General features: G+C 36.1%; 56 protein-coding genes (2 of these 56 only partly in view). 31 read left to right on the forward strand and 25 right to left on the reverse strand.

Annotated features, from left to right (window positions below; all coding sequences use genetic code 11):
- The 4 genes from B0M43_RS13275 to B0M43_RS13290 all read right to left on the reverse strand — a co-directional run.
- Positions 1-537, reverse strand: partial view of an IS3 family transposase gene (locus tag B0M43_RS13275; RefSeq protein ID WP_078008951.1) — the 5' portion only. Its footprint begins 69 nt before the window's first position; only the first 537 of its 606 coding nucleotides appear in the window; it begins with the start codon at positions 535-537; its stop codon lies beyond the left edge, outside the window.
- 30 nt (positions 538-567) lie between these two features.
- The gene (locus B0M43_RS13280; protein WP_078008950.1) at positions 568-1,725 is read right to left on the reverse strand and encodes an IS3 family transposase; all 1,158 of its coding nucleotides are present in this window, start codon (positions 1,723-1,725) and stop codon (positions 568-570) included.
- Positions 1,726-2,117: 392 nt separating this feature from the next.
- On the reverse strand, positions 2,118-2,342 hold the full coding sequence (locus B0M43_RS13285; RefSeq protein WP_078008949.1) for a hypothetical protein: 225 nt from the start codon (positions 2,340-2,342) through the stop codon (positions 2,118-2,120).
- Positions 2,343-2,616: 274 nt separating this feature from the next.
- Positions 2,617-3,021 carry a helix-turn-helix domain-containing protein gene (locus B0M43_RS13290; RefSeq protein WP_078008948.1) on the reverse strand — a complete coding sequence of 135 codons (405 nt, stop codon included), beginning with the start codon at positions 3,019-3,021 and terminating at the stop codon, positions 2,617-2,619.
- Positions 3,022-3,200: 179 nt separating this feature from the next.
- Here B0M43_RS13290 and B0M43_RS13295 point away from each other — a divergent pair, with 179 nt between their 5' ends.
- From B0M43_RS13295 to B0M43_RS13325, 7 genes are all read left to right on the forward strand, one after another.
- Positions 3,201-3,983 carry a hypothetical protein gene (locus B0M43_RS13295; protein ID WP_078008947.1) on the forward strand — a complete coding sequence of 261 codons (783 nt, stop codon included), beginning with the start codon at positions 3,201-3,203 and terminating at the stop codon, positions 3,981-3,983.
- Positions 3,984-4,056: 73 nt separating this feature from the next.
- On the forward strand, positions 4,057-4,617 hold the full coding sequence (locus B0M43_RS13300; RefSeq protein WP_078008946.1) for an SdpA family antimicrobial peptide system protein: 561 nt from the start codon (positions 4,057-4,059) through the stop codon (positions 4,615-4,617).
- 15 nt (positions 4,618-4,632) lie between these two features.
- Entirely contained in the window at positions 4,633-5,517 is an 885-nt protein-coding gene (locus B0M43_RS13305; protein WP_123921862.1) for a hypothetical protein, read from the forward strand.
- A 3-nt stretch (positions 5,518-5,520) separates the two neighbouring features.
- On the forward strand, positions 5,521-6,840 hold the full coding sequence (locus tag B0M43_RS13310; RefSeq protein ID WP_078008944.1) for a S41 family peptidase: 1,320 nt from the start codon (positions 5,521-5,523) through the stop codon (positions 6,838-6,840).
- Position 6,841: 1 nt separating this feature from the next.
- Positions 6,842-7,255 carry a PH domain-containing protein gene (locus B0M43_RS13315; protein ID WP_078008943.1) on the forward strand — a complete coding sequence of 138 codons (414 nt, stop codon included), beginning with the start codon at positions 6,842-6,844 and terminating at the stop codon, positions 7,253-7,255.
- 81 nt (positions 7,256-7,336) lie between these two features.
- Positions 7,337-9,094: an O-antigen ligase family protein gene (locus tag B0M43_RS13320; RefSeq protein WP_078008942.1), complete on the forward strand. Its 1,758-nt coding sequence runs from the start codon at positions 7,337-7,339 to the stop codon at positions 9,092-9,094.
- Positions 9,095-10,990, forward strand: coding sequence for a hypothetical protein (locus tag B0M43_RS13325; protein ID WP_078008941.1), 1,896 nt, complete (start codon positions 9,095-9,097; stop codon positions 10,988-10,990).
- 85 nt (positions 10,991-11,075) lie between these two features.
- Here B0M43_RS13325 and B0M43_RS13330 read toward each other — a convergent pair whose 3' ends face one another.
- The 5 genes from B0M43_RS13330 to B0M43_RS13350 all read right to left on the reverse strand — a co-directional run bounded on the left by B0M43_RS13330 (position 11,076) and on the right by B0M43_RS13350 (position 18,171).
- Complete coding sequence (locus B0M43_RS13330) at positions 11,076-11,363, reverse strand: hypothetical protein (RefSeq protein ID WP_123921861.1); 288 nt, start codon at positions 11,361-11,363, stop codon at positions 11,076-11,078.
- Positions 11,364-11,733: 370 nt separating this feature from the next.
- Positions 11,734-12,453, reverse strand: a complete 720-nt coding sequence (locus B0M43_RS13335; RefSeq protein ID WP_078008940.1) for a YqjF family protein — start codon at positions 12,451-12,453, stop codon at positions 11,734-11,736.
- A 214-nt stretch (positions 12,454-12,667) separates the two neighbouring features.
- Positions 12,668-13,588, reverse strand: a complete 921-nt coding sequence (locus tag B0M43_RS13340; protein WP_168199998.1) for an SDR family oxidoreductase — start codon at positions 13,586-13,588, stop codon at positions 12,668-12,670.
- A gap of 778 nt (positions 13,589-14,366) precedes the next feature.
- Entirely contained in the window at positions 14,367-17,645 is a 3,279-nt protein-coding gene (locus tag B0M43_RS13345) for a CheR family methyltransferase (RefSeq protein WP_078008938.1), read from the reverse strand.
- Between the two features lie 142 nt (positions 17,646-17,787).
- A complete protein-coding gene (locus B0M43_RS13350) occupies positions 17,788-18,171 on the reverse strand; it encodes a response regulator (RefSeq protein ID WP_065447512.1) in 384 nt (127 codons plus the stop codon).
- Positions 18,172-19,158: 987 nt separating this feature from the next.
- Between B0M43_RS13350 and B0M43_RS13355 the strand changes: the two genes are divergently transcribed.
- Positions 19,159-20,172, forward strand: a complete 1,014-nt coding sequence (locus tag B0M43_RS13355; protein ID WP_078008937.1) for a chemotaxis protein CheB — start codon at positions 19,159-19,161, stop codon at positions 20,170-20,172.
- Positions 20,173-20,672: 500 nt separating this feature from the next.
- Positions 20,673-21,071 carry a hypothetical protein gene (locus tag B0M43_RS13360; protein ID WP_123921860.1) on the forward strand — a complete coding sequence of 133 codons (399 nt, stop codon included), beginning with the start codon at positions 20,673-20,675 and terminating at the stop codon, positions 21,069-21,071.
- Positions 21,072-21,889: 818 nt separating this feature from the next.
- Here the strand turns inward: B0M43_RS13360 and B0M43_RS13365 are convergent.
- Entirely contained in the window at positions 21,890-22,702 is an 813-nt protein-coding gene (locus B0M43_RS13365) for an SDR family oxidoreductase (RefSeq protein WP_078008935.1), read from the reverse strand.
- A gap of 544 nt (positions 22,703-23,246) precedes the next feature.
- On the opposite strand from B0M43_RS13365, the gene xseA reads away from it, so the two are divergent.
- The 3 genes from xseA (at position 23,247) to B0M43_RS13380 (ending at position 25,219) form a co-directional block, all read left to right on the forward strand.
- A complete protein-coding gene (gene xseA / locus B0M43_RS13370) occupies positions 23,247-24,683 on the forward strand; it encodes an exodeoxyribonuclease VII large subunit (RefSeq protein WP_078008934.1) in 1,437 nt (478 codons plus the stop codon).
- Positions 24,658-24,867 (forward strand): exodeoxyribonuclease VII small subunit, encoded by a 210-nt coding sequence (gene xseB, locus B0M43_RS13375; protein ID WP_317044560.1) that lies wholly within the window; start codon positions 24,658-24,660, stop codon positions 24,865-24,867. The genes xseA and xseB overlap by 26 nt, the downstream gene beginning before the upstream one ends.
- Before the next feature lie 103 nt (positions 24,868-24,970).
- Complete coding sequence (locus B0M43_RS13380) at positions 24,971-25,219, forward strand: hypothetical protein (RefSeq protein ID WP_065447686.1); 249 nt, start codon at positions 24,971-24,973, stop codon at positions 25,217-25,219.
- A 147-nt stretch (positions 25,220-25,366) separates the two neighbouring features.
- Here the strand turns inward: B0M43_RS13380 and B0M43_RS13385 are convergent, their stop codons facing one another.
- Both B0M43_RS13385 and B0M43_RS13390 read right to left on the reverse strand, forming a co-directional pair.
- Positions 25,367-26,875 (reverse strand): ATP-binding protein, encoded by a 1,509-nt coding sequence (locus B0M43_RS13385; protein WP_078008932.1) that lies wholly within the window; start codon positions 26,873-26,875, stop codon positions 25,367-25,369.
- 510 nt (positions 26,876-27,385) lie between these two features.
- On the reverse strand, positions 27,386-28,894 hold the full coding sequence (locus B0M43_RS13390) for an ATP-binding protein (protein ID WP_078008931.1): 1,509 nt from the start codon (positions 28,892-28,894) through the stop codon (positions 27,386-27,388).
- A 222-nt stretch (positions 28,895-29,116) separates the two neighbouring features.
- Between B0M43_RS13390 and B0M43_RS13395 the strand changes: the two genes are divergently transcribed.
- On the forward strand, positions 29,117-29,623 hold the full coding sequence (locus tag B0M43_RS13395) for a response regulator (RefSeq protein WP_078008930.1): 507 nt from the start codon (positions 29,117-29,119) through the stop codon (positions 29,621-29,623).
- Between the two features lie 117 nt (positions 29,624-29,740).
- A complete protein-coding gene (locus B0M43_RS13400) occupies positions 29,741-29,932 on the forward strand; it encodes a cold-shock protein (protein ID WP_056191739.1) in 192 nt (63 codons plus the stop codon).
- 349 nt (positions 29,933-30,281) lie between these two features.
- On the opposite strand, the gene B0M43_RS13405 is transcribed toward B0M43_RS13400, so the two are convergent.
- The 3 genes from B0M43_RS13405 to B0M43_RS13415 all read right to left on the reverse strand — a co-directional run bounded on the left by B0M43_RS13405 (position 30,282) and on the right by B0M43_RS13415 (position 31,482).
- Positions 30,282-30,488, reverse strand: a complete 207-nt coding sequence (locus B0M43_RS13405) for a hypothetical protein (protein WP_078008929.1) — start codon at positions 30,486-30,488, stop codon at positions 30,282-30,284.
- Positions 30,489-30,492: 4 nt separating this feature from the next.
- Positions 30,493-30,672, reverse strand: a complete 180-nt coding sequence (locus tag B0M43_RS13410) for a DUF3606 domain-containing protein (protein WP_078007641.1) — start codon at positions 30,670-30,672, stop codon at positions 30,493-30,495.
- 189 nt (positions 30,673-30,861) lie between these two features.
- On the reverse strand, positions 30,862-31,482 hold the full coding sequence (locus B0M43_RS13415; RefSeq protein ID WP_078008928.1) for an alpha-ketoglutarate-dependent dioxygenase AlkB: 621 nt from the start codon (positions 31,480-31,482) through the stop codon (positions 30,862-30,864).
- Between the two features lie 586 nt (positions 31,483-32,068).
- Here B0M43_RS13415 and B0M43_RS13420 point away from each other — a divergent pair.
- The 6 genes from B0M43_RS13420 (at position 32,069) to B0M43_RS13445 (ending at position 39,039) form a co-directional block, all read left to right on the forward strand.
- The gene (locus B0M43_RS13420) at positions 32,069-32,524 is read left to right on the forward strand and encodes a response regulator (protein ID WP_078008927.1); all 456 of its coding nucleotides are present in this window, start codon (positions 32,069-32,071) and stop codon (positions 32,522-32,524) included.
- A 608-nt stretch (positions 32,525-33,132) separates the two neighbouring features.
- The gene (locus B0M43_RS13425; protein ID WP_078008926.1) at positions 33,133-35,121 is read left to right on the forward strand and encodes a GAF domain-containing hybrid sensor histidine kinase/response regulator; all 1,989 of its coding nucleotides are present in this window, start codon (positions 33,133-33,135) and stop codon (positions 35,119-35,121) included.
- Between the two features lie 76 nt (positions 35,122-35,197).
- Positions 35,198-35,563, forward strand: a complete 366-nt coding sequence (locus B0M43_RS13430) for a response regulator transcription factor (protein WP_078008925.1) — start codon at positions 35,198-35,200, stop codon at positions 35,561-35,563.
- Positions 35,563-36,777, forward strand: coding sequence for a YaiO family outer membrane beta-barrel protein (locus tag B0M43_RS13435; protein ID WP_078008924.1), 1,215 nt, complete (start codon positions 35,563-35,565; stop codon positions 36,775-36,777). Before B0M43_RS13430 ends, B0M43_RS13435 begins: the two co-directional genes overlap by 1 nt.
- 1 nt (position 36,778) lies before the next feature.
- The gene (locus tag B0M43_RS13440; protein ID WP_078008923.1) at positions 36,779-37,597 is read left to right on the forward strand and encodes a hypothetical protein; all 819 of its coding nucleotides are present in this window, start codon (positions 36,779-36,781) and stop codon (positions 37,595-37,597) included.
- An 11-nt stretch (positions 37,598-37,608) separates the two neighbouring features.
- On the forward strand, positions 37,609-39,039 hold the full coding sequence (locus B0M43_RS13445; RefSeq protein ID WP_078008922.1) for a glycosyltransferase family 2 protein: 1,431 nt from the start codon (positions 37,609-37,611) through the stop codon (positions 39,037-39,039).
- A 70-nt stretch (positions 39,040-39,109) separates the two neighbouring features.
- Here the strand turns inward: B0M43_RS13445 and B0M43_RS13450 are convergent, their stop codons facing one another.
- On the reverse strand, positions 39,110-39,304 hold the full coding sequence (locus B0M43_RS13450) for a hypothetical protein (protein ID WP_078008921.1): 195 nt from the start codon (positions 39,302-39,304) through the stop codon (positions 39,110-39,112).
- Positions 39,305-40,022: 718 nt separating this feature from the next.
- Between B0M43_RS13450 and B0M43_RS13455 the strand changes: the two genes are divergently transcribed.
- The 6 genes from B0M43_RS13455 to B0M43_RS13480 all read left to right on the forward strand — a co-directional run bounded on the left by B0M43_RS13455 (position 40,023) and on the right by B0M43_RS13480 (position 47,428).
- Positions 40,023-40,400 (forward strand): hypothetical protein, encoded by a 378-nt coding sequence (locus tag B0M43_RS13455; protein WP_078008920.1) that lies wholly within the window; start codon positions 40,023-40,025, stop codon positions 40,398-40,400.
- Between the two features lie 575 nt (positions 40,401-40,975).
- Positions 40,976-41,185, forward strand: a complete 210-nt coding sequence (locus B0M43_RS13460; RefSeq protein WP_078008919.1) for a helix-turn-helix domain-containing protein — start codon at positions 40,976-40,978, stop codon at positions 41,183-41,185.
- A 993-nt stretch (positions 41,186-42,178) separates the two neighbouring features.
- Entirely contained in the window at positions 42,179-42,700 is a 522-nt protein-coding gene (locus B0M43_RS13465) for a hypothetical protein (RefSeq protein WP_078008917.1), read from the forward strand.
- Positions 42,701-42,815: 115 nt separating this feature from the next.
- Entirely contained in the window at positions 42,816-43,607 is a 792-nt protein-coding gene (locus tag B0M43_RS13470) for a molecular chaperone (protein WP_078008916.1), read from the forward strand.
- A complete protein-coding gene (locus tag B0M43_RS13475; RefSeq protein ID WP_078008915.1) occupies positions 43,600-44,625 on the forward strand; it encodes a hypothetical protein in 1,026 nt (341 codons plus the stop codon). Before B0M43_RS13470 ends, B0M43_RS13475 begins: the two co-directional genes overlap by 8 nt.
- 10 nt (positions 44,626-44,635) lie before the next feature.
- Positions 44,636-47,428, forward strand: coding sequence for a carboxypeptidase regulatory-like domain-containing protein (locus B0M43_RS13480; protein WP_078008914.1), 2,793 nt, complete (start codon positions 44,636-44,638; stop codon positions 47,426-47,428).
- A gap of 532 nt (positions 47,429-47,960) precedes the next feature.
- Here the strand turns inward: B0M43_RS13480 and B0M43_RS13485 are convergent.
- The 3 genes from B0M43_RS13485 to B0M43_RS13500 all read right to left on the reverse strand — a co-directional run bounded on the left by B0M43_RS13485 (position 47,961) and on the right by B0M43_RS13500 (position 50,638).
- Positions 47,961-48,722 carry a LytTR family DNA-binding domain-containing protein gene (locus B0M43_RS13485; protein WP_078008913.1) on the reverse strand — a complete coding sequence of 254 codons (762 nt, stop codon included), beginning with the start codon at positions 48,720-48,722 and terminating at the stop codon, positions 47,961-47,963.
- 10 nt (positions 48,723-48,732) lie between these two features.
- A complete protein-coding gene (locus B0M43_RS13490) occupies positions 48,733-49,773 on the reverse strand; it encodes a sensor histidine kinase (protein WP_078008912.1) in 1,041 nt (346 codons plus the stop codon).
- A 232-nt stretch (positions 49,774-50,005) separates the two neighbouring features.
- Positions 50,006-50,638, reverse strand: a complete 633-nt coding sequence (locus B0M43_RS13500; protein WP_078008910.1) for an outer membrane beta-barrel protein — start codon at positions 50,636-50,638, stop codon at positions 50,006-50,008.
- A 311-nt stretch (positions 50,639-50,949) separates the two neighbouring features.
- Here B0M43_RS13500 and B0M43_RS13505 point away from each other — a divergent pair, with 311 nt between their 5' ends.
- Both B0M43_RS13505 and B0M43_RS24435 read left to right on the forward strand, forming a co-directional pair.
- Positions 50,950-51,279, forward strand: a complete 330-nt coding sequence (locus B0M43_RS13505) for a hypothetical protein (RefSeq protein ID WP_246860114.1) — start codon at positions 50,950-50,952, stop codon at positions 51,277-51,279.
- Positions 51,276-51,437, forward strand: a complete 162-nt coding sequence (locus tag B0M43_RS24435) for a hypothetical protein (protein ID WP_165571362.1) — start codon at positions 51,276-51,278, stop codon at positions 51,435-51,437. The genes B0M43_RS13505 and B0M43_RS24435 overlap by 4 nt, the downstream gene beginning before the upstream one ends.
- Before the next feature lie 508 nt (positions 51,438-51,945).
- Here B0M43_RS24435 and B0M43_RS24835 read toward each other — a convergent pair.
- A complete protein-coding gene (locus tag B0M43_RS24835; RefSeq protein WP_371296048.1) occupies positions 51,946-52,062 on the reverse strand; it encodes a hypothetical protein in 117 nt (38 codons plus the stop codon).
- A gap of 1,084 nt (positions 52,063-53,146) precedes the next feature.
- Here B0M43_RS24835 and B0M43_RS13515 point away from each other — a divergent pair.
- Complete coding sequence (locus tag B0M43_RS13515) at positions 53,147-53,638, forward strand: helix-turn-helix domain-containing protein (RefSeq protein WP_078008908.1); 492 nt, start codon at positions 53,147-53,149, stop codon at positions 53,636-53,638.
- A 115-nt stretch (positions 53,639-53,753) separates the two neighbouring features.
- Here B0M43_RS13515 and B0M43_RS13520 read toward each other — a convergent pair whose 3' ends face one another.
- Complete coding sequence (locus B0M43_RS13520) at positions 53,754-54,077, reverse strand: hypothetical protein (protein WP_078008907.1); 324 nt, start codon at positions 54,075-54,077, stop codon at positions 53,754-53,756.
- A 52-nt stretch (positions 54,078-54,129) separates the two neighbouring features.
- Between B0M43_RS13520 and B0M43_RS13525 the strand changes: the two genes are divergently transcribed.
- Entirely contained in the window at positions 54,130-54,261 is a 132-nt protein-coding gene (locus B0M43_RS13525; RefSeq protein ID WP_371295966.1) for a hypothetical protein, read from the forward strand.
- Between the two features lie 52 nt (positions 54,262-54,313).
- On the opposite strand, the gene B0M43_RS13530 is transcribed toward B0M43_RS13525, so the two are convergent.
- From B0M43_RS13530 to B0M43_RS13545, 4 genes are read right to left on the reverse strand one after another with little or no spacing between them, the layout of a single operon-like run.
- Complete coding sequence (locus tag B0M43_RS13530; RefSeq protein WP_078008906.1) at positions 54,314-54,925, reverse strand: hypothetical protein; 612 nt, start codon at positions 54,923-54,925, stop codon at positions 54,314-54,316.
- A 19-nt stretch (positions 54,926-54,944) separates the two neighbouring features.
- Positions 54,945-55,460, reverse strand: a complete 516-nt coding sequence (locus B0M43_RS13535; RefSeq protein WP_078008905.1) for a hypothetical protein — start codon at positions 55,458-55,460, stop codon at positions 54,945-54,947.
- Positions 55,444-55,902 carry a hypothetical protein gene (locus B0M43_RS13540; RefSeq protein ID WP_123921859.1) on the reverse strand — a complete coding sequence of 153 codons (459 nt, stop codon included), beginning with the start codon at positions 55,900-55,902 and terminating at the stop codon, positions 55,444-55,446. The genes B0M43_RS13535 and B0M43_RS13540 overlap by 17 nt, the downstream gene beginning before the upstream one ends.
- A gap of 5 nt (positions 55,903-55,907) precedes the next feature.
- Positions 55,908-56,360, reverse strand: coding sequence for a hypothetical protein (locus B0M43_RS13545; RefSeq protein WP_123921858.1), 453 nt, complete (start codon positions 56,358-56,360; stop codon positions 55,908-55,910).
- A 247-nt stretch (positions 56,361-56,607) separates the two neighbouring features.
- Here B0M43_RS13545 and B0M43_RS13550 point away from each other — a divergent pair, with 247 nt between their 5' ends.
- On the forward strand, positions 56,608-57,671 hold the 5' portion of the coding sequence (locus B0M43_RS13550; RefSeq protein ID WP_078008901.1) for a sensor histidine kinase. It continues 961 nt past the right edge of the window; 1,064 of the gene's 2,025 nt are visible here — the first part of the coding sequence; it begins with the start codon at positions 56,608-56,610; its stop codon lies off the right edge, out of view.

Raw genomic sequence — 57,671 nt, forward strand, 5'->3', positions numbered from 1 at the left:
ATCAGAAGATAATTGGTATCCAGATCTTTGTAGTTCTGCCGTTATGCGCTTTGATCCATAACGCTTTTGCGATGATATAAATATAGACGCTATTTCTTCCTTGACCATATTTTTCCATTTCTGTCTTTCAGAAACATATTCATTTTTCCATTTGTTGTAGCTTCCCAGATCTATTCCAAGAATTTTACACATCATGTAATTTGAATAATTTTGTTCATTTTTAGCTATATATTCAAATATGAAAGGTGGTCCTTTTTGAAGGTAATCTGCTGCTCCTTTAATAATTTTAAATTCAGTATTTAACTTTCTAGTTTTTATTTCAAGATCATATATTTTTTTTTCCCGGGCAGTTAATTTTGTTTTTCCTACAGAGAAATTTTCTTCGCCGTTTATAATATAGATTCGTCGCCAGTTCCACAACGTTCTGTATGTTATGTTGAATTCTCGAGCGATATCTTCCAGTTTAACTTTTTCAAAACTTAATTTGACAATTTTGAGTTTGAAATCATGGTTGTAATGTTTTTTAATTGCTTCCATAAATGTAACTAACCATTTTATTTTTTGACATTAGATATCTGCATTGAACTCTTCAATTGTTTTATATTTAAGTGCTGAATGTCTTCTTTTTTTGTTGTACCAGTTTTCTATATAGTCAAATACCTCCGCTCTCATCTCTTTTGGAGTTAATAATGTTTTTTGACTGTATATTAATTCTCTTTTTAATGAATTAAAAAAGCTTTCCGAAACAGCGTTATCGATGCTGTTTCCCTTTCTACTCATGCTTTGTACACACTTGTGTTGGCTAAGGGTACTGGTAAAGAGTTTGTTCGCATACTGTGTTCCTCGATCAGAGTGAAATATTAAGCCGTCTTGTACCTTGCGATTGCTCATAGCCATATTCCAGGCAGGAAGAATGGTTGTTGTAGTTGAAAGCATAGAGCTAAGGTTCCACCCAACTATTTTCCGGTCATATAAGTCTATGATGACCGTAAGGTATAAAAAACGTTTTTCGATCTGCAGATAGGTGATGTCGGAAACCCAAACCTTGGACGGTTTATTTGTCGTAAACTGCCTGTTAAGTATATTTGGCGAAATAAACAGCGTGTGCTTGGAATCTGTTGTTGCTTTGTATTTCTTTTTGACTTTACGTTTAAGACCCAGCTGCTTCATGAAAAATGTAACCTGGTCTTCCGATATCTGTATTCCTCTTTTGCAAAACTCTCTTGCAATTAAAACGCAGCCATGGTATTGTCTGGATTCATAAAATACAGAAGTTATTGCATCCTTGAACAGGCTGACCTGCATTTCTCTTTTTGAGAGGGGATGCTTCATTCTTAAATTATACATTGAAGTTGAAACACCTAGAACCTGACACATTATACCAATAGGGTATTTATTTTTATTCTGATGGATAAAATTGTACAGCTCTTGTTTGCTCTGAGGTTTTAATTTTATACTTTCTCTCAGTATCACTAATCTTAATTGCGATTCTGCAAGTTTTTTTTCTGATTCATAAATCTCTAGATCATCATAATAAATTCTTTTTTTGCCTCGTCCGGGAAAGCTACCCGCTTCGTATTTCCGGTAAAGTGACCTCCATTTAGAAAGCAATTTAGGCGATATTTCAAGTTCTGTGGCGGTGGCAAGAACATTTTTTCTTTCATAACTCAGCAGAACTGCATTCTTTTTAAACGCAGGTGATTGGCGTCGTTGTATTTCTTCCATACTATTCTGGTTTAGTGTAAATAAGATTTAAGTTGGCCATTATAAAAAAATATTTATTTATTTATTTTTATTGTTTTTGCACCTCAGGCATAAAATATTGAGGTTCGATGGAATGGGATTCTTAAATTAAGACCACAGATTAAAAACAACATTTAATATAACCAAGATTGAAAATTCTTATAAAATTACGATGGATAGTCCGCATCAGGGAGCGTTTGGAATACCTGTTACTAAAAAAGATTTTAAATGGCATACTGTTAAAAATGAAGTATGCAATATCGACGTAATTTACAATGGCGAATATAAAAGACAATAAAGTAGTAGGGATATTTGCGCTTATAAAAAGTTCCAATCTTTAGTAACTCTACACAGGTTAATAGTAGCTGCTATATTTATGTGGCAAATTTTATAAAAATGAATATTAAGGCAATTATTATTGAAGTTGCAATAATAATATTGGGATTTGCATAATTAGCATGCCATCCTAATTCATTTATTCTTTTGGGAAAATATGCTCTTTTATCTTTGGGATTGTAATAAAATATTCCCCAAATCCAGTTGTTTGGATCATTCTCCCATTGGTTTTTGGTTTCTTCGCTTGGTTCGTAGTCATTCATAATTTGTAAAATTAATATTGTTTGACTTTCTTGATAATTAAGAGTAAAATTAATTTAAATATTTTGATTGAGGAGCTCATTTTTATAATTGAATTACTTATCTTTTTTAATTAAATTTGTGTAATTCTGTAGCGGTATTCAGTCTTAAGGATATTGGAAACAATTTTTAGCTTGGCATTAGATACTTTTAAGATTCCGTGGCAATATCCTTGAATATCTCTGACATAGATCGCCTTTTTCGCTTCGATTTTTATTAAATTGCTACACGTAGCTTTTATCTGGCTTGGTTTTTATGAAGTTCCAAAATTTTTTCTTTATACTCCTTTACAAGCTTCTTTAATTTTTGTATGTTCTGTTTTTGTTCTTCAATAATCTCATCCTTATCATTGATTCTTATTGTATACTGTTCAATAAGCTTTTCCGAAAGGTGGTTTATAATCCCGGAATTTTCTCCATTGTCTTTGGCCAGGCTGGTGCTCGGAGAATCTTCTCTTAAAATATCCATTACTGTAAGATTATGGATTTCAGCAATTTTCGCTAGCATGTTCAGATCCGGAGCAGATTCATTTCGTTCGTACCTTCTATAGGTATTGATTGATATCTTAAGCATGTCGGCTATAATGACAGGCTCTATTTTATTTCTTATGCGAAGTGTCTTTAGCTGATTTCCGAGGTCCATAATTATACTCTTTTCTTTACAAAAATAGCAAAATTCTAATCGGATGCTAATTATTTGTAGTTTTTACACTAATAATTAGTTAAAAAATACCGATTATGGTTTTAAAATCATTCTATCATTGAATAATTTTAAAAACCTTTTTTAGAAAAGGTGCTAATCATTAACTAAAATAAATTTTTATGGAAAAAAAATCACGTTTTATCAAAAACCTGCTTAAGGTAGCACTGGTCTTGCCGGTATTCCTTTTCTTTATCAACTATGGTTGCCAAAGCAATGACAGTGACCAGGCGGCAGGACTTAACTACTCAGGGGAAGAGATTTTTAAAGGTCTTTTCTTTTTGCAGGGAGAGCTCCCTGATCATATTGAGGCCTTAAAGGCAGAATATGAGAAGTCGCAGTCGGCAATGGCGGCCAATAAAGAAGTCCAGGAATTTCAGCTTGAATTCTCTGAAGAAATCATTAAATCTATACATGTTTTAGATCCTGATTTTTTCAAAAATTTTAAAGCCCAGATGGAATCAAAAAATTATTATGCAATACAGCTGGCAATGGCAAATGCAGCTAAGATGCTAAAGGCTGGGGGGTACAATTCCAAATATGCCAGCTTTTTCAAGCTTTCAGATCAGCTTAAATCAAAGAAAGTGGATATCACAGACGATGAGTTTAAGAATATTGATGTAAACACCCCTGAAGGAATGGCAAAATTCAAATCTCTCATGAAAAATAAATATGAAATCGATCTGGATGATGAAAACTATAAAATAGCATGCGCCCCATCTTTAGGCTTCTGCATAATAGTATTAGTTGTAGCAGGCGTAACACTTGCTGTCGCTGTTAATTACGTTGTTAACCTGAATGAATACTGGGGAGGGGTTAAAAGCCAAAATTCAGTTGGAAATGTGCTGATAGAAGAGCTTGCCGCTAAGTTGGGATCCAACCACGGGCTCTTAGACTACAATTAGATATGATAGCTGCTGGCTTCTGCAGTAAAAGTATGAAGCCAGCATACTTTATTTTTTTTCAATCATTCATCTTATGAACAAAATCATAATCTCTGCATTTTGGATTTTTATAGTTTTATTAATCTTACTTTCTTCTAATAATTCAAGCTATCCAATTTTAAATTATAAAACTCAGAAAACCATATCCACACTTTTTCCGCAAGGCTGGGGATTTTTTACCAAGGACCCAAAAGATGCGACCATAGACGTATATGAACTGCAAGGAAAAACATTGAAGCTGGTTACAGTAAATAACTTTTCCCAAGATAATTTATTTGGTTTCTCAAGGAAATCAAGGTATATAGGATATGAACTCGGCAAATTGGGGGCATGCATACCTAAGGCGGCATACAAAAATGAAATTGGAATGGTTTGTAAAAAATTTCAGGGCAAAGCCACTTTGGTCAAAATTCCTTTCAAACCTAGATTTTATTCCCTCAATAAAGAGTTTGTCATCTACCAGTATAAAATAGTTCCTTTTGAATGGATCAATAAAAAGCAGGAGCAGTATAGGCCCTATCTTGTTGCCCGCATAAAGTTTGTCTATTCCCCAACGTCAATTACACTAAAAAAACAATTCAAAGCAGCCAGCTAAATCATTATGGATTTTATGAAAAACGTATTTAACAACACTTATGGATTAGCCCGTACAGTAATAGCGGCAGGAAATCTGGCTACTTTTTCCCTTACCGATTTTAACCTTTATTTTGATAAAGATATTTTTCTTGTGAAGCCCTCTGGAACCCTGCCTAACTTTTTCTACATTTTCGGAGAGAGCGGCCTGCTGTATTCGCAGATAATCAGCATTATCATTCTCCTGTGGGTGATGTCAGGATATCTCCCGCAGATTACAGGGATGCTCCATGCATGGGTAGTGTACAGTTTTTCCACATTTTCGCTTTTGGTGGAGGGGGGCGATCAGATATCTCAGATTATATTGATTCTCTTAATTCCTGTTACCTTGTTTGACAAAAGGATTAATCATTGGGACGACCATGATTTTTTTAGCTATAGGAGATCTGATTTTTTTGGCCAGTTCAGCTATTCATGCATATTGATGATCCAGCTTCAGATATGCATCCTATATTTTTTCTCATTTGTGGAAAAATTTAAAGTTGCCGAATGGAGAAATGGTTCAGTTTTCTATTACTGGTATAACCACCACCCTTTTGGGGCAAACGAGTTTATACATGAAATTTTAAACCCTTTTATCGATTATAAGATTGTCTATATAGCTATAACCTGGTCTGTTCTGCTTTTGGAAGTATTATTGGCTGGAGCCATACTGAGCTCAGCAAAATTTAAGAAAAACCTTTTTTACTTTGCTTTTGCATTTCACTTTATGATATGGATTATTCATGGCCTGGCTTCTTTTTACATGGCAATGGTGGGAGGGCTGATTATATACCTGCTGCCTGCTGACCAATCGATTGATTTTAGAAGGCTTTTCGGCTTTTCTAATAAAAAGCTCAAGAAAGTTATACTTCAAAATTAAATTATGAGAAAAATTATAAAACTTTTGATAGTTTGCCTTTTTTTAAGCTCCTGTACTAAAGATAATGATGTTCAAAATGGGAAGGATATTGAAAGCAATAGCGCGGACAGCAGCTTCACTATCGCAAAAGAACTTTATTTATGGAACTCTGAAATTGCAGAAAGTAAAGAATTCGATCCCTCGCGCTTTGCGAACCCCGTTGATCTGCTGATCGAATTTCGAAAATACAGTCCTAAGAATCAGGCTGGCATTCCGGTAGATAAATGGAGTTTTGCAATAGAAAAAGAAACTTGGAATAATCTTTTGCAGGGAAACACAGTTGACTTTGGAGCAGTTTTTAAATTTATTGGCAAAAAGGATTTAAGAGTTGCACTGGTACAGGAAAACTCTTCGGCAGCAAAAAGCAAACTACGCAGGGGGCTTCAGATCTTAACCATTAATGGCATTAAGGCAGAAGTTTCAAACAGTGCCGAGCTTTCGCGAGAAATAACAGAAAGCAGCGAGCTCCAATTATCTTATCTGGATCCGGTATCGGGAATTGAGCAAAAAAACACTCTTTCAAGGTCCTATTATGTGATTGAGGCTGTAGCTGACCCAAAATATTTTGAATCAGGAAAGAAAAAAGTAGGATATTTAAATATAAGCACCTTTATAAGTTCCACCAAGGATAGGCTTCCTGAAATTTTTGATGATTTTAGATCGAACTCCATTGATGGGCTTATTATTGATTTAAGATACAATGGAGGAGGCTTGACCAGTGTTATGGAATATCTGGCCAATATGCTCGTGCCCAAAGCAGGGGTTGGGAAAACAATGTATAAGATCAAACATAATGCAAATTATAGTGTATTCAATTCCACCACTTTTTTCACGCCATCTGATCAAAGGCTGGATTTAAAGACAATTTATTTCATAGTGAGCCAAAACACTGCTTCTTCAAGTGAAATGCTTATAAATTCCTTAAAGCCGTATATCAATACCGTCTTAATAGGAAAGGAGACACATGGCAAATTGGTAGGGATGTATACGGTAAGTTTTCACGACTACATTTTGGCTCCGGTTTCCTTTAAAACCTTTAATGCGAATGACGAATCATTGGAAGGGCAGGGTTTTCTTCCTGATTTTGATTTAGGCGATGATGTGTCAAATGACTTTGACCAGAATGAAAACTGCATTGCGGCGGCCCTTTATCATTATCAAAATGGAGCTTTTCCTGCCGGAAAAGACCAGAACAGAAAGACCCCGATTGAACAGATGCTTTATAGCAATGAAATGATTCCATTTGCAATAAAAGAAAACAGCTTTAACTTTAAAAGAAAGTAAAATGAAAACATACAAATCAAAAATTGGACTTGAACTTGCAATTCCCCTTGCTGTCATATTCGGCTGGATGCTATACAATGGCGCCCATTCAAAAAAGGCGAGCATGGTACTGATAGCCATAGTGGCCATTGCATTTATAGTGCATATGTTTTCCACCACAGGATATACGGTTGACAAGGACAGCCTTAGAATAAAATGTGGTTTTTTTATCGATAAATCTATTATTATCAGCGGCATTCAAAAAATTTCAGAAACCTATAATCCATTAAGTTCTCCGGCCGCTTCGTTAGACAGGCTGCGAATAACGTATCGTGGGGGGGAAATATTAATCTCTCCCAGAGAGAAAAGGGATTTTATAAACGATCTGACAAGAATAAATCCAGATATAGTAGTAGAATATCGAAATAAAAATTAGAGGCTCTGTTGGAAATGCGGGTATCATTTCTTGAATTATGAGCAACCGGCAAAACGCAATCATATATTTTCTAAATTATTCATGAATTTATCAATTAATAGAATAACAGCTTTAGCAAATCGGAATCTTATTGGAGTTGCGGCACTTGGATGCATTGTCCTGTCGCATTTAAATCTTGGCTATTTCATTCCAAATTTACCAGATATTCAACCCTACATTTCCTTTGCTACCCTAATATTGGCTCCAATTCAGCTTGTGGTTTTAATTTTTTCGGGAAAATCGCTTGGGATTAATTTGATTGATACTGTTGTTGCGCTGTTCTACGGATACATATCCGCAAACAACCTCATTCTGGGATATTATTTTTTTAACAGTGAATTCATCGACTTCTCAGCTGTTTTTTTAGTATACTTTTTAATCCGCACTTGGAATGGAACACAATCTTCGCTTTTTTCCTATCTGCGGTATGTCGCGGTTTTAATTATCACCATTGAATCCCTATATTGCATATTGCAGTTCACGAGAGCTATTATCAATCTGAATCCACATTATGCGATCGGAGGCAGTTATGGCCATCCGGGTTTTACAGCTGCAAGCATTTCGGTTCTGCTTCCGTATTATATAAATCCATCTGAAAACAAAAGCATAAAAGCTACAGCACTTCAAATTGCCGGCCCTTTTCTTTGGATCGTACTGCTGCTATTCTTCTTAGAATCGAGATCGGCAGTCCTTTCTATGATTTTATCTTTTGCAGCATTTATAGTATGGCCTGAAATTAAAAAGTCAATAAGAATTAGAATGACTGTGGCATTATTTTTTTTTGCTGCCATTTTAGCAACGGCCACTATAGTAAAGAGGGATTCCTCACTGGGCAGAATTTTTATCTGGAAAAAGTGCATGGCTATGATTCCCGAGAATTTATTTTTCGGCTATGGGTTTGGCCAATTTGCCTTTGAGTACAATAATTACCAGTCCCACTATTTCTCAAGCGATGCCGGATCTGATAAAGAGTCTTCTCTGGCGGAATACTGTGAATCTGCTTTTAACGAATTTTTGCAGTTTGGCGTTGAGATGGGGCTTACGGGAATAATTTTGTTTTGTATGGTTTTAGGGTCTCTCTTTTGCTACGCAGGCAGGACTTCAAATGCGCATTTTTACAATGCGGCATTGCTTTCCTACCTTCCTCTTTTTTTTGGCTGGTCTGTTTTACGCTATTTCCCTCTCGGATGCTTTTTTTTTATTGCCCTTGCACTGCTTTCAAAAGAGATAAAGCCCTATTCTTATTTTAAGTTTGGCACGCAGAAATACGCTGTGCTACCTGTTCTTATCTGTTTTACGCTATATTTCAGTTTCAATAGGATTATGTTTTTTAATGCACATATGGATATCAGGGATAAAAGACGTAATGATTATAGTATTCGTTTAAAGGATGCTTATGATGTGCTTCTTTATTCGGACTCTTATATCTATCAGTACAGTGCATTTTTAATTCAAAGCAATCAGTACAAAAAAGCTGCAATTGTTTGCGAAAGCAGCAGCGCATGGCTCAATTCGCCGGCTTTATACCATCTTCTTTTTCAGGTTCATTTTGAATTGGATCAGTTTGAAAAGGCACAGAAGGACTTAGATTATCTTGTCCATATCTCACCCTCCAAGATTTATCCAAAATATGCTTTAGCAAAACTTTTTTACGCACGTGGCGAAAGGCTTAAGGGCGATTCCCTAGCCAGAAAAATTTTAGATATAAAGCCGAAAATTGTAAATGCCGATGTGATATTGATGAGGGAAGAATTAAAATTAGGTTTAAAGAATGAAGTAAAACCAAACGCAACTAAATAAATGAAAAAAATCAATCTGGTCTTTTTACTGGTACTGGCGTTGTTCTCATGCAAACAAGAGCCTGAAAAAATAGATATTGCATTAAATCTGGCGTCCGGCAACAGTGAGGAGTTGAAAGTAGTGTTGGACCGCTACAAACGTCATCGTGCCGACAGCTTAAAATATAAAGCAGCAGTTTTTCTTATAGAAAACATGGCTTACCACTATTCTTATAAGCCTTTGCCTGGCTTCGAGCCTGCCTTTGACAGCATTGCAAAGTGCCCTCTTAATGACACGAGGAAAAAAATCTTCAGAAGTATTTTAAGCACAGCTTCACAAAGCAGCCCTTTGGCAGCCCCGGAATTGATTCCTGATGTGAATAATGTAAGCTCCCAGTTTTTAATGCACAATATTGACTTGTCCTTTGAAGCATGGAGCAGAATTCCCGGAAATAAAAGAGCGTCATTTGATGATTTCTGTAATTATATCCTGCCATATAAAAGCAGTGATGAACCAGTGGAGTCTAGTGTACGAGACAGTTTAAGAAAAAAATATTCATGGGTAAATCGAAATCTTGAAGCTGGCGCTTCACTGCAATCCGTAGTTGATTCCGTTGCAGCAGAATTTCATTTTGAGATAGTTCAAGAGATTAGGGATTTTTACCCCCAGACTTTAAGTGTCAGCCAGATGGAAAAGACAAGATTTGGCCTGTGCGATGATGGTGTAAATTATCTGGTAAATGCCTTTAGGGCGGTGGGCATCGTCAGCGCCAAAGATATGACTCCCCATTGGGGCAATCACCCTTCTTTGGGACATTCATGGCTTTACGTAAAATATGGCAATGAAGAATATTCTACCGACGTGGCAGGAAAAATCAATTTAAAATCGCTGTATCTCACTGAGAGCATACCTAAAATATCAAGGGAGACATTTGCTTTTAATGGCAAAAATAGATTCTCACCTTTTACAAAGGATGTGACCTCAGAATATGTACCTGTTGCCGATATTATTATTCCCAGTTCGTTGAAAAACAATCATTCTGGTCCGGTGCTATGCGTATTTGATGTAGATGAAAAATGGTATCCTATTTCTGCGGGTACGTTTAAAGACGGAAATTTCAAATTCCATCAGGCCGGAGTTAATGTGATGTATCTTGCGGCTAATCAGGATAAAAATGGAAATCAGCCGATAAATTATCCATTTTTTCTTGATAGCAAAAGGCGGATACATTACTACAAACCATGCAAGACTGTATTTAAATCTATCATACTGACAAGAAAATGCAGATTAAGTAGCCCTAGAAACAGGAGGATTAAAGAATGGATCAAAAATATAAATGGAGCTGTGATTCAAGGAGCCAACCATTCCGATTTCAGTGATGCCGCAACATTATACACAGTATCAAATTTTAACAGTACGCAAATAAAGGCTGTTTCTTTAAAATCGCATAAAAAATTTAAGTATGTCCGATTTTACTCTAACGGAAAAGAAACATATCTTGCAAAACTGTCTTTTTATGATAGGGAAAAAAAACTGCAAGGTTCTGTCATAAAGCAAAACAATCGGGACTTTAAGTGGGAAAATGGTGCCTTTGATGATGACCCCTTGTCCTTTTCTGGCGGTAAAGATTTTGCTCTGGGCCTTGAATTTAAAGCCCCTCAAAGAGTTACGGCAATAGATTTTCAGATAAGAAACGATAATAATCATATTAATGTGGGCGATAAATATGAATTATTCTATTGGGACAGGGAATGGAAAACACTTGGAAGAAAAGTAGCTTCGGATACTGTGCTGAACTATAAAAATGTACCAGCTAATTCTCTATTATGGCTAAGAAACAAAACTTCCGGAAATGAGGAGCATATTTTTGTGGCAGATGGCAATAACAGACAGCGATGGCCTGGTTCCGACAATTAAAAGAAAGCTCCTTGAAATCCTTATTCTCAGTTGAGGCAAAAAAGTGAGTATAGTCAATGGCAGTTCCCGGATTTTTCCGCGCAGGTTAATTGCACAATACCGTATGGTTTATTTTGATCAGGCCTTTGATGGTGATCGAACTTTGGTCCGTAGACCGATCAAGTACAATGTAGCCCTGATCCTCCAGCGCGATCAGCGCATCGAGTATTTTTGCCTGGTTTTGCCTTTGGGCAGACATATTCTCTGCAAATGTTCTAAGGACATTATAAGGGGGAATGACGACTGCTGTGAGCTCTTCCAATGGGCAGGTCCCGGGAAAACTCCCGGCAAGTTTCTGCAGTATGCTGTGAAGATAAACCGATGATTTCTCCAAGATGTACTAGTTTAGATGATAACATAATAGCTTTGAATAAAGATAAGGAAATTTGGTTGTTATTTAAATAATTTTAAATATTCTGGGCTGATCTCCGATTGGAAATGTATATAATAAAGGGGCTGATTATTCCATAACACTGAGATTTAAATCTCCGGATTTTTTTATCTTCTAATTTCATGGTACAGTTTTTTTTAAAATTAATTAGTTTTTATTCTTTTTATCTCGACTCTTTAATTGCCGTCTTATTTTGAAAATCTGAAAAACCGCATTTTTTCTATTATTTATAAACGTAGTCTCGCAGCACAAGTAGGCACAACCGAAGGATTTTTTATTTGCATACTTAATAGATCCTGGGATTTATTTTATGCTAGATGGCAACCTTCCCCCATAAAACCACATCAAGCTTTTCTGCATATTGAACTTTGTCAGGTAGTATGCTGGCACTATATTTTCCTGCTTTGTAACAAATATTATTTACAGTAACATCCAATTCCTGCAGGTCCCATTGTGTATGATGTATATCAAATCTGAAGAGTTTATTGGACATATAATCATACAGAGCATGTCTTTCAGTAAGCCAGAAGTCTAATGTCGTTTTTTCTTTTTGAGGCCTGATTTTTCCAATTGTAAGATCCAGGCTTTGTTTTAGCGTTTTATTATGAGAAACAAACCGACTTGATGTTCTCTTTATTTTAGACTTTTGGTAGGGAAGCCCAATAAATATTCGTGTAAGTAAGACTTCAGCTAGTTTGTCTGTTTCAATTGAAAACATATAAATACCGGGTTTATCATCTTTAATGACATAAGTTCTTAGGTTTACTTCCTTAAAATTAGATATAAAAGGGAAAGGAGGAAGGTTTCTCAATCTCATGTTTTTTACTTCAAAAGCGACCAGAGAAACCCACGCCATGTTTTGATAAGTATCCAATTCAATTCCCTCTGGAATATATTCTTCTAAAAAGTATACCGGTACTTCCCAATGTAAGAAAATGGTTTTATGCCATTGCTGAAAATATTTCCATTTCTTCTTTGGCAGCGGATATTGTCTGTTATGAATATTTGTTAATATTTTATCTGGATTTTTCATATCGGGCAATTATAAGGATCAGAATAAATTAATAGCAAAGACAATCATGATCACATCCTTGTCCGTTTGTTTATATTGACACGATGGCAAGTATAATAATATACTCCGTTAACATTGGTATTGGTCAAACCAATCAGAACTATAAATCCGTTTTGTGGACTATTAGCTTGAGCGACCCATCGCTTTGTAACTTACCTTTGTTATTTTTTTACTATTATGGATTACCTTCACCTCCGCTGGAGCCATAGATCTGGCCGGTCGCGTAGCTCGCATCATTGGCGGCTAGCTGTACATAGATAGAAGCTAGTTCGGCTGGCTGTCCGGGTCTTCCCATTGGGGTTTGTGAACCAAATTCTTTTAGTTTTTCCATAGTGGCCCCTCCGCTCACCTGAAGGGCAGTCCATATCGGTCCGGGAGCAACACCATTGACCCTGATTCCTTTTGGAGCCAACTGTTTGGCGAGAGACTTAATATAGTTGGTCGTGGCAGCTTTAGTCTGAGCATAATCGTAAAGATCCTCAGTAGGAGCATAGGCTTGTACCGAACTTGTTCCTATTATAGAAACTCCGGGCTTAAGATAGGCCAGGGCAGCTTTGATAATCCAGAATGGTGCGTATATATTGGTTTTCATTGTCCAGTCAAATTCTTCGGTCGTGATGTCTAATATTGATGCGTGTGTTTGCTGCCTTGCAGCATTGTTTACTACAATATCAAGTCCGTCAAGTGCTTTTGCAGCTTGGTCTACAAGTGATTTACAAAATGCCTCATCTCGTAAATCACCGGGAATTGCAACAGCTTTACGTCCCTCTGCTTTTATTAATTGGATCACTTCTCTGGCATCTTCTTCCTCAGTAGGATAATAATTTATAGCCACATCAGCGCCTTCTCGGGCGTAAGCAATTGCAGCAGCTCTCCCCATTCCGGAATCACCACCTGTGATAAGTGCCTTGCGTCCTTTTAGTCTTCCGGTTCCCTCATAGCTTTTTTCTCCATTGTCTGGTCTGGGATTCATTTTACTGACAAGACCCGGCCAAGGCTGAGACTGTTCTTTAAAGGGAGGTCGTGGATATTTGGTATTTGGATCTTCCGTCCCATTCGAAATATAAATTTCATTCGAGTTTAATGCATTTGCCATTATAGGATTTATTGATGCAGTTGCCAATACAGCTCCCATACCAGTAAGCGCGGAGCGGCGCGATATCGTGTTTTCAGTTTTCATAATAATTCAATTTTACGGTACTAAAAAAAGTGATTTTAATTACTATTTGTTGATAATGAGTCAAATATAAAAACGTGCTAAGAAAACATTTTATAGAATTATTAGATTTTGTTATAAAAAGATACTCAGATAAACTATAAAGTCGATTATAAAAAATCCCAAAGAGCTTCTTGTTTAAATAAAGACATGAGAAAACATGTTATGTCATTTTTTAAGGATACAAATTATATTCTTTGGTAGTTAAAGGATTTACTGTTTTTTGGATAAAAAATCCTCCCTAGTAGAAGAGCACCCGTTAGCGCAGTTGTAACGGTGTAAATGCTGAAATACATCAACTAATTTTTTATATTGATTTATGAAATTTAACCATATTATAGCGGCAATTTATTTCCTAATAACTGCAATAAGCGAACGATGACCATCAAAAGAATCCGCTGCTTCACATTCCAGCACCAATGAAAACAATATGTTGCCAATTGTGAAGGATTGTTCCTGAGAAACGTCAATCATCACTGTTTTTTGAATTTTTCATCGTCAAATGTAAGCGATACAGAGGTTTTTATTTAAAAATAAATAAAGCATTATACATGGAAGAAAAATAGATTTTGATTCAAAATGCTAAAGGAAAACGACCATGAACATTTATTTTATAAAATGCAAAAAAGATACCATCGCTGATATCTTTTGTACTTGTTTAGGATAATGGCAAATAAATAAAGAAAGTTGTTCCTTCATTTACTTTGCTCCTAACAGTTATATAACCATTATGGTTTAATACAATCTTTTTAGATAAGGTAAGTCCAAGTCCACTGCCCTGATATTGGTCATGGTTGTGCAATCGGTAAAAGGGATCAAAAATTTTTGATTCAAATTCCTCGCTAAAACCAATACCATTATCTCTTACCAGAATTTTTACATAATTAATATCTTTATTACCGCCAATTTCCAATATTTCTTCTGTTGAAGGCTGTTTGGTCTCAATTTTTATGTCAGGCGTAATTCCTTCTTTGGTGTATTTGATAGAGTTAAGGATTAAATTAGTAAAAAGCTGCTGTATTTGGTGAGGTATTATATTTAATTGTGGTAATGGAGAAATCGTTATAATAGCGCCCGTCTCTAAAATGGTGTCTTTTAGATCTGCAATAATTTTTTTTAAAAGTATATTTAGATCTGTTTTTTTATATTCTTTTTCTATAAAATTGATACGCGAATAATCAATAAGATCAGCAATTAGCTGGCTCATATTGGTGACAGCAAATAGCATACGTTCCAGATTATGCCTGCTGGATTCGCTTAAATTTTGCTCATTATCGATAATCCGCTTACAAAACATATGAATTTTGCGAAGAGGTTCCTGTAAATCATGACTTGCCGCAGAACTAAATGTCTCAAGCTGTTCGTTATAGGTCTGAAGTTGAGAATTTTTGATCGTTAAAAGTTCATTTGCAGCAATAAGATCAGTAATGTCTTCGAGAGCCAGTAAAATCATTCCTGCAGGTTTGGCATTTAAAACCCTTCGTGCATTTACCATCATGATTTTTTTACCAATACCTTTGCACATTGTCTCGACCTTAAAATCTTCAATCTCCGTTTTCTCGCCAACCATTTTAAAGATCAGCTCTTTAAAATCCGGAATATCCCATTGGCAGTCTCCGATTTCAAAAAAAGAATGACCTTCTGTTTCTTTTTCAGTGGTTTGAAAGTATTTGTAGAATGATGGATTAGCACTTTTAACAAAAAAGTCCCTGTCGATAATCACCAAAGGCTCCCGAATAGTTTTAAAAACAGATTCTGAATAATTTCTTATCGAGGTTAATTGATCCTGACGATCCATTAATTCATCGTTGACACACATCAATTCTTCGTTATTGGACTGAAGTTCTTCTGTAGAGGTTTCTAATTCTTCATTCATGGCCTGCAATTCCTCACTGCTGCTTAATAGTTCTTCATTTGTAGTCTGAAGTTCTTCAAATGCTGTCTGCTGTTCTTCCGTTACTCGTTTAATATCTTCACGAAGCTGTGAGAGTTCATTTTCAAGTTCGATTATACGCTGCTTATCAGATCCTTTCGAGTTTGCTTTATCAGGATCGAAATCGGGAAGCGGTTTTTTATAAAAAAGAACCAAAATATGCTCATCATCATTGGGTATAACAACTACTTCAAAAGAAGCCAGGTAAGGTTGGTCTTTTACTACAATATTATCTTTTGCCACGTTCTTGTGGTCTTTTTTTACTTTTAAAATAGCATTACGGAGTTCAAAACTAATTCCTTCACGAGCCATTTTCAAAACATTAAAATTGGGCTTTCCCGGTGATGGCAATAAAAAGAAACTTGTATCTCCATGAAAATGAACAATCTCAAGATGTTCATTTATGATGACACTTGCAGGAGTATATTTCAAAAATAATAGATCAGATGCAATTTTTCTAAAGTCTGTTTCAGGAGTATTCTTTTTATCCTTTAAATTGACTTTCTCGCGCGCATTTATATTAGCGGGCTTAAAAGCTTCAGGCACATAGCGTCCGGCAGCAAATTTGCGAACATATATTTTTTCGTTTTTACCAATAGGCTCAAATAAATTTTGTGCATTTGTGGTCGTTTCAGATTTGCCTAAAAACAGAATTCCTTTTTCTTTTAAGGAATAATGAAAAGAGCTCAATACTTTATTTTGTAAAAAGGGATCAAAATATATCAGTACATTTCGACAGGAAACCAGATCAATTCGGGCAAATGGGGGGTCTTTGATAAAGTTATGGACGGCAAAAATGCACATGTCACGAACCGCTTTATTAATGTGATAATGCCCATCGCGTTTAGTAAAATAATTTTGCAGCCTTGCCGCAGAAACATGCTGTACATCCTGTGCCGAATAAATTGCTGTACGGGCTTTGGTGATACATTTTTCAGATATATCCGAGGCAAAAATCTGCACTTTAATATCTTTATTATTCTTATCAGAAAGATATTCATGCAGGGATATTGCTATAGAATAGGCTTCTTCGCCGGTGGCACATCCTGCAATCCAGATACGCAGTGTATTATTGACTGTATTTTGTATTAATGACGGAAAAACAATATGGGGTAAGGACTCAAAAAACTTGGAATCCCTGAAAAAATAGGTAACAGGTATTAAAAAATCATTAAATAACAAGTCCTGTTCAGCCTTATCATTTCTAATAAAATTAAAATAGTCTTCAAATGATTCTCTGCGGACAATAACCATTCGTCTGGCAATGCGCCTTCTGATTGTAGGTTGTTTATAATGGCTAAAGTCATTTCCGGTTCTTAAAAAAACAAGGTTTAAAATTTGATAAAGGATTTCCTCTTCATTTTTTGGTATATGTTCCTCGTCGCTAAAGGCATGATTGGTTGTGTAATTTTTCTTTATCTGTAATAATTGCGGGGCTATAAGTTCGGGAGCCAGAATATAATCTACTACATCTGCATCAATGGCATTTTGAGGCATTCCCTTAAAGGCTGCCGAGTCGGGATCTTGTGCAATAGTTGTACCGCCAGATTCCTTTATTTTCTTGAAACCGTTCGTGCCGTCAAAGGCAGTACCTGATAGAATTACGCCTATAGCAAAGCTTTTATGCACATTGGCCAGAGATTCAAAAAAGGTGTCAATAATATTATTGTTTCTATCATTACGAGTTCTGGTGTAAAGTTTTAAAAGGCCATCTTCTGCAATGAGGTTATTATTCTCGGGAATAATATAAATATGATTGGGAGCCAGATTAATATCATTAATAATTTCATGAACAGGAATGGTTGTGCTTTGAGAGAGAATTTCGGTCAGATTACTGGGATGATCCGGCGATAGGTGCTGTACAATTACATACGCCATTCCAGAATCCTCTGGTATAGATTTAAGTACTTTCTTAAAAGCATCCAGTCCTCCTGCGGAGGCTCCAATACCTACTACAGGAAAATTTTGTTCGGTTTTTTCAGGTTTTATTACAGGAAGTTTCATTAAGAATGCTGTTGTTTAATCAAAGGTAAGAAGTCTTTTTTAATTTTTAAAAATGTTTTTTTAAATGGATAATATAAAGGTATTGTTAAAGAGCATGCTTTTTAAAGATGGCAGAAACTTTAAACCTGAAAGTTGTCAGTCATTATTTTTTAAATAATAAATTTTTTAAAAGTTTTTTAAGCATATTAAAATCATTTGGTTTTGTGTAATAATCCTCGGCCCCCAGATTTTTTAAAATGGTTTTTATTTCAGATGGTATGGAGGTTGAAAATATGATTATTGGAATGTGTCTTATATTTTCTTTTCTTTTGATCTCAGTCAGCACCTCGATACCATTCATAACGGGCATATTGATATCTAAGAATATAACATCAGGATTTATTTGCTTGTCAGTAAGCTGCTTTAAAGCATTTACAGGATTATGAATAGCAGTATATGCGGCAGATGAAACTTCGGCAAGTGCCTCAAAAAAGAAATCGCAGTCATCATAATCATCATCAATTTGCAGAATGTTTTTATATTTCATAATGTTTGTTTTAAAGTGGGGTTGCTTTTTTTAATTAAATATGAAATTTAGATTTTATGGTAAGTGGTATTGATGTTTGAATTTTGGTTTGCAAATTAGAAAGTAGTTTTCATTCGTAAGATTTTTTTATATAATTAAGCAATGATTAGTGTCAAAAAAAGCTTGTTTGTAACAACAAGCTTTTTTTCAAAAAAAAATTGAGTATGTTAAAAAATTAGTCTGTTAATGACACATCCAGTGTATCTGTATTAATAGTATAAGCTTTTTTTGCATCGCGTCTATAGTCTTCATCATCACAATGTGGAGCGCAATTTGCATTTAACATTAAGATTAGAAAAAAAAAGAAATATGTAAGTATGTTCTGTGTTTTCATGATGCTTTGTATTGGTTATTTGTAAATTTAAAATTGACAAGTATAACGAATTTATATAATTTTAATAATTTGTTGCATAATTCTCATGTTTTGTAGCTTAGGGTCTCTCTTTATAAACTTTATGCATTATGAAATCTTTTAATAATATAAAATTGACATCATTATTTGTAAAGATAACCGTTTACTTTTTCTCAAATTTATCCAGAAAATTCATTTTATATCTAATCAATCTGATTGAATTATGCCTAATTAAAAAATATGTATGAGATAATAGATGTAGTATCTATACAAAGAGAAATATGTAATACTGGCAATTTTACATTATCGTTTGATTTATTCATGATATTATTTTTTAAGAAGTTTACTGAAAAACAAAGTATTTGTATAAACTCTTTCTAAAGCATTCCCTATCAAAAACTATAAAGTTGTATGTGGATATTAATAATTTCAATTTTTTGAAATTTATAGGATTGCCAGTTGTGCTTTATATGTAAGATTTATAGTGAATAATATAAGTGTAAGTGCTTTATTTGTAGTTAATTAGGTTTTTGTTAAACAATAGCAAGTTATCAAATGTAAATTTTTTGAATTGAAGAAATAATGAAGAAATAATTATGAATCAAGTAAAAAACCTAATTGTCATAGGTGCGTCTGCAGGAGGCATCAGGGCAATTGTAAAAGTAATTGAAGGGTTGCCGCAAGCAATCGATGCTGCTGTAATGATCGTACTTCATGTGTCAAGAAAATCCAGCGCTGATAATATTGTTGAGATATTTCAAAGAAGTACCCCGATAAAATGTGTTGTTGCTGTGGATAAAATGAAAATAAAAGCAGGCAAAATTTATCTGGCCCCTCCCGAAAATCATTTATTAATAAGCGACGGAATGATGCGTCTTAATCAGGGTCCGGAAGAGAATAAACATCGTCCTTCCATTGATGTCCTTTTTCGTTCCGCTGCCGTTCATTTTGGAAACAAGGTGATTGGTGTTATCCTTACCGGTATGCTCGCCGATGGAACATCTGGAATGTACGCCATAAAAAGCTGTGGCGGACGCTGCATGGTACAAAGTCCATCTGAGGCTGAATATCCGGACATGCCATTTAATGTTTTGCGTAAAATAGAAGTAGACCATGTAGCCGATCTGGAGCAAATTCCAAATATCATACAAGACCTTTTGCGCCAGCCTCTTCCTCCACAGATTGCTATTCCTGACGAATTGAAACTGGAAGCTGATATAACCGAAAAAATGATGAGCGATATAAATCAACTTAAAAAAATTGCTGTGCAAAGTGATTTTGTATGTCCGGATTGTGGCGGTGGATTATGGAAAGTAAAAAATGATCCCGCAGATAGATACCGATGTTATACAGGACATGTCTATACTGAAAAATTATTGCAGGATATTCAGGATTTAAAGATTGAAGAATCTATTTGGGTTTCTATCAGAATGTTGGAAGAAAAGCGAAATATGCTCCAATTACTGGCATCACGAAAAAATAGGAACAACGATGATTCAACTATTTTTTCTCTCAATAAACGAATTGATGATATTGGTGAACATATACTGCGCTTAAAGAATCTGGTGATAAAATTATCTGATAGTACCAATGATAATCAAAGCGCATAATTTTACCAGTTGTAATGACCAATGCAAAATTTTTTTTGATCTGTTTGTGTAACCTGTTGGTAATAATATAATTATTGCTGTAAAATAGTATAAGTTTATTGCTTTTGGTTATGGATTAAAATTGTTTTTTAGTACGGGAGATTGTTTTTTTTATTTAAAGGTTGTTAAAATATAATATTTACACTTAAATATGTAGAATCAATATATTATACGTTTTGCGAGTGTAATTTGTATCTGCAGTGGGAGTAAATTATAATCCAGTTTTTTAAATTTTAAAGTAGCCCTAAAATAAATGCGCTAAATATAGCTGCAACTCTGTTGAATTATTTTAGAGTTCGACCAGTATCAATAAAATTTTATAATTCCAATTCCAATTAATTTGACTCTCCTTAATTGTAAGTTTTAAAGTAAAGGATTATAAAATGAAAAGTAAATTATATAAGATCCAATCCAATCTTAATTTTAAATTTGAAGTATTAAGAACAGAAAAACTTACTACTATGAAAACGCTATTTAAATTAAAAATGATTTTCTTCGTATTGGCAACAGGGTTTTTACTTTCCTGTAAAAATGACAAAGACGGATATAGTGATGAAATTAATACAACAAAAACGCCTACTGATGCCTCTTCAGCAGCTACAACAAAAATAGGCACCGGAACAAATTCCACCCCTGCAAGCGCAACTGAACCTGAAGGTGTTACTGGCGCAGGAAGTATTTCATCTCCAGAAACACCCGCTGCCAAACAAAACAATTCGGCTAATAAGGGAACAGGTCCAGGACCGGATGCAAAAGATGGCTGGGTATATGATATATCTTCACAAACTAAAAAAGATACCGCAAAACTAGGGCCTAAGGCTAATGCTAAAGTTTCAAAAGAAAAACAAACCAAAAAGTAATTGTCTTTTGTTATTGTTACTTTATTTAAAGAAAAATTCAGATGATTGGGTTGATAGTCGCTTTTTGATTTACAGGCAGTCTTAAAAAAAAAAGCAGTATGAGGCTTTTTGATATTGTTTTTTTGGAGCTTTTCCCGCTCTCCGTTGCAATCTTTTGTGCCAAACCCAGGCGCAAAAGGATTTTCACAGCACACGAGCGAAGCCAACTGGCGAAGCAATCGGGGCTATGGCCCCTGAGAAGCCACTTACATTATTATCGATGGATACACCCGCAAAGGTCCTAAAGGCGCCCAATGTTTTTCGTGGAATAGTAAAACCAACATCTTAGAGAATCGATGGCTCTATACTGACAGATGGCTGACCCGGACTTTAAGCCCTGTTTCCAGAAAGGATAATGTAGTTTACCTGAACACGCTTGAAAATGGAGAGCAGATTATTATTGGCGAAGACTGTGACAGCGGTAAGCCGGTTGCTGAAATTCGCCTGCCAAAAAACTATCAAGTAAATACCTGCGGACAATTTATTTGTCCGCTTAGAAACGGAGATCTTGTTGTAAGCGGTGCATTTGGCCCGGTTTTGATCAGAAAGAACAAATAAGTTGTTGTTAGAGTGTTCAATAAGTAAATACATCGTGTTGTTTATTTTTTAAATTTTTGAGCGCTAGCAATATGGTATATGCAGCTAAAAAAGGCGCCAATTGGATTTAATTGGCGCCTTTTGGCTGTCGTGGGATAGTTAGTATACATTACATTTCTTTTATGGTGGATTGATAGAAGCGTACTTACAGTTGATTATAAAGCAATTTTTTGAGGACATTTTTATGTTTTAGAATCAGACTGCTTATCAGCAGGCCTTTGCTGTTTGTCCATCATGGCGGCAACTGCGGTATCGGGCAAAATATTGCTCATGCCAATCATGGCCTTATTCTTAAAGCCTGAAATAATTTTATCCTCGCCGGACATAAGCGCGTCATACCCGTCCTTTGCCACATCGGCCGGATCAGCCAGTGAGGATTTGTCCTGTACTATTGAGCTTTGCAGCATATCGGCCTTATTAAAAAAGTCGGTATCGGTCGCGCCCGGCAATAGTGCGGTAACAGTAATATTATTTTCTTTTAATTCGTGACGGATGGCTTCGGAAAATGAGTAGACAAAAGCTTTGGTCCCGTGGTAAACCGACTGCCATGGCCCCGGGGTCTTGCTGGCTATTGAGGCAAGATTGAGTATTTTGCCATAATTGCGGGCAATCATCTGCTTTGCAAAATGTTTTGTAAGTATAACAGTGGAGGCAATGTTCAGGTCAATAATTTCCAGTTCGCGCTCCACTTCAGTATCCTTAAAAAGCCCGTAAACCCCCTGTCCTGCATTATTGACAAGCACGTCAACGGTTATATTTCTTGACTGGACCTCTGCGCATAGGGCAAAGGCATTCTCTTTATTAAAGAGGTCTTTTGCAATGGCAATGACATCAACGCCCTGCTGGCTGAATTCGGCAGCCCTGTTTTTTAATTCGTCTTCATGTCTTGCCACAATAACAAGGTTATAGCCATCGCTGGCAAAAAGTTTGGCAAGCTCGTAACCGATTCCTTCGGTAGCTCCGGTAATCAGCGCATAATTTTTATTATTTTCCATGATGTTTTTTATTAAAAAGTTAATAGTTTACCCGGCCGTCAATTCATTTTTTACTATGCAATTTATTCTTATGCCTTCTGACGGCAAATAATTTATTCAATTTATTAATGCAAGTAATATCGTGCTCGAATCTGGCTTTGCTTGATAATAAATTTAGTCTGTAGGCCGAGATTAGTTTTACAAAATTTTAATCAGGATTTACAAAATTTGACTCAGAGGGTATTCCTGGACGATGGATGTGTTTGTAAGTGTATAATTTGTAGTGGTTTAATGTTTTTTAGGGGCTTTTCCCGCTATGCGTTGCAATCTTGTGCGCCGAAACCCCGGCACAAAAGGATTTCCAGTGCACACGAGCGTAGCAATCGGGGCTAGAGCTGCCACGCCCCGTTTGATATTTGTAGAATTACATATTTAAATCCAATTGTTGTGTATTTCAAGAAGCGGATTTGGTATAGTTTTTTTCAAATCTGATTCTCCTTTTAAGCCTTTTTGAGATTTTGACCTAATAGTAGTATCTTAGCCATGTAGTAAGAAATTCCCACTAATGGAGCCCCACCAATATATCAGACTCTCAGCGCTTAATGACATGATCCATGACACGATCAGTGCGCGTTTTGAAGCACAACTTTTTTGGGTATTGGCCGATATCACCAATCATTCCTACAAGGCCGATAAGAGGATCCATTATTTTGAGCTGGTGGAAAAAGCCCAGAATGGTAACACAATCACCGCCAAGATAATGGGCAAATCATGGGGCGGGGGAGCTGTTCGTATCGATGAGTTTGAAAAAAATACAGGACAGGCCTTTACCAACAACCTGCATGTCCTGGTTCAGGTGAGCGTGGATTATCATCCCTTATATGGTTTGTCTGTGAGCGTTCTTGATATCGACAGCAATTTTATGCTGGGAATACTGCAGCAGCAGCGAAATGCTACCCTTGATCGTCTGGTGAGGGAAAATGATTATATCCAAAAAGTAGGCGATGAGTACTCCACCTATAACAGCAGGCTGGAACTTCCTGCTGTGATTCAGAGGGTAGCTGTACTATCTTCAAGCAGCTCAGCGGGAAATGAGGATTTCCGCCACACGATGCAGCATAATGATTTCGGGTACTTTTTCCGGATTGATGATTATTATACCATTGTGCAGGGAGATAACAATGCCAAACTATTCTTGAATAAACTTATCGAAATCTATACTACCGGAATCCCGTACGATGCTGTTGTCATTAACAGGGGCGGAGGCTCACAGTCTGACTTTTTGATATTTGACAATTATAATATCGCAAGGGCAGTGGCCAAGTTTCCCATTCCGGTTATCACCGGGATCGGGCACCAGAAAAATGTCAGTATAGCGGACCTGATGGCCCATACCCATACCAAAACACCCACCAAGGCGGCTGAGTTTATCATTGCCCATAACCGAAGTTTTGAACTAGGGATACTCGCGCTCCAGCAAAATATCGTAATCAAATCACAGCAGCTTTTTCATGTCCATTACAAAGAATTAAGCGAGCTCAAAAACGCCATTTCCCGCAGCGCAATGGAACTTATACAGCTGCACGGTGAGGAGCTGACGCGAACCAATCATCGAATTACAAGCTGTTCAAGGGAAGTTTTGTACGGGCACCAAAAGAAACTAATCCTTACGGCACATCAGCTGGCGCAAAGTCCGAGAATGCTGTTTCAGCAGCAAAAAAATGATTTAGGGAATATAAAAAACAGTATACAGAATGCAGCAGTTGACTATCTTCGCCATGAGAAGCTTGCCTTGAAATACCAAAAGAAAAGTATCGGGATGATGTCCCCGCAAAATATACTACGCAAAGGGTATGCAATTGTGAAGGCTGGTGAAAAAATTATCAGCAGCGCCGATAATATAGAGGCTGGTCACGAGATAGAAGTGATACTGAAGGACGTAAAACTAAAAAGCATTGTTAAAGAAAAAATACAATATGATGGAAGAGAAACTGACCTATGAGGCGGCAAAGTCCGAGCTGACAGCCATTTCAAAACAAATAGAAAGCGAGGAAATATCAGTGGACCAGCTGGCTGCAAAAGTCAAAAGGGCATCAGAGCTTATTGAGTTCTGCCAGGCCAGGCTTAAAAGCACAGAAGCGGAAGTGAATAAAATCATCAGCAGGATGGAGCATCCCGAAAACTAATCAATGACGGTATCAATTTATTTTATGGAATCTTCAGTTGGAATCCGGTAAATAATTTTACTTTTGATACCAGACGGTATCAATGTTATTTAAATTAATCGCAATGGAAAAGGGGCTGAAACTGAAGGTTCGAAAGCAGCTTGACGGCAAACAGCAGTCAAATATTATTAAATTAAAAGGAAGCCTGATCTCAAAGGGCTACACCCAGATCATACACATTTCGGACCAGGATGAGGAGTTTCATATCAATTCTTTTGATATTGAGAGCGGAACGGCCGGCGAGGTGCAGGAATTTATTGCTGCCTTTATAGCCAGGGAGCAGCTTGAGGACAGTATATCTGTTTTTAAGTAAGGGCGGGAACTGAATTTAATTAGCCTGTAAAAAGCATTACAAAAAAAGCAATGACCAAGCACTGCATATCCTCCGAAATTGGTAGTATAGCAGTATTGAATTTTGGCGGCAGTGAGGATAAGGGTAACATCTGATCCTCTCTGAAATTTAAATATTTTCTGCTGCCTGTCTCAAAGGCAGGGTGACTATAAATTCTGCCCCGTTATTCTTCTCTCCCAGGGCCGTTATGGTGCCATTGTGCCTGTTGGCTATTTTTCTGCAAAGTGCAAGTCCAAGGCCGTTTCCTTCATACTGGTCTTTGGAATTTAACCTTTCAAAGGCCGTAAAAATTCTCTCGGCAAATGCAGGATCTAGTCCTATTCCATTATCCCTAATGGTGATCTGTACGGCTTGTGCGCCGTTTAGGCTGGTTGGAACACAGGTAATGACAACACGGGGAGGCTCCTCTGTTTTGGAGAATTTAAGCGCGTTTTGTATCAGGTTGTAAAAAAGCTGGGTGATGAGAATGGGAGCCCCTTCTATTTCAGGTAGCTTGCAGGCATTCAGTATGGCGCCTTTCTCTTTTATGATAAGTTCCAGGTCTGTTTTTATATTCTCAATGACTTCCCCGAGATCAACACGCTCTATGGGCTGACGGGTCTTGTCTATAGTGGAATAGCTCAGGATGCCCTCTATAATGTTATCCATCCTTACCGCCGACTGGTCTATTTTAGTGAGGTGTTTTTTGAAGTTCTCATTAGACTCGCTCTCTTTTTCATTTCTCAAGAGTGCGTTGAAAATTTTAATTTTACGTACCGGTTCACGCAGGTCATGGCTCACCACATTGGCAAAATGTAGCAAATCGTCATTGGACCTTTTGAGCTCCTGCGTATTTTGGGCAACCTGTCTTTTTAGTTCCTGCTCGAATTCCCGCTGTTCGTGGATATCCTGGATAATGCCGATAATGGACGCATCATTGCCGTTTTCGTCCCTGATGACCCTGCCGTTAATTTTAATCCATCGCGCGCTTTGATCCTTATTTATAATTCTGGCCTCATAACATATCCTGCCTGTAATTTGGGCATTCTTATGTGCTTTTTCGCGCACGTCCCAATCCCCGGGGTGCAGTTTTGCAAGGAGATTTTCATTTGATATTTTCCCCTCGACACCCACAATGGCATTGAAGTTCCCGCAGGTCTTCACCTCTTTGGTGGCAAGGTCAATTTCATAGGTGCCTAAGCCCGAGGATTCAATTGCTATTCTTAGCTTTTCCTCGGCGCTCTGAAGCTGTAGTTTGGCCACATGAATATCGGTCACGTCAGCCCCGGTGTTCATCACCCCGTAGATATGGCCGTTCTGATCAATAAGGGGAACAAAGCTGTAGTTGAAATAGTGTGTTGTAAGTTTGCCATCAATTACAAGGTCCACCTTTTTATCCTTGGCATGAAAAGGGATGCCGGTTTTAAGCACTGCGGTGGCCTGCTTAAAAAAATCTTGTTTTTTGACCTCGGGAAGCACCTCAAGGTATTTTTTGCCCAGCACCTGATCCCCCTTGCCCCAGGCTTTTATCATGGCTGTATTGGCCAGTTCTATTTTAAGGTCATCACCCGAATACACTGCAATGGGCAGCGGGGTGTTGTCCACTATGTCTTTTAAGAGCCTCATATTTTGGTACATGGCAATATGTTTTTGGTTTGCTTTTGCTAGCTATTGTTTTTTAGTAAATATAATTATAGTACTGCGGACCAGTGTTATAGAATTGAGATGCCTAAAAATATTTGCTTTTTCTTTATTATCCGGTCCCTTAGGTCTTTTCTGATCGGATGTGGAATCGCTGGTAAAAATAAATTGGCTTTTTTCATGTTCACCTATTTAGTAATGATTCAAATTTTTAAAAGGCTATTTTTGGCTGGATGCCCTTCATGCTAATTTATGAAAACTAAAATAATTTGTTTATCTTTTTTACTGAAAAATTAAACAATATTTAAATTTTAACAAAATGGAGCCTTTAGTATTGTATTAGTTGTAAATAAACAATAAAATAATGTAATTTTAATAATTAAAATCATACTTATTGTTTTGTGGTAAACATATAATCTGATACATCGATAACAGCCGGGATCCTGTGAGCGTTTTACCTGCAATGCTCTGTGTACTCAATTTTAGCTTTTGGCACAATAGCTGTTTCTAAATACTCTGCGCAGCTTGTTTAAGGGGAAGGGAAACTATAAATTCGGCGCCGTTTCCTTTTTTTCCTTTAGCTGTTATAGTTCCATTGTGCCTGTCAACTATCTTTTGGCAGAGTGCCAGGCCGATGCCATTTCCCTCGTATTCATTCTTGGAATGAAGCCTTTCAAAAGCACCAAATATTTTCTGTGCATAAAGCGAATCAAGTCCTATACCATTATCCTTAAAGGAAATTTCAACCGAATCAACCGAATCGATATTCTTTAGAACCGCAGTAATTATAACCCGTGGAGGCTGGTCTGCTTTTGTGAATTTCAGAGCATTTTGGATAAGATTATAAAACAGCTGCTGAATCAGGATAGGGGCACCCTCGAGCTCGGGAAGATCGTTTATAATCAGGATGGCCCCTTTTTCTTTTATGATAAGCTCCAGATCTGTTTTGATGTTCTCCAACAGGTCGTTTAGAAAAATATTTTCAACGGGCTGTGTGCTTTTGTCTATAGTAGAGTAGGCAAGGAGTCCTTCAATGATGCACTGCATCCGATTGGCAGAATGGGCAATTTTGTTTAAGTGCATAACAGAGCGGTCCGGAAGCTGGCCTGCAGTGTCATTTTTTAGGAAGTCATTGAAGATTTTGATTTTCCTGACCGGCTCCTGAAGGTCATGGCTCACTACATTGGCAAAATGCAGCAGGTCATCGTTTGATCTTCGAAGTTCGATGGTGCTTTCCTGGATCTTTCTTTTCAGTGCCGCCTCAGATTCTTTTTGGTCCTGTATATCCTGAACAACCCCTAAGATTGTTAACGGGGTACCTTTTTCATCTTTTATGATTTTTCCAAAAACCTTAACCCATTTCCAGGAGCTGTTTTTTTGCAAAATTCTGGCTTCGTAGCAGACCACTCCGTTTTCAAGGGCATCTTTGTGCGCTTTTTCCAGAAGGCTGTGATCGTCCGGATGCAGTTTTGCTATAAGGGCATCGATGGTAATTTCAGAGTCGGCGGCCCAGAGTTTTTTAAAATTATCAGAGGTTGTGATCTTGTTTCTTCCAAGGTCGATTTCATAGGTACCCATACCGCAGGCTTCGATGGCCATGCCCAGCATTTCGCCGGAATTTATTATCTGGCTATTTGCCTCATGCAGTTTGGTTGCTTCCGTGCAGGTATGTACCACGCCGTAAGCTACTCCTTTTTCATTGCGAAGGGCAGTAAAGCTATAATTAAAAAAAAGCGGTGTTGATAATCCCTTTATAAGAATATTAATTTTTTGGTCATAGGCCTTAAAAGGTATTCCTGTTTTCATTACCCGCAGGATTTCCTGGCTGATCGAATCCTGCCCGGGCTCAGGGGCAATATCAGCGAATTTTTCGCCGATCACCTGCCCGTCCTTATTCCATAAATTCCTCATGGCTGCATTAGCAAAGGAAACAACTAAATCCTCAGTAGTGTAAACTGCGGTGGGCACCGGCGTTTGCAGTGATATATCCTGTAGAAAATTTAAGTTATGCTGCACAATTGTTAGTCTTTATGGTTTACGCTAAGGTAGGGTGCTGGCTAAAGAGTTGTGTTATACAATTTAATGTCGTTGGTTGTAGAACTCCAACCTAATTAACCTTCTGAGCGTTATATTCTGCGTATGTAAATAAAAAAACACATACTTTTAATATTACTGCTTTTTTGAAATTTTTATTATGCATTTATATAGTACTTTTGGCAATTGTAAACACCGCCTACTATGACAAGCCCTAAAAATTCTGCCGTAACTTCTGGCCTGGAAGAAAAAGAGCCACTGAAAATTATACTGGCCGAGGATGATAAGGATGACCAGGAATTATTTATGGAAGCCCTTGATGCGACCAATGTCCCTTCTGAGGTAACAACTGTAGAAAACGGCGAGGAATTATTGAGCACACTGAGAGATCCGGATGAACCAAATCCTGATATTGTTTTCATTGATATCAATATGCCCGTTAAAGGAGGCAAGGAGGCGTTGGCAGAAATAAAGAGTGATAAGGAACTTAAGGATATCCCGGCCGTTATGCTCTCCACGTCCAGCCATCCCCGTGATATTGAAGAGACTTTTAACAAAGGGGCAAACCTCTATGTACAGAAACCAAGTTCTTTTAGCGGCTTTATTCTGGTTCTGAAAAAAGTATTCGTACTGCACTGGACAAAAGCTCTGCTGGATCCGGTAAAAAATATCTTTTTTGTTTCTGAAAAGAATATATCCCATAAGGATTAAATAAAATTCAATCAGGGTGCCTTTGAGATGCCCGATTATAGTATTGTAAAATAAAAATCTCAATTTTAGTGCATTTTCCTTTTAAAGGGCTATCTTTGAGCAATTAAATACATTAAAATGCAAGAAGGTACAGTAAAATTTTTCAATGAAGAAAAAGGATTCGGATTCATAACTCCAAGTAATGGAGGAAACGAAGTTTTTGTTCATGTTTCAGGTCTATCGGAAAACATTCGTGAAAACGATGAAGTACGATATGACATTGAAGAAGGCCGCAGAGGTCCAAACGCAGTAAACGTAGTGATAGCATAATATACTATAACGGTTAACTTATAAAAGGCATCTGCTCAGCAGGTGCCTTTTTTGTTTTATGTAATGTAAGTTTGCTTTTACAATGAAAATACTAAATTCTTTTCAAGGTCTGGGATATCATTGTACTCTCTAACTGTTAAATATCCGAGAGTTTGGAAGACTCAGTGGCCTCGACGATGCTTTTTTCCCTCAGGATTGTTTTTTTGTCCTAAGCATCCTCCAGGTAATCCTTCTGGTAGTCATTCAGGCGGTCGGCTTCTCCGGTACCTGCTCCGGCTGCATGCTTCCCGAACCGCTGTAGGCACTGTTGGCATTTTCATTAGTGTTCTGCTCGTCCTGTTGCGTGTTTTTATTCGTTGCCATGATTTTCAGTTTTATCGGTTTTCTCCTTATGGTTTTCCAGCAGCTCACGGGCCTGCTTGAGTCCGGTAGCTATGGCAATTCCTTCTTCTGCACCGTCCTGAAGCAGGGCATTGGCGATCTCGACAGCCTTTTCCCTTACCTCTGCTGGCTGATTTTTATAGGATGGGGGATAATCCCTATGATACCAAGGCATGACATTAATTATTTTCTGCCAGATAATCCCTGACATCATCAACTCTGGTACCTGCGGCCCTCACGGCTGTTTTTAATGTTTCCTGTGGCACATTGAACTTTTCAGACCAATACTGCACCTCATAAGATTCGTTTATATTGATCTGCGAATCATCTGCTTTTCCGGTTTTCGTTTTATCATCCATGATTTTTAAATTTAATAGTTTACCCAAAGTTACTTTCAAAGATCATAATACTGTTATACTATAAATCACGATTTTTACAGGATTGCTATGATTACTAGTGGTTTACGTAGCTATCATGAGCTCAATCCTTTTCAAATAAAAAATAAGGATGTAAAAGAGGTTACAATACCACAGCGCCCAGGGTTATAATTACTTTTCCTTTACCTGCCGAAAGGTAAGGTTGATGCGCGGCAGCACTTCCCGGGCTGTTTTGGGCACCTGATGCTCCCAATAGGTATTGGTATGTCCTGCCATAAGAAGGAAAGTACCGTGATGCAGGGGGATTTCAATCTGGGGGATGTGCTTTAGGAATTTATGGCGCAGGCGGAACAGTCTTGTTTCCCCAAAAGTAACCGAAGCAATGTTCATGTCCTTGTTGGTGCTGGTGGTTTTATCGCTGTGCCATCCCACCCCGTCATTGCCGTCCCTGTAAAGGTTAAGCAGCACGGCATTGAACCGGATATGGGTATGCTGCTGCACACGCTCCCTGATCCGCAGCAGCTCTGAGGGCCAGTGGGGATTTGCCTTACGCTCGGGTCTTCTTGACTCGCCGTACCATGTGATCATCCTGGGAGCTGTGACCACCTTGTCGTACATGGGCATTTCGTATTGCCTCCACTGGGAATTATGGTATAAAAAATTATAGTAATAATCGGATTCTTCCTTGCTGAAAAAATTATCGATCAGCATCAGGTCCGCATCAGGGACGTCAAAAGTTCTTTTACCGCCATTGCCTGATGAAAAAATTTCAGTGTCATCAAATAGCATCATCTTTTCTGGAATTTAATTTATACTCATTTTATTATCTTTATTGTCACCTTTCATCCTTTTAGTCTGCGGTCAGAGCTTTATGGTTATATGTTTGGGCATGTCGGGCTAAACCCGAAACGCCCGGCTTCATAAAAGCACGATGTTACAGCACCCCTTTCACCGCCTCCAATGATCAGAGGTATCTGGTCGAGTTCCGAATTGGCAGTCTTTCACAGGACAAGAAAAAACGTATTTATATCAATGTGCACAACCGCCCTTCTACAGTCTTCTTCTTTAATACAGGATAAAATTATTATATTTTGTAACAAAAATAATTGCGCTATATGTTCTAATTTGTAACAAATTTAAAGGCTCAAATTTTTCGTATAGTTGAACAGCATGTAAACAGTGGAATTTTGCTGAAACGGCATACATCAAAAAATGTAAAAAGTTATTTTTTTAATGTGTTTTTTCTGAATTAAGAATTATCTTTGCAATCCAAAATCGAACTTGAATATCATTATGCAGTTTTAACAATTGCGCTGGCCAATTAGTTTGGAATACCGTTTATCCGGAGTAGTTTTCTTTGGTGTAAATTTTAGTAAAAATGGCGTTTGAAAAGTACAATTCTAAAAGATTTATTTACCTGGCGGATGACGACAGCGATGACAGGGAGTTCTTTGCTGATGCGGTTCTTGAAATTGAACCTGATGTTATTTTAAAACAGGTCCCCGACGGCATGCATTTGATGGATGACCTTCTTGCGCTGTCAAGTTCAGGGCTTCCCGAATTTATTTTCCTGGATATCAATATGCCCGGCAAATCGGGACTGGAATGCCTGGAGGAGATTAGAAGCAGTGAGGGGGTGCTGAAAGACTTGAACATTGTGATGCTTTCCACCAGCAGTGATCCGGAGAATATCCGCAGGGCATCAGAGCTTGGCGCTACATTCTATGCGGTAAAGCCCAGCTGTTTTGAGAGGCTCAAATCCCTGCTTGAAGAAGTGCTTTCGATGAGCCTTGTTGGGACTGTGGGGGAAAAGAAAAAGTTTCTTTTGGTTTAGTTTCGTTTTAGGAGGACTAATCGGATATTCAGAATTGTTACCGGAATCTAATTTGAATGATTGGTATGGTCAATTGTATATTATATTAATTCTTTTTTTTTAATATTATTTTTCAGGAGCTTTTCCCACTATACCTTCCAATCTTTTGTGCCGAACCAGACACAAAAGGATTTCCACTGCACACGAGCGAAGCGAACTGGTGAAGCAATCGGGGCCGGGGTAGTTGAATCTGTTTTTTAGTGGCTGTCATTTAATTAAAAGTATTTTTCTTCCTCCAGTTTTTGTTTCTCTCTTTCATTTTGGAATATAAATTCGGTTTACTGACGAGAAATACGATTAAAATGGTATGCTAAAAAATAACGCTCCATTTCCGCAAATTGATTCCGCATTCATACTGGTACCTAAACATTTTTGTACGATTGACCAGTGGATAAAATAGGGTTGAAGTTCATATAAGCGCCACTATTTAGACAAATAGAAAAAATCTCAGAAATGGAAGGTAATTCAAATTTGCTAAAGAAATCGTTTAGTTAAATGGACATATTTTCAATCTCACTAAGAAAACAGAGATAATTTATTTATATTTATACATTTTACACTTTAATGTTATGGATAACACCGAAGAACCTATGCCACACGACGAATTAGGGCGTCTGGCAGCATTAAAACGCTATAATATTCTTGATACCTTACCTGAACACGCTTTCGATGACGCAACGAAGCTCGTCTCTTATATTTGCGGCGTGCCCATCGCCCATATTTCTTTTATAGATGAAACCCGGCAGTGGTTTAAATCAGAAATTGGAATAGGAGTATCGCAGGTGCCCAGGGAAATTACTTTTTGCAGGTATACCATTATGGACTCAAAAATGGTGGAAATACCCGATACCCATGTAAACGCACGATTTAAGGATGATCCCAATGTTACTGGTGGCTTTAAGGTGAGGTTCTACGCGGGTGTTCCGCTAACAACTCCCGACGGCTTTAATATAGGAACTATTTGTGCCATAGACCATGTCACTAAGGAGCTGAATGAAAACCAACGAAATGCACTTTCAATAATTGCAAAGCATGTAATAAATCAACTGGAATTAGGAACTAAAAATTTCCAGCTTGCCACGCAGAAAAAAATCGCCGAGCGTGCCGTGTTGGCAAAAGATAGTTTTTTGGCCAATATGAGCCATGAAATAAGAACCCCGTTAAATGCATTAATTGGCTTTACAGATCTTTTGGCGCAAACGAGGCTGGATGCTCTTCAGAAAGATTATATTGATAGTGTACAAATTGCCGGAGAAAATCTTCTCCTGATAATTAATGATATTTTGGACCTTTCAAAGATCGAATCAGGTAATTTAGTTATAGAAGCACAGCCATTCAATTTAAAAAAGGCACTCAAGCATATTTATGATTTACTAAAAGTAAAGGTACATCACGGAATTGACTTCAATCTTTTCCTGGATGCCGATATGCCTGAAATTGTAGTTGGTGATCAGGGCAGGCTGAATCAAATATTGGTTAACCTGACGGGGAATGCCCTTAAATTTACAGAAGAGGGAGAAGTAACTGTTTCTGTAAAAATGATTAATGAAACAGAAGATCATTATTTGCTTCGATTTTCAGTTAAAGACACCGGTATTGGTATACCGAAAAATAAACTTTCGACTATTTTTGAACGATTCAAACAAGCCGAAGAAAGTACCACAAGAAGATTTGGCGGTACAGGGCTTGGTCTGAATATTGTAAAGCAATTAGTTGAATTACATGGCGCTGAAATTCAGGTAAAAAGTAAACAAAAAAGAGGCTCAGAATTTTTCTTTGTTTTGAATTACAGAAAGGCAAAAGATATAGAGACAATAACTGAATTAAATTTAGAAGGTAATCTGGGAAAACTTAAGATATTGGTTTGTGAAGACAATATTCTAAACCAGAAATTGGTAAAAAGCGTCATTCAAAATTTTGGTTTTGAATTGGACATTGCCGAAAATGGTGAAGAAGGTATAGATTTTTTATCTAAAAAAGAATATGATCTTGTATTAATGGATCTTCAAATGCCAGTTAAAGACGGCTATCAGACTGCAGCATATATAAGGAACGAAATGAAATTATCGATCCCTATTATTGCCATGACAGCGCACTCTCTTGTGGGAGAGCAGGAACGCTGCTATGATGTAGGTATGGATGGTTATGTTCCCAAACCCTTTAAGCAGGCTGCACTTTTGAAAGCTATAAAAATGGTAATGAACAAAGATGGCAACACGTTAAAAAAGAGAAGAATAGATTTTTCTTATTTGGATGAAATGGCATATGGCAATGCAGACTTTAAAAAAGAGATGATTGCCCTTTTCATAGAAAAAATTCCTGCTGAAGTTATTCAACTGCAAGAAGCATTTAATGAAAACAACGCTGATAGAGCAAAAAAGCTGGCGCATAATATGAAATCCAGTTTAGACGTGTTTATGTTAACGGATCTTAGTAATTGTTTATCTATAATCGAGCAGGAAGCTATATTAGGAAAGTTTACAAGTGAGGCTGCCTCTCAGATGAATATCCTGAATTGCGGACTTAACGAAGTAGTTAAAATTCTCAATGAGTTATGATAAAAGGGAAATATAACCTAGCTTTACGTTATAGCCAAAAGTCATAAAACTTAATTTGCCCCAAAATCAATAATCTATGAGAATTATTTTATCTGAAGATAATGATATTCTGCGTAAATCATTATCCTTTTTTCTGGAGTCAAAAGGATTTACTGTCGATCAGTTTTCTGATGGACAAGAGGCGCTGGATGCTATTGAGGCCAATAACTACGACTTGATTCTGACCGATATCAACATGCCAGGGATAAGCGGAATGGAAATTACACAATATGTGAGGGAAAGTTTAAAATCTGATATTCCTGTAATTATATTTACTTCGTCGGGTATAGAACAAACTGAACTGGATTCATTTGATATTGGTGCAAACGAATTTATTGCCAAACCTGTCAGCCCTTCAGTGCTTTTAGTGAGAATTCATAAATTACTAAAAACACGCGCTTAATGAAATTTCTATATTATATAATTTTCCTGTTATTTATTTCGCCTGTTATACTAGCACAGGACATTAACATGGATGCCATTATGGCTAACGCAAAACGTGAGGTGGAAAAAGGCAATTACGATACTGCATTGTCGTTACTTGAACCTTTAAGCGCAAAATTCCCTGAGAACGAAGAAATAAAAATTTATGCCGGACGGATTTACAGCTGGAAAAAAGAGTACAATATTTCGATAAGGATGCTCTCGCCCATGGCAGACAGCAGTAATCCTGCTCCGGATGCCTTATTGGCCATTATTAATGCGTATTTCTGGTCAGGACAGTTTGAGAAATGTATTCATTATTGCGATAAATATTTGGCGATAGAACCTGATTCGCTTGATGTTTTGAGAATTAAAGTAAATTGTCTGGAAAAATTGAATCGAGACAGAGAAGCATTGGCTATTATTGAAAAAGTTTCTATTGCAGATAACAGTACCCAGGGCTTTAAAGCAGTGCGCACACTAATTGGAAGGAAAGCAAAAAATGCAATAGCTGCTTCTTATCTGAATATCTCAACATCTGATCCCGGACAATCTCCATTGCATTACGGATATCTCGAATACTCTCATAAGTTTATAAAATCAGCACTTGTTGGCCGAGCCAATGTAGGACATGTGAATGACGATACCCAAATGTTGCTTGAAGCGGATTATTATCAAACCTTTTCGAAAAAAAACTATTTGTATGTAAATGCAGGGGGTTCAACAGGGGAGACTGTATTTCCTGTTTTAAAGGCTGGTGCCGAATATTATTTTGTTCCGCAAAAAAGATTTGATTATGCTCTTGGTGTCCGATTTATGCATTTTGAAACAGAGGATGTAACTTTGCTAACCGGTCAGCTGGCCTATAATATCGCTGCTTATACTGTTGCCTACAGGCCTTATTATGATACAGGTAATGAATTATTTTCTCATGTTTTAAGCCTGCAGAAAGTAAATGATGAAAAAGAAAGTATTTTAAGGCTGGAACTGCAATATGGAAATGTTCCCTATCTGTATCTTTATAATAGCCTGACTCAGCCTTTGAGTTCCTACAGAGCAGGTATACAATATCAGCATCGTATTGGCGGGTCCTTTTTTATCAGGCCCGTATTTCTTTATGAGTACGAAGAATATTTGCCTGGTGAATTCAGAAATAGATTTAATGTTCAGGTAATTGCTACTAAACGCTTCTAATATGGAACTATGGGAACTTTATAAGAGTGGTATCTGGGTAGAGCCTTTTTTAATTCTGTCCATATGTCTTTTTATACTGACATCGATTGTTCTTTACCTGTTAATTATCAGAAGCAGGAGCAGAAATATAAAAAAGAACAGGCTTCATGCCCAGTACAGTTTAGTTATTGAAAAATTAATGTCTTTGGTAGTTTTTCAGGATATTCCTTTTTCAGAAATTAAAGAAGATCAAAACTTCAGCAAACTTTTTAAAAAGGCTTTTTTCAGAGAAGTTATGATCGATTCTATTATGAATCTTCACAAAAACTACGAAGGTAATTTTGCACAAAAGCTGGAGGAATTTTATAATGATTCAGGTTTGATAAAAGATTCTTTTAAAAAACTTAAAAGCCTCAAATGGGAGGTGAAGTGTAAAGGGATCACAGAACTTGCAGAAATAAATTGTATTGAAGCTTTTGACAGGATAATAAGAGCATCTAAGGCCCGGAATAAAGCTTTAAAAATTACAGCCATCAACGCTTCCATCAAGCTGGGAGGTGTAAAAAGCATGGCCTATCTCACGGAGCATCCTTATCCTATAGATGAGTGGACACAGATAAACATTATTGGCGCTTTTAAAAAGCATGATATCGGTGATACAAAAGGCGTTGAATTATTGCTGGAATCTCAAAACACAACTGTCATTTCACTTGGGCTAAAGCTTATTAAGGAGCTTAAATTGACACAAAAAATTCCTTATCTAACAAAGTTAGTTGCCAATGCGCCCAATATATCAATAAAATACGAGGCCCAAAACCTAATACAGCTATTAACTGTTTAAAAGTATAAACGATGGCATTTTTTACTAGTGAACTTTCATTTTTTTTTGAAGAATATTTATTGCTGATAATTGGGTACGCCGTACTAATTATGTCTTCGTATCTTATATTAGCCCACCTTTCTACCAGAGAGATGACAAAATATCTCAAAAAGAATAGTTTTGTTGATTACAGCGTACTTCTTACAAGTGAATTTGCGCCAAGCCTTTCATTGATTGCTCCAGCCTATAATGAAGGGTTTACAATTCAGGAAAATGTAAAATCGTTGCTTTCCCTTAACTATAACAATTACCAGGTAATTGTGGTCAACGACGGAAGTAAGGACAATTCTATGGAAATCCTTATTAAAACTTATGATCTTATCCTTAGGGAGCTCGATATTCATCCAAAAATTGAAACAAAAAAAATCAGGGGTATTTATGTCTCCAGGAATGCAGCTTTTAAAAAACTCCTGGTAGTGGACAAGGAAAACGGAGGTAAAGCCGACGCCCTGAATGTCGGACTTAATATCGCCCAGAATCCTTATGTGGTATGTATTGATGTTGACTGTATTCTGGATAAAGATGCGCTGCTTAAACTGTCAAAGCCCTTTCTGGAATCGTACGGGAAACGTATTATTGCCACCGGCGGTGTGGTGAGGATAGCAAACCAGTGCGTCATAAGAAATGGCCGTCTGGTTGAGGTAAATATTCCAGATGTTATGCTCTCCAGAATTCAGGTTTTAGAATATTTAAGGGCGTTTCTTCTTGGCAGAATGGCCTGGAGCAGGCTGGACGGGCTGTTGCTGATTAGCGGTGCGTTTGGTGCGTTTGATAAGGAAATTGCTTTGCTGGCTGGAGGATATAATACTAAAACCGTGGGTGAAGATATGGAACTCGTGGTGAGAATGCGCCGTTATATGCTTGAGAATAAAATACCCTATGGAGTCAGCTATATACCCGATCCTCTTTGCTGGACAGAAGCGCCCGAAGATTTTAATATATTCAAAAAACAGCGCAGCCGCTGGATGAGAGGTACAATCGAAACACTTGGCCTGCACAAGAAAATGATTCTAAATCCTAAATACAAATTGCTTGGAATGATCAGCATACCTTATTGGGTATTGTTTGAATTCCTGGCTCCCGGAATTGAGTTTATCGGTCTTATAATAACAATTATATTTATGATATTAGGTTTAATTAAGTGGCATTTTTTCTTATTATTGGTGCTTTTTGTTTATTTTTTTGCTGTCATGTTTTCCGTTATTGCCCTTTATAGTGAAGAACGCTCTTACCATAAATATCCAAAACAGGCTGATTTTTTCAAACTTTTGATAGCGGCTTTCATAGAGCCACTGTATTTTCATCCTCTAACGGTATACGCCGCCCTTGTAGGTTACAAAGAAAAAATAAAGGGAACAAAGGGTTGGGGAGAAATGACCCGAAAAGGTTTTAGCAAGAAGTAAAGAAAGGTACTTTATCCGCCAAAGAATATTTCCTTTAATTCTATATTTTTTTGCAGGAAATCTCAGTACATTAATATCTTCGCCGGGAAGATTTAGTATTGCCCGGTGCACTATGACCAGTTTCATTTCCGGTACTTTCATCTTCCTGAAGCTCCTCATTGTTAAGGTGCCCAATTTCGAATTCCTTCTTTACGTGATTATCCTTTTCGGGCGCTATGGTCTCAAAGCAATCTTTTTCAGCCTCATCGCTCTTCTCAGTATCCATATCATTTTGAGACCCCTTTGAAGGGGCATTCTCTATTAGGTACTTTTCTATGTCCTTCCCCGTTATGTCTTTGGGGTCGCTGTCGGGTTTCTTTTAAGAGTTTTCCGAGTCATAGGGGTTGGTGTTTTTAGCTGTGCTTTTTGGGCCTTTGATTTGGTTTTGAGAATTACGGTGGCCCTTGTCGTAATTTTTCGTTGTATGGGAATTTTTTATTTTATTTGCTTATCACTGAGTTTTAGCTTATTATTTTTTAGGAGCTTTTTCCCGCTATACGTTGCAAACGAAGTTCATTGAACTCCAATAAAATAAAAAGTATAGTGAAGTAATCTTTTGCGCCGGACCCCCGCACAAAAGGATTTCTACTGCACATGAGCGAAGCGGACTGGCGAAGCAATCGGGGCTAGGATTCGGTCTGGTGAAGCAAATTTGTTGTTTTATTTAAAAATACGCTTTACTATTATACAAAACATTCTTATTGGCTATGGCGTCTTTAATGCATTTTTTGTTGTTTCATTTTATAATATGAAACCTTTTTTTTTAAAATTAAGTTGGCCCTTTCTGTAAATTTACAATTACCTAAAAAGAAATATTTTTTCAAATACTATCCTTTACCCAAGTACCCAAGCTCACATATTTCTTTTTCTAGTTTTGATATGTTTAGGTAAGAAAAGTAGTTTTAAATGTTATACTTTTAATCTAACTTTAATAATCGTAAATTATGGATCAGGATAATATATTAAATAAGTTAAAAAAAGCAAAGCAAGAACTTATTTTTAATCACGAAGAATTGGAAAGATGTACTAAGGATCTTAAAACTGCTAATGTAAATTTGAACATTGTTGAAACAGAAAAAGAGTTGAACATGGAAGAATTTAACAGTGGTTTAGAGCAGATGATGTTTGCAGTTTCTCATAAGGTTAGAAAGTCGGTTGCCAATATCCTGGGGCTTTCAAAATTGTTGTGTGAAGATGTAAATCTTGGAAATAATGAATTGAGGGAAATTTTAAGTTTGATTATTCAATCTGCTGAATCCCTGAATGCTTCGACAGAAGAATTATCGAACTTTATCTGTTTAAAGAGACGGACTAATATGTGAAATTTCTGCGCCAATAGGCTTTTAATCACTTGTTTTACTTTTCCTGATGCTATTTTATTATAGCTTAGAACAGCTGATTTACTTTTGGGTTTGGATGAATCCCGTATCATATTAATTTTAAGTCCTGCCCGCAATCTTTAAAGGACCTCTCTGAATTAAATTTTGTTGATATGCCCATTTAATACTATCAATTTTGACAATTGACTTTATTATGTTTTTTTGTTTAATGTTTTTTTAAAAAAATTAAACAAAAATAATCATTTTTTACCTGTATATTCGTCTTAAAATTAAAAACTAAAGTGTATTAAAAATTGATACAGGTATTTACTTTGCCATCTTTAACGGGATAGAAAAAATGCTAAAATAGCAAGTGCAATTTATGTTAACACTGGATTCACTTCTCCATTAAAGGAATTGATTAAAATGGGGTGGTCATTTTGAAGTGAAATTAGGCGCTCACTTTAAAACGGATTTGGGGACCAGTATCACTGGAACTTTTCGGTTCTCTTTATTCAGAATACCCAAATTTGGCAATAAGGAGTAACAGTTATTGTTTAAAGATTATAGATAAAAGTATGGCTAAAATTGCTTTCTATTTAAAAATTAAGGAGTATCGGGAAAAAAAATATACTCAGGAGTACATGGCTATTCAGATGGAAATTTCTCTTAGAGAATATCAAAAAATTGAAACAGGAAAGGTTGATTTAAAATTATCAAAACTCGATAAGTTGGGAAAAATTTTTGGTATTAAAAAAAGTGATTTTTTTAAAGAAGAAAATTTTTAATTAGCAGCCAATATTTTAGGTAATGTTTCAGATTTGGGGTCTATCGGATTTTGTGACAACTATGTTTAAATCGCTCTGTAAATTGATTGCTTAACTTTAACTTTAAGTGGTTGAAAATTTATATTTGATTCTGAGAGATACGAGAGAATCAAACTTAGTTTTTTATAAAGTGTATTTTGAAGAATCATTTAGTTTAGTAAAATTTAAAAAGCTTCAAATCGGATGTCCCTCTTTTTTTAATAAAGAAAAAAGTAAAAGACGTTTTTCCTATTTAAATTTGGAAAAACTAAAATATCCGATTTAATATGATTTTTTTTAACCGGCAAATAGATAGGTTGTGAAATTTAAATGAATCAATCATAACAGTTTATTCAAAAGCCATTTTTTGCAATATTTTCTTTTAACTGTTTACATTCAATTTCATTGATGTTTTTTAAATGTTTATTTATTATTTCCACGATAAATGGTAAATTGATTTATCAAAATTTATTAAAAACAATGATTTATAGAATCTGCACAAGAGTTATTAAAATTGTACCGAACAATAACGAAATTATAGTTCTGGTAAATTTACCTAAAGCTTGAATTTCTTCGCTAAAATTGATTTGTAAAGATTTCCGAACAACCTCTTGATGCAAATTTGAAGACCATTCCATAACATACTATAAATTATGCTTTGAAAATATGCCATTGAATTAGGAGACTAAATGATATATTTTAGTTTTTTGCAGAATGAAGTCGAATTAACATAAATTTAATCTTGAAACAGCTGTTAAAAAACAAACTCCCTTGGTTTATAAGTTACGTAGAATTATTTTTAAGTAAGTTAATTGGTGTTAATTATCAAAAGATTAAAGTCTCGACATGTAGTTTGTCGGTTTTAAGTTGCATCTTATCGGAAACTTCATTAATTCGATATAAAATCTTTAATTCCATTATAAATTTGCACTGAAAATAAACAAAAAAAACAACTTTATTTTAATTAAATTATCAATGAAAAAAATTATTTTGGCTTCTATTCTTATGTTAGGCCTTATTACAGTAAATGCTCAAAATGTTACATTAAATGTAAATTTAAGACCTATTCAGACTTTAGTAGTTAACAATGCTCAAAAAATAGTAAATCTTGACTATGCTACTCAGGACGATTACAAAAATGGTGTATCTTCAACAAACACAGATCACTTAAATATTTACAGTACTGGTGGTTTTCAGGTAAAAGTAAAAAGTGCAAACGCAACAATGCAAAACGGAGGTAAGCATATAGATGCTAACACTATCCAAGTTAAGGCAACTGCTGGTTCTGATGCTGTAAATGATGCCCAATATTCTCAAAATGTTCAGTTATCAAATAATGAAACTACATTGGTAACTTCAACAAGAGGCGGAGTTGATAAAAAGATAAGTATCGAGTATAAAGGTGCCGGAGCCAATGCTTATATTGACAATTATATCGCAGGACAAAACCCTACAGTGTACACCACTGAACTTACTTATACTATTGTAAGTCAATAATCTTTTCAGGTGAGAATAAATCAAAATGTCACAAGAAATTGTGGCATTTTTGATTTAGTTAATTTTATTTCACTTCAATTAAAGTCCCCAACAGAATTTTTTTAAACTACATAAAATGAATAAACTTGCTTTACTTTTTTGTTTTTTAATTTTTCAACTACATGCGCAAACTGGTATTTCTGTTTCTCCTCCAAGAATTTATTTTGAGTCGAAACCCGGAACGAGCAGTACTCAAAAAATTACGGTAACGAATGTCAGCCTAAAAAATACTTTGGATCTTGCCGTGAGTCTTGGTGATTGGGAGTATGACGAAAAAGGTGAAAATATGATGTACCCTTCGAATACTTTAAAAAATTCCTGTGCCAGCTGGATTTCTGTCAAAAACAATGACAATTACTTTACATTAGCTCCCGGAGAAAGAAAAGAACTGGAAGTTACCATTACACCAGCAAAGATAGACAATGACACGTTTCCTGCTCATACAGCTGTTTTATATGTAAGCCAAATGAATCCTGTGGATGATTATGATAGCAAAGGAGCAAATATCAAAGTTAGTATTCGTTCCGGAATCAAAGTTTTTCACACTTTCTCGAATAGTCTTACCAAGAAAATTGAAATTGAAGATTTAAAATTTGATCAATCTGCCGGTAACCTAAACTTAAAATTTAAAAATGAATCCCAAATTTGGGTCGATGGTAAAATTTCAACCGAAATTATTAATGTCAAAACGGGTAAAAAAGTAGTGTTGAATGATGTTGTTTTTTATACATTGCCGGGCAATTTACGTAAATTAAGTATTCCTGTTACTCAAACTTTGGAAAAGGGTTCTTATAATGCATCTGTAATTGTTGATTATGGCGATTCGTCTCAATTGGAAATGGCTGAATTAAATTTTAATTATGAATAGATATATTCTTATTATTCTCTTATGTACCCCGTTTTCTGGCTTTTCTCAGGTGTCTTTTACATCTTGGGTAAATTCCTATTTACAAATTAATTCTTATAATGGAAATACCAATTCTGATGCCTATACGGTTACATTTGCCGGAAATGGCAATTTGAATGTTCCGCACTGGAAACTTTCTGCACGATTGAAACAAAATATTGTATCTGAAGATGGCAAATTTACCATTCCTTCTAATAAAATTTCTTTTCAACCCATTTCTACAACTGGTCAGGCGTATCCAAATCCGGTTCCGACAATTTCGCAAATTGGCGCTCCTTTAAATGTTTTTTTACAAGATAATAGTGAATCCTTTTTGATTCCCAATGCTAATGCCCCTATCTATAACAATCCGCAAACGCCAAATGGTTATTACAATCTTCAGCTAAAATATGCACTGACCCTTCTTGGCGGTTCTTATTTAGGAAGTTTTCCTGCCTGGACACGATTTATTGCTCCTATAGAATTTACGGCATACGACCAAAACAATGTTATAATTGGAAAGATAAGTCATGATTTCCAATTCCAAATTGGAAATATTACTGATGCACCTCCTGCTGCAGATATACTTTCGTTAAAAATAAATACGAATGCTGCCAATGGGCTTTTAGAATTTAAAACAATGCAGGATTATAATAATGGAACTAGTGTGACTTATACAGATGGACTGTCAGTAACCGCTAACAGTAACTTTCAGATTAAAGTAAGGTCACTTCAAAGCAATTTACAATCTGCCGCCGGAAATTCGATTCCGGTTGAAGTTATTAACTTAACATTGACAAGCACTTCTAATGCCAATCAGCGCATTTTTCCCATTGTGCTTAGTGCTGCCAATCAAACTCTGGTACAGGGCAATAGTACTAATAACACGCCTTACCGTTTCGATATCAAATATTTTACACTACCTCAGGACATTCGTTTGATTGATGCAAAATCAGACAACTATACCACTACTTTACAATATGAGATTACCCCTCAATAATTACTAAAAGATGCGTTCCTGTAACTTTAAACTTTTATCAATCTTTTTTTTCTTCTTTATTCTGGCTAACCCTTTGAATGCTCAACAGATTCAGAATGCGGTTTCTATGGAGATCGAAAGGGATGCTTCTTTTCAAAAAGGGTCTTTACTGAGTTTAGTAGTTGTCATTAAAAACACAACACCGGATAAAATAAACGGAAAGATCAATTTTACCCTTCCTAAAGGTCTAAGAAACCCCGCGGCCCAAGGTTTAGAAATTGAGATGCTTGCTGATGAAACACGCCACATTCCTGTCAAATTTATAATTGAAGAAGAGGCTGCTGCCGGGTCTTCTGCAATTGTTTGTAAATTAATAGATACTTCCGGAAAATTACTTGCAGAGCAAAGCACCAATCATGTAATCGGGGTAAACAATACGCTTATTATTACTCCTTTAGAAACTTCTATTTACAGATCATCCGACAATGAACCCGTAAAGGTAAAAATAAAGGTCAGCAATAAAGGAAATATCAGGCAAAATATTACTTTAGTTTGTAAGTTTCCGGACCCGACAAATGGCAATTTATTTCTGGAACAGAATGCTGAAATTGCTGTAAAAAAAGATTCCATTTTCACTTTTACTTATCTTCCTTCAAAGCAATTGGCCAAACAATCCGGCTATTCTGTACGCATATCCGCATTCAGGAATCCAAGTAAGGAAATGTTCGGCAATACTATGGTAGAAGTTCAAAATATTGCCAGCGTGCAACAATATCAAGGTGACTTATTTATTAATTTTCTCGATGAGGCACAAAACCAGATTACCTCTACTTACAGAAGATTTGGTGGCGGAATCGATTTTTATCAGCTAAGAGGATCCGGTGGAATCAACGTTCCTTCAGGCTATCTTTTTATGCAGGGAAATGTTGCTGTAACAAATGGTCAGGAAATTCCTTTAATAACCAATACCAATTTAGTGTATCGTCAGCAACAAAACGAATATACTATTGGAAATATTAATAAACTACTTGAAATGACTCTGGTAGGACGAGGTGCAGAATACAGCCATACGTTCGAAAAAAATCAAAAAGTTGAAGTGGGTTTTGTCGATCAAAATTATAATTTAATAGAACAGGACGGCTGGCTCAAAAATGGTTACGGTTTCTTTGCCAAAGGAATGCTTAACTCTAATAACAGCTCCCGTAATGCCTCGGCCAGCTATTTGTACCGCTATGATCCGTTCGAAAAAGCAAAACATAGTTTTTTGGGAACAGAAGTTAATTATGATTTTAATCCAATCTGGAGACTGAACGCAAAAGTAAACGGTGCAATGAGTATCTATGAAGTACAAGGTTTTGTTAAACCTTCTTTTGCCGGAGAAACCAATTATTCGGGAAAAATTAAAAACTTCAACATCAACGGAAATTATTATGCAAGCTCTGATTATTATCCCGGAAACCGACGAGGAAGTATGCAGCTGCAGCAGAATATTGCTACCAACATCAAAAATCATAATCTGCACGCAAATGTCATTTTTTCTGATTTTTCGCCTAAGTTTTATTCATTTGAAACACAGCAAAAATCGACAAATAACAGAATAGAAGTAGGAAACCGTTTTCCCAAATTCAGAGATTTTACCCTTAATTTATTATATCAATATCAAGACGAAAGTTCTAATAGCTACAATCGGCTTTTAGGAAATTCAGATAATACAGCTCAAAAAATGTTTGCCAACCGTATCGTTGAACAATTTTCATGGGTTAATAATGCATCGCGGCAATCAGCAGTTTTGGGACTTGAAACCGGTATTGTCAGATATCCGATGCAGACTGATAATAATTTTCAAATGAAGATAAATGCGAATTATAATTACAGGAACTTCAATATTAATTCAACCTTTCAATCGGGCAGTTATTATTTATCTGAATATGCTTTCTCCAGTATTGCCGGCAATGGTGTAAATTATGAGAAGCTCTCATTATCTTTGTTTTACACCAATAATTTTGTAAACGACAAAGTAAACCTGAATACCGGAATTTCTTATATCAAGGATATCGTTTACGGAAAATCACCTTCTGCATTTATAAATGCCAAATATAACGCAAAAGCATTCAGTACTTTTTTCAATTCTTCCTGGTACAATTATTCTGTTGGATCTCTTAGCAATAACACGCTAACTTTTGAAGTTGGGGTAACCATAAATTTACAAAAAACAATATTAAATCCAGATCAAAAAAGTACCATCAAAGCGGTCTTATATTACGATACAAACAATAATAATCAGTATGATCCGGGAGAAAAATATGCTGCAAATTATATGATTAACATCAATAAAGTAGCTTTGCAAACCAATGCAGACGGAATGGCAACTTATAAAAGAGTGCCCTACGGAACTTATTTCTTAAAGCAGTTTACACAAGACGGCTGGTATTATGATGATGCTACCTTTGAGGTTGACAGACATTCCTACCGCCTTTTAATTCCGCTTCACCAAAGCGGAACAATGCAAGGAAAAGTTTCTTTTGCCTACAATGCCACAAAAGTAGTTGATTTTCAGCACCGCGCTTCCGGCATCTCTTTTAGCATCATGAAAAACAATCAATTGGTCAAAAAAGTATACACTGATGATGACGGCAAGTACATATCGTTTCTTCCTATTGGTGATTATGTCATTACCATCGATGAAAAATCATTGCCTGCCAATACATTTTGTGAAGTAACAAGTTATGACATCGCTCTAAAAGCAGGAGAAATAGTAGTCGTGCCTGAATTTATTATAAAAGTAAAGGAAAAGAAAATCAATACTAAAAAGTTCTCTAATTAATTCAGGTTGCCAGCCTATTATGTGTAGCCCCTAAGGGACAATACTGTTATTTTAAATTATTCACAACCAATGTAAATGGCTACGAGATATAATCTTTTAGTATTTATCTAAAGTTTTCAATAAAACAATCCGTTAGGATTTAAATATTGGTAATAAAATCGGGTTCCCCATGAGTTTCATAGTTGGCTTTTCAAGCCCAACGAATCTCTAGCTGTCAGCAGAATTTTTTTTATGCTTTATATTTCTTTATAGTTTTGTTGTAAAATTGCTCCAATCTTTTACTGTCTCCAAATAGTTTAAAATTGTATCAACAAAGTTAGGTAGATTTTAAATAATCACAACTCGGAACTATATCTTCCACTAGAGACCCGAACCAAGCTGCGCAATTTCGAATTCCCCTGTTGACGGGATTAGGTTTTTTATTTTTTAAAGTTTAGTTATTGAATAGATTTGGGCGGGCATGGACAATATAAAAATGATTTAAGGGCATTAAATTCATAACAGGGGCTGTCAGATTCACTATGAAATATTTTCAATTGTTGTCAAGCCAGGATTTCAAAGAGATGCCCCGCTCGCGGCTCACTAGTATAATTTCATTTACAGCCGGAGTCAGTTCAAGTTTAAGCTTGTAATCAAAAGACTGGGACAGTTTATGAATTGCTTTTAGGCAAATGATATAGTTTCGGGTTGCTTTAAAAAAATCATCAGGGTTCAACTCCTGCATCAATTCATCGAGTGTCTGCTTGATAACATATCTTTGGCCGGTATGGGTGGTGAGATGTACTATTTTATTTTCAGAACTAAAATAAGCAATATCAGCACTGGGTATTGTAATGAATAACTCTTTGTAGCTGATTAAAAATCGTGTCTTGTAGATATTTTTCTGCAATCGCATATTTTTTAGTATATCCACAACACTGCTGTCAATTACTGGATTCATAAAATTTTTGATCCTCTTTATACTGGAGTCCAGTTTCTTTTGCTCGATGGGCTTTAGAAGATAGTCAATGCCATTAACTTCAAATGCCTGCAAGGCATACTGGTCGTACGCAGTTGTAAAAATAACATAGGATTTAATGCTCACCCGGTTAAAGATTTCAAAGCTCAGTCCATCGGTGAGCCGTATATCCATAAGTATAATATCGGGGGCAGTCTCCTTTTCAAGCCATGAAATACTGTCCCTGACGGTTTGTAAAACTGCGACAATTACAATTTCTTCCTGTGACTGCAGGAGCATTTTTTGCAGCCTTGCAGCATTTGCTGCTTCATCTTCAATAATTAAAACAGTTATCATAAAAATATTTTTAATTGTTTAATAACGGAACCCTGACCTGAAAAGTAGCTTCCAAATCCTCTACAACAGGAATTATATCTCCCAAGAGCTTGTAGCTGTGGTAAATGTGCGCCAGGCCGATTCCTTCTCCGGGTTCTTTGGTGAATCTGGCCGATTTGTTATTGTCAACAATTATCCACCGGTCGTGGTAATTTATATTAATGATAAGTGGCGCAGTGAGGGAGAATGAATTATGCTTGATCGCGTTTTCAACCAAAAGCTGCAGGGTCAGGGGCGCAATGAATTTATTTAGATTTTGAGGATTACCCGTAATGTTGATCGCAATAGACGAGCCGTATCTTATTTGATATAAAAATAGATATTCCCTGATAAAATCAAGTTCTGTTTTCAGTACAATCATGTTTTTGTTCCTATTGGAGAGAACATAACGATAAACTGCAGAAAGATTGGTGACGTACTGCACTGCTGTTTGCTGGTTTTCCTCAATTAAAGAAGTAAGGGCGCTCAGATTATTAAAAAGGAAGTGCGGGTCTAATTGAAGCTTCAGGGCATTGAGCTCAGACTGAAGGGCCTTCTTTTTGTTCTCAATGGCTTCAAGCTGACTTTCTTTCCATTTACTAAGAAGTTCCCCGGCAGTAAAACCTGTTGTTATTAATATGGAGAATATCAGGCCCATAATTAATACCCGTCGGACAATAAGGTCATTATACCCGTATTTTTCGGGAAAATCAATGCTAAAGAACAAAATAACAAGAGCACTTATGACCAGTATTTGCAGCAGCAGCTTAAAAAAGAAACGCAGGCTTTCTTTTTTTTTCAGCACAGAGGCGGAATTAAAAATTTTAGATAACCCTATCCCTGTTTCAAATAATGCAATTGTATAGAGCAGGCAGAACAATCCCTCAATTAGGAAATCAGTATTGCTGTAGAACTTCCATTCTTTAATGTTGCTTTCATCAGAATTCAAAAGGATTAGAATAAGATTGAGAAAAACAGCAAATACCGGATATCCATATAAGCGTAAATGGTTATAGTGGCTTTTGTACATCATATAAAACTAAAATAATTCCTCACAGTGTATACCAATTTTACAAAGCTCGGCTATTATAAGATCAGAAGGGCTTTGCAGGCTTTCCACCCTTAGAATTTTATCACAATCTTCTAAATCGAAATTCCATCTCGAGTTCAAAAGTATTCTTTTAAGAACAGGTTTGGCCTTTCTTAACTTAATTTTTGTATTAACATTTGTCTTGTAGACTGAAACTATCATGGCCTGGGTACAATTAGAAGCTAAAAAGATAGGATTTTAATCCAAGCTGAAGGCTCATGCCGCTCAGGTGGGTGTCAGATCCTGATGGTACTGTTGGAAGCGTAGAGGCTTGTCCTTCCAGGGAAACAATAAAATACCGGTTAAAGATATAATTGACCCCCGCACTTGCTGAGATATACAGGTAATTTCCGGTTTTGGTGGTGTAGCTTATTGTATTTTCATTTATCAGGGCAGTTTTGGGAGAATCTATAAAAGAAGTCCCTGATCCTATCATGATAAAGGGCTGCCAGTTTTTGATTTTGTATTGGTACCCCAGATTTATCCCAATTGTGGTGCTGTTGGCCTTGGAATCTATTATAGAATTAAAGCCATTGGACTCCTGGATTGATTTGTAAGAGACGGTAGTCTGTCCAAACTGTAATTTGGCAAAATAATGCTCTTTGTAGTTCAGCTGCAGAAAAGTTACCCCGTTGGATCCAAGCTGGTTCTTGTCGTTGGGAAAACCTTTGCTGGAACTCTTAAACGGGGAGAAGACCCCAAAAGAGCCTCCGAAATCCATCGAGAAATTTTTTGATAAATCGGCTTTATTTTGTGCCATTAAAAGTGGGGTAATAAACAATAAAATTACGGTGCTTAATTTTCTCATTGATGTAAATATTCAAGATTAAGCCCGCAAGATAGACGGGGTTCGATGCTGATCTTTTAAGTATTTTACCCAATGGCTAAATTATGTTACTGAACTTAAAAATAGGTTCACTGAATTTTTTTGGATTAGATATTTACCCATCCGGAAGGATAGAAAAGACATCCGGGTACATTAAAATTTTCGCTGGGAAGATTTATGACTGCCCGGTGTACCCTGACCTGTCTCATCCCTGGTCAGTTTATCTTCTCTAAGCTCCTCATTGTTAAGGCGCCCAATTCCGAATTCCTTCTTTACGTGATTATCCTTTTCGGGTGCTATGGTTTCAAAGGAATCATTTTCAGCCTCATCGCTCTTTTGGATATCAATATCGGTTTTGGCTCGATAGTGTTGACCTGGCAATTGAAAGGGTCAGGACGAGGGTTCAGGAAGGAGGACACAATATTGAAACCGATGTTATTAAACGCAGATATAAAAACGGAATAACTAATTTGTTTGCTATATATTTGCCTATAGTTAATGAGGCATTGATTTTTGACAATACAGCTGTAAAAGCTGAATTGATAGCACAAAAAACGTTAGGCAATGATATTGAAGTTATAAATGAAATCAAGTTCGATAAACTCACAAAGAACCAATCATGAGAGAATACAAATCAACAACGACACCGACTCAGAAGAAGATTATAGAGGCAATGGATAAAGTTTCTGAAAAATTAATTGAGTTTAAAAAGAAAAATAACAGCGATCTGGTTGTTATGCAGGATGGCAAGATTGTAAGGATAAAAGCCAGTTCTTTATAAAAAGAATAGCTCTAAGCATCGACAGCTCTCAGAAATGAGGGCTGTTTTATCTTTCTATCTTTAGTAACTTAGTGTTTTTTCTTTTTCGTATCTAAAGTTTCGAACCTAAATTCGTCAGGCTTTGATATAGCTGATTTTTCATTTTTCCAAATTCCGATGTGCCACGATTCTGCCACAAAACTTAGACGGTTGAAATATCTTTAAAAAACACCTAAACTTTTTGTGGCAAAAAAAATAGCTACTCGTGAGATAAAGAACTCAGGTTTCTCATAAAAACAGCTTTGCTGTCTTTTACTGAGAATTTTAGTAAACTCTTAAACGGTGAAATAAATTATGCCCTTCTGATTTCTGTCTCTCTTTGGAAGATAATCTTATATAACCGTAATCATTTAGCTCCCTGATACATCCATCTATGGCAGGTAACAGGGCCGCTTATTTCAGCTTTATTCCGATTGATTCTCCCTTTTAGTTTCCTTTGAACCTCGTCTTACAAGTGTATAGAACTCTTTTAAATGCCACAGGCAGGGCACATATCAATGTCTCCCTTATAATGGTATATAGTAAGGAAACAGCTTTTAAGGAAAAGCCGGGAATCTGTGATTTTAGCCCATGGCTTTAACTCCACTTCCAGTGGAGGGAGTGGCTTCAAAAATGTGATTCGTCTAACGTAATTTTTGAATGTAGGAAGTGCTTAATCAGTGTGTGTTTATGATATTGAACGTATTAAGTAAACAAGGAATCCCGAAAAAGCTATTGTTTATAGAAAGACGCTGTTGTTCTGTAATAATTAGTTATTATTTAATAACTCCGAGTCACGGGATAAACTATCAGATATTTTTTAAGTGTTATGTATAGTATTTAATAGTTAGTGAAATAAAAACGTTTACTGTGACAAAAGATACATTTACTTTAACATTTTTGATCTACTTTAGCATTGCTTAAAATTTAGGATTGGAGCTTATTCATTTTATGACTTTTCTGTTTTGTTTTTGAAACCGGCTTTTTGGGGAAGGCGATGGTTTAGGATAATTTAGCTGGATCGAAGTTCTAATCCTTTTTTAAGTATTGTTATAATCGTTTCGGCTCGAATGTAGAAGATTGTTCTAGCTATGAGATTTCCTTAAGAATGATTTTGAATCACCATCATCTTATTTCATTTTGCACTTTCTCATCTGACTCAATGAAAGGTCTGAAATAAACCCTGCGTTGAATGTGGCATAATTCCCAATCACATCTCTAATTTTAATTATTCTTCAGTCTAAAGTACTTAAGGGAAAAACACGGCTCAATCTTAATTCTGTAGTTTAAGTTAAAAATTGCTCAAGATTTATTTACAAGGTTATAATTTTTGTGGCAAAAAAGGTATCGCTTCCAAACAGCTTGCGCCATGATTTGCCACAAACTCAAAAGTAGTAAATCAAATAAGAACTATCAATTTTGAAAATAAAGTTTACTGATGAATTTTGTACCGGAAAAAAAGAGTCAAGTATGTTATGGAAATTGAATTTAAGAAGTTGGCTGAGTTTAAGCAATGTTAAGGTTTTTATTCTTCCCACTATTACCGAAATTATTGTCTGGTATTGCTTAGTTGGAATGCAATCTTCAAAAAATCACTGTCGTGCTTATCATTTTTCAATTCGAACCGGATTGATTGTATTAATAACAAGCCTTTAATGTCATTTGTAAACAAATTTGTTTATATTAGCAGTATGAAAAGGGAATATGATAAATATAAGGGAATTCATCCAGGGGCAGTACTGCAACGCGAGCTTGATAAACGGAATCTGGCACAGCGTCCCTTTGCACAATCTCTGTTTGAGCATCCCCAGACTATCAATGCTATTATAAAAGGGAAAAGAGATCTCAATACTGCCTTAGCACTTAAAATAGAAAGTGCCCTTGGACTTGAAGAGGGCTCGCTTTTGGTGCTTCAAACGTATTACGACATAAAAAAAGAGAAGCAAAAAATATTCAAGGGTAATCATCCCGAAATAAGCAGGCTTAGAAAGAGTCTTTTTTGGGATACCAATATCAATACGATTAACTGGGAAAGTCAGTCTAAGGCTGTTATCAGAAGGGTTTTTGAGCGTGGAAATATCAGTGAAAAAAAAGAAATCATCCGATTTTACGGGACTGAGAGAATTAAGCCGGTGATCAGAGAAGCGGCTGGAAAAACCTATATTAAAGACAAAACATCATGATGCACTGGAAAACAGTAAATCCATTGTTGAGAGAGAGTCTTCTGCAGCTTATGCAGGCGGATGAATTTAAAGTTTTTCGTCTGGTTGGTGGAACAGCATCGAATAGCTATTCTACTTAGAATCCGTCTCTCTTATTGGTAATTTCCCCGTCGTTTAATATCTCTTTAAATTCTTTAAGATATTCTTTTTCATTTTCTGATAAGTTTGTCAAGAATTGCAAGTTGTTTTCTAATTCAATAGCTCTTTCTCTTGCGATACCTTTTCGCGCTCGAAATCTTTCTAATGTTGACCTTTCCTTGTCATCAATAGTATACTTATCTTCAAACATAAATTTTAATTCATTGATATACTCTTCTTCATCCTTATTCAAAGTTGAAAAATCTTTTCGGCTTTCCCTTCCTAATGTTGGCTCGATACTATAATCTAATAAATTTTCCATTCTTTCAAATTCAATTTCTACCAGTGTTTTGCACAGTCAATACCACACACCAATGGATGAATCTGAAAATATTGACTACACCAAACTCCACAAAATGACCGAATGGATGTACCGCACCGGATGGATTTTATCCAATGATGCAAACAGACCAAAACTCTTATCGAAAGTAGATTTGGAACGATAATTTATTTGAAAAAAAAAGGAGGCTTTCCTAAATTTGAAAGCCTCCTTCTTTTTTATTTCTGATTTGAAATCTCCACTAAATTTTCCAACTCCTTTTTTATTTCTTTTTCTGTTTCCAGCAAATAATCATTAGAAAATGGCGCGCCACAATCTTCACTATCGAGTTGGTAAATCAATTTTTGATCTAAAAAATAATATCTGTTTACTGTTATTTCTGCTTTATTAAAATCGAATACTTCGGTATCGTTATTACTTTTCATGGCAATAGAATCATAATACATGGGGCGATTGTATTGGTAGTATTTGTCAAAAACAAAAGATAATTTTTCATTTTCTAAATGGTAAACCGTTAGTTTTTGAAAAGTTTCACTCAAATAATGCGTGGTGATTTTTTCCAGTTTTCCGTTTTTGTAATAGAATTTCGCTTCTCCGCCTTCTGCCGTTTCCCACAAACTTTTGGTTTTTATGGTCCAGTTTTTTATGGAATTGATTCGTTTAGAATTTCTTAAAACCGGATCTAATTGCTTTTTTAAATCTTCGTTTAAATAAATCGTGTCCTTTTTAAAAATTTCAACTGCATGGCTTTTGCTTCTAAAAACTGAATGACAGCTTAGATTATAAATCGTGAAAAGGCTAAAAATCAAATATAAAAATAAGTTTTTCATTTGCTGTAATATAAATTTATTATGCCAAAGGCTGAACGGCGTCGATTAGTGTGTGAATTTTAACCAAAATATGTTCTTCATATTCAAGCTCTTTTTGTTCACTTTTTTTTCCGGAACTGAAATTTTCGCTAATAAAATAACTTTTTACAAAATGACTTTTTTTGGCGCCTAAACTATAATGCCAGCTTCCCATGTACGAACTTACAAAAATTACAGCTTCGTCGAGTTTCATTATCTTTTTTTCTGTAAAAAACGGAATCTTTCTGTAAATGGCGTTTGTTCTGATATCAAAAGTATACCTAATTTTGGCTCTTATCATAATATCGTAGAGACTATGAAATACGCCATATACCAATAATGCAGCAATAGAATATCGCATGACTTCGCTTAACATTTCACCTAATAAGGCCAAAAGAATTCCCGCTGCAAAAATTCCTGCCAAAAACCACTGCGATAGGCTTTGCAGTGGTTTTACAGGCTGAAGAGAAAACCAATTTAGATTTTCTTCAATTCCGTATTTATCTCGAATGTTCATTGAGGCTCATTATTTCGTCGATTTCATTTACCAGATTTTGCATCGATCTTTTTGTAAAATCCTGTGCAATCATGGCTGCTTTTTCTTCCCCGTTTTTTAAATAATAGACATTCAGGCAGGTATTTGTCGTAATCAAATAGTGTGTAATGCGCACCAGTTCAAAGTTTAAAAAGTCTTTTAGCGGAATATGTACAACGGGATTAATTAATCCCACTTTTACTTTGATTTCATTTTTATCCAGATCGATAATAAGGTGTTTCATCCAGATTGAAATAAAACAAAAAACAGCCAAAATGCCAAAAATCCAAACCATGATGATTTCGTTTATCCAAATACCAACAATGGCAAAAGCCGCCATACCAAAACTCACAATCAATCCAAAAGCATATTGCTTTTTCATGATGTACTGATTGCCGTTTTTTGTAAAATGTTTAAGTTCCATAACTTTTATTCTATGTTGATGCCATCGATTACGAGTCCGCTGCAATTAAGAGACAGATAAGCACTCGAATAATCATTTGTAAACTGGTCTGTTAGTGCATCTAACGTTGCCTTCTTAAATTCAATTTTTCGCGGAAGCGTTTTTCCCTGCGTATCAATCATCATAATTTGTCCGTCCAGCCCTTTTTTATTTTTCGCGAAAGCAGTTAATAAATTAATATCATGTCGTTCTAAATCTATCGCGATATAATAATTTTTCTGAATAGAATCTTTGGCTGTAAGATTAGCCGATTTGCTATAGGAAACGCTTGAAGAACGAACCTGCACCGTTATCGGTTTATTTCCGTCTTTGACCGTGATTTCAATTTTTACATGTTTATCGTCAAGTTGCTGTCCGTATGCAATTCCCGTTAAAAAACAGAAGAAGAGTAGCAGTAAAGAAAGGTTTTTCTTATTCATAATAGAATTCATTTTAAAATAATTAATTAGAACAAGATTACGCCATACACGAACCATTAACAATCAGGAATTGGTAAATGGATGGTTTTGGTTTTTGTTTGGTTCATTCTAAAATATATTGCGAATCCTGTAGGTTTTTTATTTCTTTTAAGATATTCTCATTTAGAGTTTTATGAATTTAAAATCGATACCGAAATGTTTGGTAAATCAAACACAATTTGTACTTTGCCGGCATTAACGGCTATTTATGTATCAAATTTTCACTAGTATTTTAGACAAAAACAGAAAATTAAAGTTCCTTTTATCCTTTTTGTTTTCGTTTTTATGGGCAACATCAATTCAGGCACAAAATATTTCTGCAGTCGAAAAAATGGCTGCAAAAGGATATGCCAAACGTTTTTCAGATACTGTTGGCTGTCTTAAAATTCAGCAGCAGGCACTTCAATTGGCTATAAAAAATAAAAGCAAAGAAGATGAGATAATTTCATACGCCTACATGGCCATGACACAAAGGCGATTGCTGCATCTTAAAGATTTTTTGCATTATGCAGATACCGCTTATTTTTTGGCACAAAAAGTTAAAAACATAAGAGCCAAAGCACATGCCGCTGCCGCAATGGGCTCTTTAAAATCGTATATTGATGATAAACCTCAGGCGCTGAATTATTTGTTAGACTCTTATAAATTATTTTCGAAGATAAATGCGCACGATCAATGTGCTAAAATTGCTTCGGATATCTCGTATCTTTTTTCGCCTGCATCGCCAACAAAAGTCGAAAAGTATGCACGCGAAGCCCTGAATCACGCCGAAAAATCGGGTGATCCCGAAAGTCAAATGTATGCCAGACTGGCTTTTGGAAGTTTTTTAACCGATAATATTGAAACCGAAGGAATAAAAGAATGGGAAGCGACTTTGAAATTTTTTCAGGAAACGGTTTCTCTTGCCGAAAAAAATGAAGCTAAAATAGTCAGCAAAAGTAATATTGGGATAGCGTATATCAACCTGGCAGATCTTTATACTAAAGGACCTCAGCCAATTAATGAAAAAGCTTTTTTGCAAAATCTGGAAAAAGCCACCATTATTGCCAAAAAATACAATGTCAAAATTATATACCGAAGCGCGATAGGTCTAAAAGGATTTTATTATACACAAAAGGGCGATTATATTAAAGCCGAACTTTTATTTATTGACGGAATCAAGTATCAAAAAAGTCTTCCTTATACGGATAATTATCTTTTGGCCACTTTTTATGATTGTTTAAAAGACGTTTCAGTCAAGCGAAGAGATTTTGAAGCCTATTATGGTTACGA

This window comes from Flavobacterium sp. KBS0721 (assembly GCF_002007065.3).
Lineage (GTDB): Bacteria > Bacteroidota > Bacteroidia > Flavobacteriales > Flavobacteriaceae > Flavobacterium > Flavobacterium piscis.

Coding starts and splice junctions, on each gene's coding strand:
- xseA (WP_078008934.1), top strand. CDS start 23,247: ATGGAGCCCCACCAATATATCAGACTCTCAGCGCTTAATGACATGATC.
- B0M43_RS13420 (WP_078008927.1), top strand. CDS start 32,069: ATGGCGTTTGAAAAGTACAATTCTAAAAGATTTATTTACCTGGCGGAT.
- B0M43_RS13410 (WP_078007641.1), bottom strand. CDS start 30,672: ATGGATGATAAAACGAAAACCGGAAAAGCAGATGATTCGCAGATCAAT.
- B0M43_RS13360 (WP_123921860.1), top strand. CDS start 20,673: ATGAAAACGCTATTTAAATTAAAAATGATTTTCTTCGTATTGGCAACA.
- B0M43_RS13515 (WP_078008908.1), top strand. CDS start 53,147: ATGAAAAGGGAATATGATAAATATAAGGGAATTCATCCAGGGGCAGTA.
- B0M43_RS13355 (WP_078008937.1), top strand. CDS start 19,159: ATGAATCAAGTAAAAAACCTAATTGTCATAGGTGCGTCTGCAGGAGGC.
- B0M43_RS13405 (WP_078008929.1), bottom strand. CDS start 30,488: ATGCCTTGGTATCATAGGGATTATCCCCCATCCTATAAAAATCAGCCA.
- B0M43_RS13520 (WP_078008907.1), bottom strand. CDS start 54,077: ATGGAAAATTTATTAGATTATAGTATCGAGCCAACATTAGGAAGGGAA.
- xseB (WP_317044560.1), top strand. CDS start 24,658: ATGATGGAAGAGAAACTGACCTATGAGGCGGCAAAGTCCGAGCTGACA.
- B0M43_RS13325 (WP_078008941.1), top strand. CDS start 9,095: ATGAAAAAAATCAATCTGGTCTTTTTACTGGTACTGGCGTTGTTCTCA.
- B0M43_RS13300 (WP_078008946.1), top strand. CDS start 4,057: ATGAACAAAATCATAATCTCTGCATTTTGGATTTTTATAGTTTTATTA.
- B0M43_RS13310 (WP_078008944.1), top strand. CDS start 5,521: ATGAGAAAAATTATAAAACTTTTGATAGTTTGCCTTTTTTTAAGCTCC.
- B0M43_RS13335 (WP_078008940.1), bottom strand. CDS start 12,453: ATGAAAAATCCAGATAAAATATTAACAAATATTCATAACAGACAATAT.
- B0M43_RS13340 (WP_168199998.1), bottom strand. CDS start 13,588: ATGGCAAATGCATTAAACTCGAATGAAATTTATATTTCGAATGGGACG.
- B0M43_RS13450 (WP_078008921.1), bottom strand. CDS start 39,304: ATGGATACTGAGAAGAGCGATGAGGCTGAAAAAGATTGCTTTGAGACC.
- B0M43_RS13455 (WP_078008920.1), top strand. CDS start 40,023: ATGGATCAGGATAATATATTAAATAAGTTAAAAAAAGCAAAGCAAGAA.
- B0M43_RS13365 (WP_078008935.1), bottom strand. CDS start 22,702: ATGGAAAATAATAAAAATTATGCGCTGATTACCGGAGCTACCGAAGGA.
- B0M43_RS13425 (WP_078008926.1), top strand. CDS start 33,133: ATGGATAACACCGAAGAACCTATGCCACACGACGAATTAGGGCGTCTG.
- B0M43_RS13530 (WP_078008906.1), bottom strand. CDS start 54,925: ATGAAAAACTTATTTTTATATTTGATTTTTAGCCTTTTCACGATTTAT.
- B0M43_RS13440 (WP_078008923.1), top strand. CDS start 36,779: ATGGAACTATGGGAACTTTATAAGAGTGGTATCTGGGTAGAGCCTTTT.
- B0M43_RS13535 (WP_078008905.1), bottom strand. CDS start 55,460: ATGAACATTCGAGATAAATACGGAATTGAAGAAAATCTAAATTGGTTT.
- B0M43_RS13380 (WP_065447686.1), top strand. CDS start 24,971: ATGGAAAAGGGGCTGAAACTGAAGGTTCGAAAGCAGCTTGACGGCAAA.
- B0M43_RS13470 (WP_078008916.1), top strand. CDS start 42,816: ATGAATAAACTTGCTTTACTTTTTTGTTTTTTAATTTTTCAACTACAT.
- B0M43_RS13485 (WP_078008913.1), bottom strand. CDS start 48,722: ATGATAACTGTTTTAATTATTGAAGATGAAGCAGCAAATGCTGCAAGG.
- B0M43_RS13525 (WP_371295966.1), top strand. CDS start 54,130: ATGGATGAATCTGAAAATATTGACTACACCAAACTCCACAAAATGACC.
- B0M43_RS13480 (WP_078008914.1), top strand. CDS start 44,636: ATGCGTTCCTGTAACTTTAAACTTTTATCAATCTTTTTTTTCTTCTTT.
- B0M43_RS24435 (WP_165571362.1), top strand. CDS start 51,276: ATGAGAGAATACAAATCAACAACGACACCGACTCAGAAGAAGATTATA.
- B0M43_RS13545 (WP_123921858.1), bottom strand. CDS start 56,360: ATGAATAAGAAAAACCTTTCTTTACTGCTACTCTTCTTCTGTTTTTTA.
- B0M43_RS13540 (WP_123921859.1), bottom strand. CDS start 55,902: ATGGAACTTAAACATTTTACAAAAAACGGCAATCAGTACATCATGAAA.
- B0M43_RS13305 (WP_123921862.1), top strand. CDS start 4,633: ATGAAAAACGTATTTAACAACACTTATGGATTAGCCCGTACAGTAATA.
- B0M43_RS13500 (WP_078008910.1), bottom strand. CDS start 50,638: ATGAGAAAATTAAGCACCGTAATTTTATTGTTTATTACCCCACTTTTA.
- B0M43_RS13415 (WP_078008928.1), bottom strand. CDS start 31,482: ATGATGCTATTTGATGACACTGAAATTTTTTCATCAGGCAATGGCGGT.
- B0M43_RS13475 (WP_078008915.1), top strand. CDS start 43,600: ATGAATAGATATATTCTTATTATTCTCTTATGTACCCCGTTTTCTGGC.
- B0M43_RS13315 (WP_078008943.1), top strand. CDS start 6,842: ATGAAAACATACAAATCAAAAATTGGACTTGAACTTGCAATTCCCCTT.
- B0M43_RS13490 (WP_078008912.1), bottom strand. CDS start 49,773: ATGATGTACAAAAGCCACTATAACCATTTACGCTTATATGGATATCCG.
- B0M43_RS13430 (WP_078008925.1), top strand. CDS start 35,198: ATGAGAATTATTTTATCTGAAGATAATGATATTCTGCGTAAATCATTA.
- B0M43_RS13400 (WP_056191739.1), top strand. CDS start 29,741: ATGCAAGAAGGTACAGTAAAATTTTTCAATGAAGAAAAAGGATTCGGA.
- B0M43_RS13350 (WP_065447512.1), bottom strand. CDS start 18,171: ATGAAATATAAAAACATTCTGCAAATTGATGATGATTATGATGACTGC.
- B0M43_RS13280 (WP_078008950.1), bottom strand. CDS start 1,725: ATGGAAGAAATACAACGACGCCAATCACCTGCGTTTAAAAAGAATGCA.
- B0M43_RS13435 (WP_078008924.1), top strand. CDS start 35,563: ATGAAATTTCTATATTATATAATTTTCCTGTTATTTATTTCGCCTGTT.
- B0M43_RS13295 (WP_078008947.1), top strand. CDS start 3,201: ATGGAAAAAAAATCACGTTTTATCAAAAACCTGCTTAAGGTAGCACTG.
- B0M43_RS13285 (WP_078008949.1), bottom strand. CDS start 2,342: ATGAATGACTACGAACCAAGCGAAGAAACCAAAAACCAATGGGAGAAT.
- B0M43_RS13320 (WP_078008942.1), top strand. CDS start 7,337: ATGAATTTATCAATTAATAGAATAACAGCTTTAGCAAATCGGAATCTT.
- B0M43_RS13465 (WP_078008917.1), top strand. CDS start 42,179: ATGAAAAAAATTATTTTGGCTTCTATTCTTATGTTAGGCCTTATTACA.
- B0M43_RS13395 (WP_078008930.1), top strand. CDS start 29,117: ATGACAAGCCCTAAAAATTCTGCCGTAACTTCTGGCCTGGAAGAAAAA.
- B0M43_RS13345 (WP_078008938.1), bottom strand. CDS start 17,645: ATGAAACTTCCTGTAATAAAACCTGAAAAAACCGAACAAAATTTTCCT.
- B0M43_RS13445 (WP_078008922.1), top strand. CDS start 37,609: ATGGCATTTTTTACTAGTGAACTTTCATTTTTTTTTGAAGAATATTTA.
- B0M43_RS13290 (WP_078008948.1), bottom strand. CDS start 3,021: ATGGACCTCGGAAATCAGCTAAAGACACTTCGCATAAGAAATAAAATA.
- B0M43_RS13460 (WP_078008919.1), top strand. CDS start 40,976: ATGGCTAAAATTGCTTTCTATTTAAAAATTAAGGAGTATCGGGAAAAA.
- B0M43_RS13385 (WP_078008932.1), bottom strand. CDS start 26,875: ATGTACCAAAATATGAGGCTCTTAAAAGACATAGTGGACAACACCCCG.